Origin of the sequence: Pseudomonas nitroreducens, assembly GCF_014204515.1 — a bacterium.
GTDB classification, from domain to species: domain Bacteria; phylum Pseudomonadota; class Gammaproteobacteria; order Pseudomonadales; family Pseudomonadaceae; genus Pseudomonas; species Pseudomonas nitritireducens_A.
In genome coordinates this window covers 1-55996 of the sequence record NZ_JACHLI010000011.1, presented here as the reverse complement: position 1 = coordinate 55996, position 55996 = coordinate 1, and the positions used below count along the sequence as shown (strand labels likewise).

The window sequence follows — 55996 nt, the reverse complement described above, 5'->3', positions numbered from 1 at the left end:
AGGGCCAGTTGCAGCAGGCTGCCGGCCGGGGCTACGAGGGTGCAGTCGGCCGGCGCCTCATGGTGCGCGGCCAGGTGCAGGCCGTCGGCGTCGGGCAGGATGAACAGCCGCAGCGCAGGCGCCTGGCAGTCCACTTCCAGCACCTTGCCGGCGAGCCGGGCCAGACGCCGCAGGGCCACGCCGTCGAGCCGCAGTACGCGGTTGACGCTGGCTTCGGCGCTGGCCAGGGCGGCCTGCAGGAGCAGGCTCATCAGGGCTTGATGCCGCGGTGCAGGGCGACCACGCCGCCGGTCATGTTGTGGTAGGTGACGCGGTCGAAGCCGGCCTCCACCATCATCGACTTCAGCGTTTCCTGGTCGGGATGCATGCGGATCGATTCGGCGAGGTAGCGGTAGCTCTCGGCATCGTTGGTCACCAGCTTGCCCATCAGCGGCAGCAGGGTGAAGGAGTAGGCATCGTAGGCCTTGGACAGCAGGCTGCTGGTGGGCTTGGAGAATTCCAGCACGAGCAGGCGGCCGCCGGGCTTGAGCACCCGCAGCATGGAGCGGATGGCTTCGTCCTTGTGGGTGACGTTGCGCAGGCCGAAGGCGATGGTCACTGCGTCGAAGTAGTTGTCGGGGAACGGCAGCTTCTCGGCGTCGGCTTGGACGAAGTTGACGTTGCCGGCCACGCCGCTGTCGAGCAGCTTGTCGCGGCCGACCTTGAGCATCGAGGCGTTGATGTCGGCCAGCACCACTTCGCCGGTCGGGCCGACCAGGCGGGAGAACTGGCGGGTCAGGTCGCCGGTGCCGCCGGCGATGTCCAGCACCCGGTTGCCGGCGCGCACGCCGGACAGCTCGATGGTAAAGCGCTTCCACAGACGGTGGACGCCACCGGACATCAGGTCGTTCATCAGGTCGTACTTGGCGGCGACCGAGTGGAACACCTCGGCGACCTTTTCGGCCTTCTCGCTCTCGCGCACGGTCTTGTAGCCGAAGTGCGTGGTGGGATCGGCGCTGTCCTGGCCGGCTTGGGGCTTGCGCGGTTCGCTCATGGCGTTGGTACCCTGGAAGTCAGTGGCGGGCATTCTAACAGGATGCGCAGGAAACGCCGCCCCGCTCGCCGCCGTGTGAGGGGCCGCGGGGTGCGGCGATACGGCGCGGCGCGTATCATCGGCACAGTCAGTCACTCGCGGAGTTCCAGCATGTCCCGTATCCACGTCGAACGTTCCCACTCCCTGGGCCTCGAAGCCGCCCGCGCCAAGGCGGAAAAGCTCGCCGACAAGCTCACCCGCGAGCACGGCGTGAGCAGCGAGTGGCAGGGCGATACCCTGCTGTTCAAGCGCAGCGGCGTGGACGGTCGCATCGAAGTGGGCGCCGACAAGGTCGCGGTGGACGTGAAGCTGGGCCTGATGCTCTCGGCCATGGGCGGCCTGCTCAAGGGCGAGATCGAACGCGCGCTGGACAAGGCCCTGGCTTGAGCCAAGGCCTTGTCCAGCGCGCGAGCTTCAAGCCGCAAGCTTCAAGCTGAAAGGGGTCTTTAACTTGCAGCTTAGGGCTTGAAGCTCGCCGCTTCCGTTGTTCCTACAACGGCTGGTATGTGTTTTCTAATTTTCCCCGATACCTTGGCTCACAGTCCCGCCTTTCGCGGGCAGCTATTCGACATCATCGAATCCGAATCTGTGAGGTGCCACCATGGCCAAGGCTGTCAGCAAGAAGAAAGTCGTAGAACTCGAATCCTCCCTCTATACCGATGCCAAGCACTACGCGCGGCAGATCTGGCTCGCGGGCCTGGGCACCTACGCCAAGGTCGGCCAGGAAGGCAGCGAATACTTCAAGGAACTGGTCAAGTCCGGCGAGTCCGTGGAGAAGAAAGGCCGTGAGCTGGTGACCACCCAGATCGACGCCGCCAACGACACCGTCAAGGGCCGCCTGCACAGCGTCAAGGCCAAGCTCAACTTCGACAAGATCGAAGCGGCGTTCGACGCCCGTGTCGGCTCCGCCCTCAACCGTATCGGAATTCCCTCCAGGCGTGATGTGGAGGCGCTCTCTGCTAAGCTGGATGAGCTGAGCGCAGTGCTCGAGCGAGTCGCGAGAAACCAATAAGGAGAGCAGGATGGCTGGCAGAAAAACTACCGATAAAAAAGAGTCCGGCTGGATCGGCGAGATCGAGAAATACTCGCGGCAGATCTGGCTGGCCGGCTTGGGGGCCTACTCGAAGGTCAGCAAGGACGGCAGCAAGGTATTCGAGTCCCTCGTGAAGGATGGCGAGAAGGCGGAGAAACAGGCCAAGACCGAAGTCGAGGGTGCGGTGAAAACCTCCACCCGTTCCGCGAAGGCGCGCGTGGATGCCGTCAAAGGCGCCGCGATCGGCAAGTGGGGCGAGCTCGAAGAGGCCTTCGACAAGCGCCTGAACAGCGCGATCTCGCGCCTGGGCGTACCGAGCAGCCGTGAAGTGAAAGACCTGCACAGCAAGGTCGACAGCCTCACCAAGCAGATCGAGAAACTCACCGGCGTCAGCGTCAAGAGCGCCAAACCGGCCGCCAAGGTCGCCGCCAAGCCTGCAGCGAAAGCCGCCGCCAAACCGGCCGCGAAACCCGCTGTGAAGACCGCGGCATCCAAGGCCGCTGCGAAACCTGCAGCGAAACCGGCCGCAAAAGCCGCTGCCAAACCGGCTGCCAAGGCTGCCGCGAAACCCGCTGCCAAGCCTGCTGCGAAGCCGGCTGCCAAGGCTGCGGCCAAGCCCGCCGCGAAACCGGCCGCCAAGCCCGCTGCTGCGAAAGCCGCCGCGAAGCCTGCTGCCAAACCCGCGACAAAGCCCGCTGCAAAACCGGCCGCAAAACCGGCTGCTGCCGCCAAGCCTGCCGCTGCGAAACCTGCAGCCAAGCCGGCCGTGGCGAAGAAGCCTGCCGTGAAGAAGCCCGCCGCGCCCAAGGCCGCCGCCAAGCCGGCAGCTCCGAAGCCGGCAGCTGCTCCGGCCGCCACTGCGACACCGTCGGCTCCCGCCGCTGCTACGCCGGCCGTGACGCCGTCCGCTGCACCGACGACTACGCCGTCGTCCCAGGCCTGATCGGTCTGCTGCAACACCCACGCCCGGCCTTGTGCCGGGCGTTTTCATTTCAGCGCGGGATGAACTCGCTCGCTCAGGGCGCGAGGTAGCGCTGGGCGATGCGCTCGGCGACCCGCTGCGAGTCCGGCCGCAGGTGCGGCGCCACCAGCATCATCACCTGGAACACTACGTGGCGGACGTCGCCGGCGTGGCCGAGGATGCGCTGGTAGTCGAGGGAGAACAGCAGGGTCAGGGTGATCTGCTCCACCAATTGGCCGAGGGCCTCGGTGTCGCTGACCAGTTCGTCCTGCGCCTTGAGCTGCGCCAGCAGGGTGGCCAGGGTGCGCTTGAGCTGGTTGAGCCAGGCGCGCATGCCGCGGGCCAGCTTGGGCAGCTTGCCGGACAGGTTGGAGAGGTCCTGGAAGAGGAAGCGGTAGTGCGCCAGTCGCTCGACGATCAGGTGCAGGAACAGCCAGTAGTCCTCGGCGCCCAGTTGCACGTCTTCCGGCGGGTCGAGCAGCGGCGCCAGCTCGTCCTGGAAGCGCTCGAACAGCGCCAGCACCAGCGGCTCCTTGCCGTGGAAGTGGTAGTAGAGATTGCCCGGGCTGATGCCCAGTTCGGTGGCGATCTCCAGGGTTGAAACGTTGGGCTCGCCCTGCTCGTTGAACAGCTGCAGGGCGCATTCGAGAATCCGGTCGCGCGTTTTCATCCGTGTTCTGGTTCCAGCCGCAGTGGGGCCGACGATAGCTCTGGCGAGCGCGGGCCTGCAATTGCCCACTCGCAAACTTTCGGGGTGTTGGCCGAGTTGTAGGAGCGAGCCTGCTCGCGAACCGCCTGATGCCGGGTGATTTCGACGAGGTTCGCGAGCAAGCTCGCTCCTACGAAAAGCAGAGCAGTTGCGTAGGATGGGTGGAGCGCAGCGATACCCATGCTGTCGGCGCACCGGATCGATGGGTATCGCTGCGCTCCACGCCATCCTGCAAGAGCCCTATACGGTGCCAGCTGAGGGCGGGCAGGGAACAACCCGCAACGGGTAGCCCGCTCAGCGCACGTGCACGTAGGTCCCCGGGGCAGCCTCTTTGGGCGGGTGCTCGGCATTGCCCAGCTCGAAGCTCACCGCGCGGCGTTCGCCCGAGCGTTCCTGGATCCACTCCAGCCACAGTGGCCACCAGCTGCCTTCCTGGCGTTTGGTGTCGTAGTACCAGGCGCGCGGGTCGGAGCTGATCTTGCCGTTCTCGAAGTAGCAGGCCTTGGGATTGCCCGGTGGGTTGAGGATGCTCTGGATGTGCCCGCTGTTGGACAGCACGAAGCGGCTGTCGCCGCCCAGCAGCTGCGCGGAGCGGTACACCGCGTCCCACGGGGTGATGTGGTCGGTGATGCCGGCGACGTGGAAGTTGTCCACCGCCACCTTCTTCAGGTCGATCGGCGTGCCGTTGACTTCCATGGCGCCGGGGCGGGCCAGCGGGTTGTGCTTGAAGAAGTCGAGGAAGTCGCCGTGCAGCGCGGCCGGCAGGCGGGTGTTGTCGTTGTTCCAGTAGAGGATGTCGAAGGCCGGCGGCTGCTTGCCCAGCAGGTAGTTGTTGACCCAGTAGTTCCAGATCAGGTCGTTGGGGCGCATCCAGGCGAACACCTTGGCCATGTCGCGGCCGTCCAGCACGCCGTGCTGGTAGGAACGGCGCTTGCTTGTCTCCAGGGTCTGCTCGTCGGCGAACAGCGCGGCGGGGGTTTCCACCTGGCTGTCGAGCAGGCTCACCAGGTAGGTGGCGCTGGCGATCTTGCGCAGTTGCCGGCGCGCCTGCAGATGGCCCTGCAGCGCGGCGATAGTCAGGCCGCCGGAGCAGGCGCCCATCAGGTTGACGCTGCGGCTGCCGCTGATCGAGCGGCACACCTCGATGGCCTCGTCCAGCGCATCGGTGTAGGTCGACAGGCCCCACTCGCGATGGCGCGCGTCGGGGTTGCGCCAGCTCACCATGAAGACCTGCAGATTGTTCTTCAGGGCGTACTGGACGAAGCTCTTCTCCGCCGTCAGGTCGAAGATGTAGAACTTGTTGATCTGCGGCGGCACGATCAGCAGCGGCTTGGCATGCAGGTGCTCGCCCATCGGTTTGTACTGGATCAGCTCCAGCACCTCGTTGCGGAACACCACCGCGCCGTGGGTAGTGGCCAGGTTCTGGCCGACCTCGAAGGCACTGCGGTTGACCTGGCTGGGCATGCCGCCGTTGTGCATCAGGTCGTCGAGCAGGTGCTGCACGCCCTTGAGCACGCTCTGCCCGCCGGTGTTGAACAGCTCCTTGACCGCCAGCGGGTTGAGCAGGGTGTTCGACGGCGAAGCGGCGTCGGCGAGGATCGACAGCAGGAAGCGCGCGCGGGCGCGGTCGTCGCCGCTTAGGTCGCTCTCGTCGACCCAGGCCAGCAGCTGCTTCTGCCACGCCAGGTAAGCCTGCACGGTGCGCCGGTAGAAGGGGTTCAGGCGCCAGGAGGGGTCCTGGAAACGCGCGTCCTGCGGGTTGGGCTGCAGCGGCGAATCGCCGATCAGCACCTTGCCCATCTGCTTGCCGAAGGCGGCCAGGTGCTTCGCCGAATGGACCGGCCGGCGCACGCCCTGCAGTGCCAGCAGGCGCAGGGTGGACAGCATGTCCTTGCCGCGCAGGCCGAGCATCGCACTCTGCGCATTCATGTACTGGGTGGGGACGGGGACGCTACCAGGCTCAGCTTTCTCTCGCATGAACAGCACTCCGTAAAGGGTCCGACCTGCCAATGGCGAAGCAAGGGCTGTACCGGAGTCGCGAAGACCGCGATCCAGACGCCTGCCGCCGGTTCGAGGGGTGTGCACGGGTATCGACGCGAGAGGAAAGCTGCCCGAAAACAGGGCAGCGGATCAGCAGCCGGGTTGCCCTGCGGTCACCTTCGAGAGTGGCCGCGGGGTGGGCCCGAATCAGGCGCTACGTGTCGATACCCGTGAACACGCCTGTTTGTTGTTAGTAACTGCGTAGCGATCGGTCAAGGCAGGATGCCCACCGAGTGTGACGAAGCGGTGATGCTTCAGCCGGCTTTCGGGGCGAAAGGCCGGGGATGGATGATCGCCCGCTGCCGTTCTTCCTGGAGGAATTTCATGATGATCGGCGCCACGGTTTCCGCGCGGGTCACCAGGAACAGGTGGCCGTCGTCGATCACGTGCAGCTCGGAGTTGGGGATGCGCCAGGCCAGCATGCGCATGTTGATCAGCGGAATGATCGGGTCGTCGTCGCCGGCCAGGATCAGCGTCGGCTGGCGGATCTTGTGCAGCCAGTGGATGCTGGTCCAGCCAAGCCCGGCGAACAGCTGCCAGTAGTAGCCCATCTTGCCGGACGAACGGACCTTGCTGGCGAACGCCATGGCCAGCTTCGGGTCGCGGCGGAAGGCGCCGCCGTAGATGTCGGGGGCGATGTGCACGCCGTAGGACGGCTGGATGTAGCGCCGCGGACTGGCCATGCGCCAGAGCACCGCCGGCTTGCCCGGCACCATCACCGCACCGGCGGCGGTGGCGGCGAGGATCAGCTTCTTGCAGCGCTCGGGGTAGTCGTGGGCGAACTGCTGCGCCAGGGCGCCGCCCCAGGACACGCCAATGGCCGTCACCTGGCCGTAGTCCAGGTAGTCGAGCATCCGTGCGGCCAGCTTGGCCAGGCCGGGGAAACGGTATGGCGTGCTGGGGGTGGACGAGCCGCCGACGCCGGGGACGTCGAAGGCGATCACCTCCAGGTCCGGGTCCAGCGCGGCGACGAAGGGGAACACCAGTTCCAGGTTGGCGCCGATGCCGTTGAAGATCAGCAGCGGCGTCATGTGTTTCTTGCCCGGACGCACGGCGGTGCGGATGGTCTGCCCGTCGAGTTCGATGGTGCGGAACTCGAAGGGCTGCGCCGCCGGCGCCTTGCTCGGCAGGATCTCCTCCGCGCTGCGTTTGCTGCGCGCGCGCCGGCTCGTCGGCGCGGCGACTTCCGGTGCCGGCGACGATGGTGCTGTTTCGGCGTCGTCCACGGCGCCGGCTTGCGGGAGGAGTTCTGTTTTCATCGTTCGTGTACGTAGGTTCCGGGGGAGGCTTCGCCGGCCGGGTGGGCCTTGTTGCCCAGGGTGGTGGGGGCCTTCTTCAGCTTGCCGGCACGTTCGGCCAGCCATTGCTGCCAGTGCAGCCACCAGGAGTCGGCGTGCTTGCTGGAGTTTTCCTGCCAGGTCTTGGAGTCGACAGAAAGGTCAGGGCCGGTCATGAAACGCGCCTTGGGGTTGCCGGGCGGGTTGAGGATGCTCTGGATGTGCCCGCTGTTGGAGAGGATGAATTCACACTTGCCGCCCAGCAGACGAGCGGAGCGGTAGCAGGCTTCCCAGGGCGTGATGTGGTCGGACAGGCCGGCCACGCAGTAGAAATCGCAGGTGACCTGCTTGAGGTCGATCGGCGTGCCGGATACTTCCAGGGCACCCGCGCGGGTCAGCGGGTTGGTCTTGAACATCTCCACCAGCTCGCCGTGCAGTGCAGCGGGCAGGCGCGTGGTGTCGTTGTTCCAGAACAGGATGTCGAAGGCTGGCGGCTCGTTGCCCAGCAGGTAGTTGTTGACCCAGTAGTTCCAGATCAGGTCATTGGGGCGCATCCAGGCGAACACCTTGGCCATGTCCTTGCCTTCGAGCACACCGGACTGGTACGAGCGGCGCTTGGCGGCTTCCAGAGTCTTCTCGTCGGCGAACAGGGCGACCTGGGTGTCCAGTTCGAAGTCCAGCACGCTGACCATCTGGGTAAAGGCATGTACCTTGTTCTCGCCCAGGGCGGCGTAGTGGCCCAGCAGGGTGACGGTGGTGATGCCGCCCGAGCAGGCCCCGAGCATGTTCAGGTCCTTGCTGCCGGTGATCTTCAGCACCACGTCGATGGCTTCTTTCAGCGCCTCGATGTAGGTGGTCAGACCCCACTCGCGCTGGGCCTTGGTCGGGTTGCGCCAGCTGACGATGAAGGTCTGCACCTGGTTGCGCAGGCAGAAGCGCGCCAGGCTCTTCTCCGGCGACAGGTCGAAGACATAGAACTTGTTGATCTGCGGCGGCACTACCAGCAGCGGGCGTTCGTGCACGCTCTCGGTGATCGGCTTGTACTGGATCAGTTCCAGCACATCATTGCGGAACACCACTGCGCCTTCGGTCACGGCCAGGTTCTTGCCGACCTCGAAGGCGTCCATGTTCACCTGGCTGGGCATGCCGCCGTTGTTGACCATATCCTTGGCCAGGTGGGTGAGGCCGTCGAGCAGGCTCTTGCCGCCGGTCTCGAAGAAGCGTTTGACCGCCGCCGGGTTGGACAGCGTGTTGGTCGGCGCCATGGCCTCGGTCATCAGGTTGATGACGAACTGGCCGCGGCTGATGTCCTGGGGCGACAGGTCGCTCTCGCCCATCCAGGTGTGCAGCTCCTTGCGCCAGGCCAGGTAGGTCTGCAGGTAGCGGCGGTACAGCGGGTTCTGGCTCCAGGCCGGATCGTTGAAGCGACGATCGTCGTCGGCCGGTTTCAATTCGGATTTGCCGAGCAGCACGTTCTTCAGTTCGAGGCCGAAGTGGGTGACGTGCTTGGCGCTGTGGAAGGGCTGCTTGACTGCCTGCAGCAGCACCATCCGGGCAGAAGTCAGCAGGTCCTTGCCGCGAATCCCGATCACCGGGTTGAGGGCAAGGGTGTTTTCCGCGGCTTGCTGGGGTAGATCGCTGTTGTTCTTCTGGGTCATCGGCGACGCTCCATTCCCTGAGACATAGGGGTCCTGAGACGGATACTGGCGGGGCTCACCTGGGTGACGTAAGGCCAAGTACTTCTCGGGGTTGCGGAACGTGGAGGGTGCTCCACGCGATTCATCTACTTGGCGGCATCACTGGAAATTCAGGGAGACCACGCTTCATGCACTGAATCATCCGTGCACTGCCTTGGTTACCCGAGTTTCCTTCGCCGCGCAAGCTGGTGCAGCGTGGGCCATCGGCCAGGAGTATGTCGGGAAAAGTTAGAAAACGCGCCCTAGAGCGGGGGCATCTCGCCAATTCCCTGACAGCGGCCACGCGAGCAGCAGTCTGCCGGAGGAATGTTGCAAATGGCGTGCCCTGGGCGAATGCCCGACGAAGGTTTGAAGCGGGGAGGGGATTGCAGCGACGAGCAGGCGTGGGCAATGCCCGCGATCGTGCCGATGGCGAAAATGCCGTGTTGAGCGAGCTACGGGGCTTTACGTAGGAGCGGATTCATCCGCGATGTGGTTGGCGTGGAGCTGGACCGATCGCGGACGGAGTCCGCTCCTACGCAGTTGGGAAAGACGACGCTCTGGGGCGTTTTTCCTAAAGCATCAACCTGACCACGGACTCCGACGGATCGCGCGACTTGCCGGCCTTCTCCAGCTGCGCCAGGTAGTCGGCCCACATTTCGTCCTGGCGTTGGCACAGCTCGTAGAGGTAATCCCAGGTGAACAGCCCGCTGTCGTGGCCGTCGTCGAAGGTCAATTTGAGCGCGTACTGCCCGGCCGGCTCGATGTTGCTCAGGCCGACGTTCAGCTTGCCCACCTGCAGCACCGGATTGCCGTGGCCCTGGACTTCCGCCGACGGCGAATGCACGCGCAGGAATTCTGCGGGCAGCTCGTACGACTGCTCCCCGTAGGTCAGCGACAGCTTCTTCGAGGCCTTGTGCAGCTTGATGGCGGAGGGGATGTGCATCTGAAAGCTCCGAGCTGAAAGCCGCAAGCTGCAAGCGGTGTTTTGCTTACCGCTTGCAGCTTGTCGCTTGCTACTGCTGTTAGAGGATATAGCGCGACAGGTCTTCGTCCTGGGCCAGTTCACCCAGGTGGCCGTTGACGTAGGCCGCGTCGATCACGATGGCCTTGTCGCTGTGCTCGCTGGCCAGGTCGGCGGCGTCGAAGGACACCTCCTCCAGCAGGCGTTCGAGCAGGGTATGCAGGCGACGGGCACCGATGTTCTCGGTCTTCTCGTTGACCTGGAAGGCGATCTCCGCCAGGCGCTTGATACCGTCGGCGGCGAACTCGATGTCCAGGCCTTCGGTCTTCAGCAGCGCGGTGTACTGCTCGGTCAGCGAGGCGTGCGGCTCGCTGAGGATGCGCTCGAAGTCGCTCGGGCTCAGGGCTTTCAGCTCGACGCGGATCGGCAGGCGGCCCTGCAGTTCCGGCACCAGGTCGCTGGGCTTGGACAGGTGGAACGCGCCGGAGGCGATGAACAGGATGTGGTCGGTCTTCACCATGCCCAGCTTGGTGTTCACCGTGCAGCCTTCGATCAGCGGCAACAGGTCACGCTGCACGCCCTCGCGGGAGACGTCGGCGCCGCCGACGTTGCCGCGCTTGGCGATCTTGTCGATCTCGTCGATGAAGACGATGCCGTGCTGCTCCACCGCTTCCAGGGCGCGGGCCTTGAGGTCTTCCTCGTTGACCAGGCGCTGGGCTTCCTCGTCACGGACCATCTTCATGGCCTCGGCAACCTTCAGCTTGCGGCTCTTGCGCTTGCCCTTGCCCATGTTGGAGAACAGGTTCTGCAGCTGGTTGGTCATCTCCTCCATGCCGGGCGGGGCCATGATTTCCACGCCCGAGGGGATGTCGGCGACCTCGATGTCGATTTCCTTGTCGTCCAGCTGGCCTTCGCGCAGGCGCTTGCGGAACAGCTGGCGGGTGTTGGAATCCTCGCTACGCGGCGGCTCGTCACCGAAGCCGGTGGTGCGCGCCGGCGGCAGCAGGGCGTCGAGGATGCGCTCTTCGGCGGCGTCTTCGGCGCGGTATTTGACCTTCTGCACTTCCTGCTCGCGGAGCATCTTGATCGCGGCATCGGCGAGGTCGCGGATGATCGACTCGACGTCACGGCCGACATAGCCGACCTCGGTGAACTTGGTCGCCTCGACCTTGAGGAACGGGGCGTTGGCCAGCTTGGCCAGGCGCCGGGCGATCTCGGTCTTGCCGACGCCGGTCGGGCCGATCATCAGGATGTTCTTCGGCGTCACTTCGGCGCGCAGCTCGGCCGGCAGTTGCATGCGCCGCCAGCGGTTGCGCAGGGCGATGGCGACGGCGCGCTTGGCGTCGTCCTGGCCGATGATGTGGCGGTTGAGTTCGTGGACGATCTCGCGGGGAGTCATGGACATTGACTGGCTACTCCGGAACGACAGCGCTCAGACGGCGCTGTCGAGCTCCTCAAGGGTCAGGTTCTGGTTGGTGAACACGCAGATGGAGCCGGCGATGTTCAGTGCGGTCTCGGCGATCTCGCGGGCGCTCATCTCGTCGCTGCCTTTCTGCAGCAGGGCCAGCGCCGCGGCCTGAGCGAAGCCGCCGCCCGAACCCATGGCGATCAGGCCATGCTCGGGTTCGACCACGTCGCCGTTGCCGGTGATGATCAGCGATGCGTCCTTGTTGGCTACCGCCAGCATGGCTTCCAGGCGGCTGAGGGAACGATCGGTACGCCAGTCCTTGGCCAGCTCGACAGCGGCGCGCACCAGGTGGCCCTGGTGTTTTTCCAGCTGCTGCTCGAAGCGTTCGAAGAGGGTGAAGGCATCGGCGGTGGCGCCGGCGAAGCCGGCCAGTACTTCACCGTGGTACAGGCGACGGACTTTCTTCGCGTTGCCTTTCATCACGGTGTTGCCCAGGGAAACCTGGCCGTCGCCGCCCATGACGACTTTGCCATTGCGGCGGACAGATACGATGGTGGTCAAGGGTCTTACTCCACACTAGCGGGGCTTTGTGCCCGAATGCAGAGTCAGATGGGGACGAGGCTGGCGCGATTCAAGGGAAGAACTGCGGCGGCAGGCTTCAGGCGACAGGCTGCAGGCTAAAACGGCGGCAGGCTTCAGGCGGCAGGCTACAGGCTAAGCGGCACGGCTACAGGCTACAGGCTGCTTTGACCTGCCGCCTGGAGCCTGCCGCCTGCAGCCGCTCTATCTCGTCTGGCGCTGCTGTAACAGCAGGTTGCTGAAGCCGTTGCCGGCCAGTTGTTTCTGCGCGGCGGAAGCCTTGGTGCGGTCGCCATAGGGGCCGACCATCACCCGGTACCAGGTTTCGTCGCGCACGGTGCCGGACTCCACGCGGGCGTTCTGGCCCATCATGATGATCTGCGCACGCAGGTGGTCGGCGTCGGTCTGTTTGCGGAACGAGCCGGCCTGCAGGTAGTACTGGGTCGCAGCGACGGCTGGCGGTGGCGTCGGCTTGGCCGCTGCAGCATCACTGGCCGGCGTCTGCTTCTGCGCGCTGGCGACCTGGGTCGCGGGCGTCGTGGTGGCCGTCGCCGGCTTGACCACCGCCGGTGGCGGCGGGTTCTGCCCGCTCAGCGCAGCCAGGGCGCGCTGGGTGTCGATCTTCTCGGCTTCTTCCTTGGTCGCCACCACGGTGGGCGGCGTCTGCGGTTTCTGCGCCTGCGCCGGCGGCGGCACGGCATCCGGCGGCACCGCGACTTCCGAGCCCGGCAGCAGGGTGTAGAAGTCGTACTTGGGCTTCACCCCGGTGGGCGCGGCGGGTTGCTGCGGTTGCACGGTGCCGGAGGGCTTGTTGGAGCCGACCACGGTCTTGGCCGTCTCCGGCTTCTCGCGCTTGACGTCGTTGCGACCCGGCTCCAGCTTCATCAGGAACATGATGAAGCCGCCGATGGCCAGGCCGGCGACCAGCCAGACCCAGCCGGGGACCGATGTCTTCTTGGCCGGGGCCTGGTAGCGGCTGGCGCCGCGCTTGGGAGCGGGTTTCTTCTTCGCCATGGGTGCTTACATGCGCTCCAGGGTTTCCAGGCCCAGCAGCTCCAGGCCCTGCTTGAGGGTGCGGCCGGTCAGCGCGGCAAGGCGCAGGCGGCTCTCCTGTTGCGCCGGGTCTTCGGCGGTGAGGATCGGGCAGTGCTCGTAGAAGCTGGAGAACAGGCCGGCCAGCTCGTACAGGTAGGCGCAGAGGATGTGCGGGACACCCTTCACGGCCACGTTGTTGAGCAGGTCGGCGAACTGCGCCAGCTGCGCGGCCAGGGCGATTTCCTGCGGTTGCTGCAGGACGATCCTGCCACCGACTTCGTCATAGCCCTTGCCCAGCTTGCGGAAGATGCTCGCCACGCGGGTGTACGCATAGAGCAGGTACGGCGCGGTGTTGCCTTCGAAGCTCAGCATCAGGTCGAAGTTGAAGCTGTAGTCGCTGGTGCGGTGCTTGGACAGGTCGGCGTACTTCACCGCGCCGATGCCGACGGCATGGGCGATCTGGCGCAGGTCCTGTTCGCTGAAGTCGGGGTTCTTGGCCTTCACCAGGGTGTAGGCGCGCTCCTCGGCTTCGATCAGCAGGTCGATCAGCTTCACGGTGCCGCCATCGCGGGTCTTGAACGGCTTGCCGTCGGCGCCGTTCATGGTACCGAAGCCCATGTGCTCCAGCTCCATGCTGGCCGGGACGAAGCCGGCGCGGCGGGCGACTTCGAACACCTGCTGGAAGTGCAGGGCCTGGCGCTGGTCGACGAAGTACAGCACGCGGTCGGCGTGCAGCACCTTGTGGCGGTAGCGCATGGCGGCCAGGTCGGTAGTGGCGTAGAGGTAGCCGCCGCCGGCCTTCTGCACGATCACCGGCAGCGGCTCGCCTTCGGCGTTCTTGAATTCGTCGAGGAACACGCACAGGGCGCCGTCGCTCTCGACCAGCAGGCCCTTGGCGGTGAGGTCGGCCACTACCTGGGCGAGGTCGTCGTTGTAGGCGCTCTCGCCCTTCACGTCGGCCATGGTCAGTTTCACGCCCAGCAGGTCGTAGACCTTCTGGCAGTGCGACAGGGAGATGTCGTTGAAGCGGGTCCACAGGGCCATGCACTTGGGATCGTTGGCCTGCAGCTTCACCACCAGCTCACGGGCGCGGTCGGCGAACTCGGGGGACTCGTCGAAGCGCTTCTTGGCGGCGCGGTAGAAGACTTCCAGGTCGTGCAGTTCGGCCTGGGCGTCCACCGGCTGTTCTTCCAGGTAGGCCAGCAGCATGCCGAACTGGGTGCCCCAGTCACCCACGTGGTTCTGGCGGATCACGGTATCGCCGAGGAACTCCAGCACGCGGCTGACGGCGTCGCCGATGATGGTCGAGCGCAGGTGGCCGACGTGCATCTCTTTGGCCAGGTTCGGCGAGGACAGGTCCACCACCACGCGCTGCTCAGGGCCGGCCTTGCGTACGCCGATGTGGCCGTCGGCCAGGGCCTTGTCGAGGCTGGCGGCGAGCCAGGCCTGGTCCTGGAAGAAGTTCAGGAAGCCGGGGCCGGCGATCTCGACCTTGGCCACTTCCGGGCTCTGCGGCAGCGCTTCGACCAGCTTGGTGGCCAGGTCGCGCGGTTTCATGCCGGCCGGCTTGGCCAGCATCATGGCGATGTTGCTGGCGAAGTCGCCGTGGGTTCGGTCCTTGGTGTTCTCCACCTGGATGTCGGGCGTCAGGCCGGCCGGCAGGGTGCCGTCTTCGGTGAGGCTGACAAGGGCTTGCTGGATCAGGTGGCGAATCGTGTCTTTCATGGTTTTCTCCGTGCTCGCGTGCATCCGGCGCGCGCGACCGGTTATCGGGCTCAGAACCGCGCATTATCGGCCCCCGAAGGGGGAGCGGCAAGCTGCAGGCTGCAGGCTACAGGCAAAAGCTCTGTCAGACCTTGATTTCTGCCATGGCTCGCGCTTTTACCTGCAGCCTGTCGCTTGCCGCCTGCAGCCGCTTTTCTAGAACAGGTCGATCGGGTCCACGTCCAGCGACCAGCGCACCTGCCGGCCGCTGGGCATGCCTTCGAGCGTCTGCAGCCAGGGTGTGAGCAGGCGGTGCAATGGCGCGCGGGCCGGGCTCATCAGCAGCAGCTGGGCGCGGTAGCGGCCGGCGCGGCGTTCCATGGGCGCCGGCACCGGGCCGAGGAGCTCCACGTCCTGGCCCAGCGTGGCCTGCAGGCGTTCGGCTTCGGCGCAGGCTTCGTCGAGGAAGCCCTCTGCCTGCCCCGGTTTGTGCGCCTCGGCGCGCAGTAGCGCGAGGTGCGAGAACGGTGGCAGTCCGGCGGAGCGGCGTTCGGTGAGGGCCTGGTCGGCGAAGGCGAAGTAGCCCTGCTCGGTGAGCTGCACCAGCAGCGGATGGTCGGCCAGGTGCGTCTGGATCAGCACGCGGCCCGGTTCCTCGGCGCGCCCGGCGCGGCCGGCGACCTGGACGATCTGCTGGGCCATGCGCTCGCTGGCGCGGAAGTCGGCGGAGAACAGCCCGCCGTCGGCATCGAGGATCGCCACCAGGGTGACGCGCGGGAAGTGGTGACCCTTGGCGAGCATCTGCGTGCCGACCAGGATGCACGGCTCGCCTTTATTGATGGTGGCGAACAGGTCGCGCATGGCGTGCTTGCGCGAGGTGCTGTCGCGGTCGATGCGCAGCACCGGGTAATCCGGGAAGAGGATGCGCAGGCGCTCCTCGGCGCGCTCGGTACCGGCGCCCACCGGGCGCAGGTCCACCGTGCCGCACTTGGGGCAGTTGCGCGGCGGTCGCTCGCGGTGGTCGCAGTGGTGGCAGCGCAGCTCGCCGCTGCCCTGGTGCACGGTCATCCGCGCATCGCAGCGCGGGCACTGGCTGATCCAGCCGCAGTCGTGGCACAGCAGGGTCGGGGCGAAGCCGCGGCGGTTCAGGTAGACCAGCACCTGCTGGCCGGCGGCCAGGGTTTCCTTGATCGAGCGCTGCAGCGGCATGGAGATGCCCGAATCCAGCGGCAGGCTCTTCACGTCCAGGCGCTGGAATTTCGGCTGGTGCGCGCCGCCGGCGCGCTGGGTCAGGCGCAGCAGGCCGTAGCGGCCGCTCTGGGCGTTGTGCAGGCTTTCCAGCGCCGGCGTGGCGGAGCCGAGCAGGATCGGCACGTTCTCCAGCCGCGCGCGCACCATGGCCAGGTCGCGGGCGTGGTAGCGCAGGCCTTCCTGCTGTTTATAGGAAGCGTCGTGTTCCTCGTCGATGATGATCAGCCCGGGATTCTTCATCGGGGTGAACAGCGCCGAGCGGGTGCCGATGATGATGTCCGCCTCGCCATCGCGGGCGGCGAGCCAGGCGTCGAGGCGTTCGCGGTCGGTCAGCGCGGAGTGCAGCAGGGCGATGCGCGCGTTGAAACGGCGCTCGAAGCGGCTCAGGGTCTGCGGCCCGAGGTTGATCTCGGGGATCAGCACCAGCGCCTGCTTGCCGGCCTCCAGGGTCTCGCGGATCAACTGCAGGTAGACCTCGGTCTTGCCGCTGCCGGTGACGCCGGCCAGCAGGAAGCCGTGGAAGCTGCCGAAGCCGGCGCGCACCGACTCGAAGGCGGCGCGCTGCTCGGCGTTGAGCGGCAGTTCCGCCTGCGCCAGCCACGGGCCGTGGTGCGGCGCCACGCTGTGTACGCGCACCTCCAGGGAGACCAGGCCTTTTTCCTGCAGCAGGTCGAGGCTGTCCTTGTTGATCTGCAACTGGCTGAGCAGGTCGTGGGCGACGCCGTGGGGGTGCTGCTTGAGGATTTTCAGCGTCTCGCGCTGGCGCGGTGCGCGGGCCAGGCGCGAATCGTCCTCGCGGGCGCCGGGTTCGGCGTGCCAGAAACGCTGCTGGCGCGCCTCGGCCGGTTCACCCTGGCGCAGCAGGTTGGGCAGTGCCCAGGAAAAGGTGTCGCCCAGGCTGTGCTGGTAGTACTGCGCCGTCCAGCGGCACAGCTCCAGCAGGTGCGTGGGCATCGGCGGCTCGCGGTCGAGCACGGCCAGGGCCGGGCGCAGCTTGTCCGCCGGGACGTCGGAGGTCTCCACCTTGTCCACCAGCACGCCGACCATCTCGCGGCGGCCGAACGGTACGCGCAGGCGCACGCCAGGCTGCAGGCGTGCCACATCGACCCCGCGCGGGGGCAGGTAATCGAACAGGCGGCGCAGCGGCGAGGGCAGGGCGAGACGCAGGATGGCGGGTGCGGGCACGCGACGGATTCCGGGGCGGCGGGAAGCGTTGGATGGTAGCATGGGCGATGCGACGGTCGGTCATGCCTGATCTTGCGTTGAAAACGATCTCTGGTATGATCCACGCCCTTAATTTCCGTGCGGTGCCCGGTAAAAGATCCCGCCTGCAGTCCTTGATGGCTGTGGCTCGGCTTCTGCCAGAGACTGGGTGGCGGCACACCACTGAGAGGAAGAGACCATGAAACCGGAAATCCATCCCGCGTACGAAGACATCGAAGCCACCTGCAGCTGCGGCAACGTGATCAAGACCCGTTCGACCCTGTGCAAAGGCATCCACCTGGACGTCTGCTCCGAATGCCACCCGTTCTACACCGGCAAGCAGAAAGTCCTGGACACCGGCGGCCGTATCGATCGCTTCAACCAGCGCTTCGCCATGTTCGGCACCAAGAAGTAAGATCGATTTCCGGAAAGGACCTGTATGGTTTTTTACGGCATCTCGAAAAAGGCGTCCCTTGTGGGCGCCTTTTTTATGGCTGGCCTTTTTTCCCTGGTCTGCCTGGACGCCAGCGCCGCTGCCTGTCCGCGGCCTGAGGCGGTGCAGACCGTGCGCGTGGCGCGGGTGGTGGACGGCGATACGCTCAAGCTGGCCGATGGCCGCAGCGTCCGCCTGATCGGCATGAACGCCACCGAGCTGGCCCACCATGGCCGCCCGGAAGAGCCCTTCGCCGTGGCCGCGCAGCGTCGCCTGCAGGCGCTGGTGGCGGCCAATGACGGCGAGGTCGGCCTGGTACCCGGCCAACAGGGCCGCGACAGGTACGGTCGCACCCTGGCCCATGTCTACGATGCCCGCGGCAACAACCTCGAATCCCGGCTGCTCGCCGAAGGCCTGGGCTACCTTGTAGCTATCGCGCCCAACACCGACCTCACCGCCTGTCAGCAGGCCGCCGAGCGTGAAGCCCGTAACGCCCAGTTGGGGTTATGGAAGAAGTCGCCGGTACAGACGGCGGAACAGCTTCACGAAAGCGGTTTCGCACTGGTGCGCGGACGGGTCGAGCGGATACAACGCAATCGCGGCGGCCTGTGGATCGATCTCGACGGCCCGCTGGTGCTGCGGATCGAGGCGAAACTCGTGCAGCAGTTCGATGATGCAACCCTGCGCGACCTCAAGGGTCGACAGGTAGAGGCGCGCGGCTGGGTCATCGACCGCTCCGCGCGCGGTGGTGTGAAACCCGGACAGGCGCGCTGGATGTTGCCCTTGACCGACCCGGCGATGATGGAGGTATTGCCATGAGCTTGCGCTCGTTCGGAATCCTGGCCCTGCTGGCAGCGCTGAGCGTGCTCGGCGGCTGCGCCACCAACCCGGCCACCGGCAAGTCCGACTTCGTGATGATGAGCGAGGAGGGCGAGCTGGAGATGGGCCAGAAGTACAGCCAGGAAATCGCCCAGCAATACCCGCGCTACGAAGACGGCAAGCTGCAGGCCTACGTGCAGCAGGTCGGCGAGCGGGTCGCCCGCGCCGGCGACCGGCCCAACCTGCAATACCACTTCACCGTCATCGACACCCCCGACATCAACGCCTTCGCCCTGCCCGGCGGCTACATCTATATCCACCGCGGGCTGATGGCCTACCTGGGCTCGGAGGCGGAACTGGCTGCCGTGCTCGGCCACGAGGTCGGCCACGTCACCGCCCGCCACAGCGTGCGCCAGCAGAGCCAGTCCAGCGCCTGGGGCATTCTCGGCCAGGCCGTGGCCATCGGCACCGGCGTCGGCGCCGCCGCCGACCTGACCAACGTGCTCGGCACCGCCTTCGTCCGCGGCTACGGCCGCGACATGGAGCTGGAGGCCGACGGCCTGGGCGCCAAGTACCTGGCCCGTGCCGGCTACGACCCCACCGCCATGATCCAGGTGGTGCGGGTGCTGAAGAACCAGGAAGACTTCGCCCGCGACGAGGCTGCGCGCAAGGGCCAGGCGGCCCAGCCGGTCGGCTACCACGGCCTGTTCGATACCCACCCGGACAACGACCAGCGCCTCAAGCAGGTGATCGGCCCGGCCCAGGCGCTGGCTGGCAGCGGCCAGCGCGAAGTCGGCGTCGAGCGCTACCTGAAGGCCATCGACGGCATGCCCTTCGGCGATTCCGCCGCCAGCGGCGTGCGCCGTGGGCAGAGCTTCTACCACTCGGAACTGGACTTCACCCTGACCTACCCGGCCGGCTGGGGCATCCTCAACCAGCCCTCCGCGCTGGTGGGCTACACCGCCGACCAGCAGGCCTACATCGGCATGAAGCTGGTGCCGCGCGAGGGCCAGCTGACCCCGGCGGAATACCTGCGCAAGGGCGCCGGTGGGCGGTTATCGAACGAAGAAAGCTTCCAGCAGAACGGTCTCGACGTCGCCACCGGCGTGGTGCCGGGCAACCCGGCGCGGCGCGCCGCGGTGATCTACCAGAAGGACCACGCCTACCTGTTCATCGGTGTGGTCAAAGGGCGCGCCTCGCTGGAAAGCGAGGATGACCACTTCATGCAGGTCATCCGCAGCTTCCGGCCGATGCGTGCCGATGAGCAGAAACTCGCGCAACCGCGGCGGATCGCCGTCGTTCAGGTCAAATCCGGGCAGACTGTCGAGGAGTTCGCGAGGGCCGAATCCGGCCCGCAAACTGACTCGATAAATCGTATACGTTTATTGAATGACTTGTATCCAACCGGCCAGCCAAAACCTGGCGGTTGGCTGAAAGTCGTACGCTAGAGGTCTTGACAGCTGGGGTCTGGGCTACCTTGGCAGGTGCGGGGTTTGTGCGTATGCTCGGGCCCCCGTCTGTCCAACAAGCAACAAAAGCGGAAGTGCCCAAATGTCTGATCTCAAGACCGCTGCCCTCGAATATCACGCCCAACCCCGCCCCGGTAAACTGAGCGTCGAGCTGACCAAGCCGACCGTCACTGCCCGCGACCTGTCGCTGGCGTACAGCCCGGGTGTCGCCGAGCCGGTGCGCGAAATCGCGCGTGATCCGGAACTGGCCTTCAAGTACACCGGCAAGGGCAACCTGGTCGCGGTCATTTCCGACGGCACCGCCATTCTCGGCCTGGGCAACCTCGGCCCGCTGGCCTCCAAGCCGGTCATGGAAGGCAAGGGCGTCCTGTTCAAGCGTTTCGCCGGGGTCGACGTGTTCGACATCGAAGTCGACGCCGAGAGCCCGCAGGCCTTCATCGATACCGTCAAGCGCATCTCCATCACCTTCGGCGGCATCAACCTGGAAGACATCAAGGCACCCGAGTGCTTTGAGATCGAGCGCGCCCTGATCGAACAGTGCGACATCCCGGTGTTCCACGATGACCAGCACGGCACCGCCATCGTGACCGCCGCCGGCATGCTCAACGCCCTGGAAATCGCCGGCAAGAAGCTGGAAACCGCGAAGATCGTCTGCCTGGGCGCCGGCGCCGCCGCCATCTCCTGCATGAAGCTGCTGGTGAGCATGGGCGCCAAGGTCGAGAACATCTACATGATCGACCGCCAGGGCGTGATCCACGCCGGCCGCAACGACCTGAACCAGTACAAGGCGGTGTTCGCCACCGAGACTGACAAGCGCACCCTGTCCGACGCCCTGGAAGGCGCCGACGTGTTCGTCGGCCTGTCCGGTGCCAACCTGCTGAGCCCCGAAGATCTCAAGCGCATGGCGGCCAACCCGATCGTCTTCGCCTGCTCCAACCCGGACCCGGAGATCAAGCCGGAGCTGGCCCACGCCACCCGCAACGACGTGATCATGGCCACCGGCCGTTCGGACTACCCGAACCAGGTCAACAACGTCCTGGGCTTCCCCTTCATCTTCCGCGGTGCCCTGGACGTACGCGCCACCCGCATCAACGAAGAAATGAAGATCGCCGCCGCCCTGGCCCTGCGTGACCTGGCCAAGCAGCCGGTACCCAAGGACGTTTGCGACGCCTACGGCGTGAGCGCGATCGAGTTCGGCCGCGAGTACATCATTCCGAAGCCGATGGACAAGCGCCTGATCACCATCGTTTCCGATGCCGTGGCCAAGGCCGCCATCGAGACCGGCGTGGCGACCCTGCCGTATCCGAAGCACTACCCGCTGCAGTCGGTGGAAGACGTCTTCAAGGGCTGATCCCGCCTGACCTGGAAAACCCCGCTTCGGCGGGGTTTTTCGTTTTCCACGTTCCGCCCGGGCGCAGCAGCGATGGCAAAGTGCCGAGGCGGGTTGGCGCGCTGACGAAGACAGCGACTAGGCTTGCCAGAGCCTTCCTGTGGACGACACCGTCGATGCCGCTACGCCTGCTGCTGATCCTCCTTTGCCTGTGCGCGGCGAGCCCCGCGCGCGCCGGGGAAGTGCTGCGCATCGCCGCCGACCGCTGGCCGCCCTATGCCGACCGCCAGTTGCCCGGCAACGGCGTGGCGGTGCACCTGGTGCAGGCCGCGCTGAAGCGGGCCGGCTACGCCAGCGAGTACGTCGAAGTGCCCTGGCCGCGGGTGCTGCACGGCGTGGAGAACGGCGAGTACGATCTGGTGGCGGACGCCTGGTATTCGGCGGAGCGCGACCGCTTCGGCGAATACTCCGAGCCTTACCTGGTCAATCGCGTGCGCCTGATCAAGCGCCACGGCTCGCCCATCACCTTCGGCAAACTCGCCGATCTCTACCCCTACCGGGTCGCTGTGGTGCGCGGCTACGCCTACTCCGCCGAGTTCAATGGCGACCCGAAGCTGCAGCGGGTGCCGGTGTTCAGCTTCGTCAACGCGGCGCTGATGCTGCAGGCCGGGCGCGTCGACCTGACCCTGGAGGACGAGATCACCGCGCGCATGCATCTCAATGGCGACCTCGCCGAGCTCAAGGGCCAGCTGGAATTCCTGCCGCTGCCGCTGACCGAGAACGGCCTGCACATCCTGGTCGGCCGCCACCTGCCCAACCACGCGGAGATAGTCGCGGCGTTCAACAAGGCGATCCGCGAGATGCGCGAGGACGGCAGCTACGACGCGCTGATGCGCGAGCATGGTCTTTAAAGGGCGGCAGGCGCCGACATTATCTGCAATGTCGTCCGGCGCAAGGCGAACTCATCGCGGACGAAGCCCGCTCCTACGCGGCTGGGCGTTTCGGCATCAGGCGGCTTCGGCCTGCTCCGCGCCGAGGTCCTTCTTCAGCAGGTGCGCGGCCAGGGTGCGCAGCGGCGTGAGCTGGCGGCAGATGAGCGCCAGCTGGGTCTGCACCAGACGGTGGGCGTCGTCCTGCTCCTCGGGCAGTTCTTCCAGACGCTTGGCGAGGTCGTCCTCGGCGTCGCTGTAGATTTCCACCGGACGCCGTTCGTTGAGCCGCGTGGCGATGTCGTCGAGGCTGCTGGTCAGGCGCTCGGCGGCCTCGGCAATCAGGTCATCGTTCACATCCGGCGGCAGTTGGTTACGGTGTGCGCCGAGGGCTGAGAGATAGCTGAGCAGGGTGTGCGAAAGCACCAGGAAGCGGAAGCCGATCTCCGCGTCCTTCCGGAAGTGGCCGGGCTCCAGCAGCATGTTCGACAGCGTGGTGGACAGCGTCGCGTCGGCGTTGTGCGCGTTGCGCCGGGCGGTGCGGTAGGCGAGGTCGTCGCGCTTGCCGTTGGCGTACTGCTGCATGATCTCGCGCAGGTAGCGGCTGTTGCACGCCAGGGTGCCGCCGACCAGCCGGTGCAGGCTGCGCCCATGCCAGTCGGGGAGCACCAGGAATACCGCGATGCCGGCAATCAGGGCACCGAGCAGGGTATCGAACAGGCGCGGCAGGATCAGTCCGTAGCCGTCGCCCACCTGGTTGAAGCAGCACAGCACCAGCAGGGTGATCGCCGCCGTCGCCAGGGTATAGCGCGTGCTTCGCGTGGCGAAGAAGGCGACCCCGGCGACCACTGCCAAGAGCGACTGGATCAGCGGGTTGGGGAACAGGTCGATCAGCGCCCAGCCGGCCACCAGGCCGACCAGCGTGCCGAGTATCCGCTGCACCAGGCGGATGCGCGTGGCGCCGTAGTTCGGCTGGCAGACGAATACCGTGGTGAGCATGATCCAGTAGCCCTGGGTCGGGTGGATCAGGTGCAGCACACCGTAGCCGGCGGCCAGTGCCAGCGACAGGCGCAGGGCGTGGCGGAACAGCAGGGAGGTCGGCGAGACCTGCAGGCGGATGCGCTCCAGGGCGTCCTTGAACGAGCGCGGCGAGCGGTCCAGCAGGGTGCTGTCCTGCTCGTCGTCGAGCATGTCGGGGTTGCTCGCACCGCTGAGCTTGCGGTCCAGCGTGGTGAGGTTGGCGGCCAGCGCGCCGAGGGAGCGCAGCAGCCCGCGCCAGGCCGGATTGCCCTGCTGGCGCAGGTAGTCCAGCGAGGCATTGAGATCGGCCAGGGCCAGCTCGCTGTCGTTGTAGTCGAACGGCTGGCGCAACTGGATCGCCTTCGCCAGCGCCTTGCAGGCCTTGCCCTGCTGGTTGAGCAGGCGCTGGCAGCGGAACAGCACGTCGCTATGGAAGAACGCCTCGGCCAGCTGGTTGTACGGATAGTGCGAGGAACTGGCGCGCTCGTGGACGTCCTGGGCGATGAAGTAGAGCTTCAGGTAGCGGCTGATCTTCGGCCCCGGTCGGCCGTGGGACAGGCGCGCGAGAATGGTTTCCTTGGCCTGGTTGAGTGCCACCACCACGCGGCCGTTCTGCCGTGCCAGGGCCAGGCGCTGGGCTTCCACGTCGAGGGTGCGTAGCGGCTCCAGCAGGCTCGACTTGATCTTCAGGTACTCGCCCAGTTCGAGGAAGAGTTTCGCCAGGCTCTGCTGCACCGGCTGGTTGGCGAACAGCGCGTTCCACAGCACCGAGAGCAGCCCGTACCAGAGCGCACCGGCTACCAGCAGCAGCGGCTCGCGCCAGAAATCGCTGGGCGTGCCGCCGCGCTGGTCGACGCCGATCATGGTGTAGATCGACAGGATCAGCGTGGCCGAGGCGATGGCTGCATAGCGCTCGCCGAGGGCGCCGAGCAGGGTCATGCCGAAGGTGGACAGCGCCAGCCCGGCGATGAACAGCAGTGGGTAGGGGAACAGCAGTTCCACCGCCAGCGCGGCGATGCTGAAGCAGGCCAGGGTCACCAGCAGCGCCTGCAGGCGGCCCAGCCAGTGGTCGTCGGTCTCCGCCAGGGCGCTGGCGATGACGCCGAGGAACAGCGGGATCACCAGCTCCGGCCGACCCTGCAGCCAGCAGGCGAGCATGACCCCGCTGAGGGCGACGAACACCCGCAGGCTGTAGGCGAACTTGTCCAGCGCCCAGAGGCGCCGCAGGGACTGGAGCAGAGGGGAGGAAAGCATCGAATCGGGGACTTCCGGCTGTCTGCCGTTCAGACTAGCGGAACGCTTGCCACGCGGCTATCGCGAGCGCGACACCGCCGGGTTATCACCCGTAGGAGCGGACTCCGTCCGCGATGTTGGCCGGCGAGATGCGGACCCATCGCGGACGGAGTCCGCTCCTACGCAGTCGGGGATATCGGCGCCCAAGTGGATGCCGCGATCAGAGAATGCGCGCCTTGAACGAGCGACCCTTGATCTTGCCTTCATTGAAGTGCTTCAGCGCCTGTTTGGCGACGTCGCGTTCGACGGCGACGAAGGCCTGGAAATCGAAGATTGCGATCTTGCCCACCTGGGTGCCCTTGAGGCCGGCGTCGCCGGTCAGAGCGCCGAGGATGTCGCCGGGGCGCACCTTGTCCTTGCGTCCGCCCGCGATGGCCAGGGTGGTCATCGGCGGCAGCAGCGGGGCGTCGTTGGCCTTGAGGAAGTCGATGCGTTCCCAGTTCAGCGGCGCGCCCTGCAGGTCCTCGATGGCCTGGGCGCGGTTGGCTTCGGCCGGGGTCACCAGCGACAGCGCCAGGCCTTTCTCACCGGCACGACCGCTGCGGCCGATGCGGTGCACGTGGACCTGGGCATCGCGCGACAGCTCGACGTTGATCACCGCTTCCAGCGCGGCGATGTCCAGCCCGCGGGCGGCCACGTCGGTGGCCACCAGCACGCTGCAGCTGCGGTTGGCGAACATGGTCAGCACCTGGTCGCGCTCGCGCTGTTCCAGATCGCCGTGCAGGGCCAGGGCGGAAATCTTGCGGGCGTTGAGCTGTTCCACCACTTCCATGCACTGCTGGCGGGTATGGCAGAAGGCGACGCAGGACTGCGGACGGAAATGCTGAAGCAGGCGTACCACAGCATCGAGACGCTGCTTGGCGTCGATCTCGTAGAAGTGCTGTTCGATCTGGCTGTCGTCGTGCAGCGCCTCCACTTCCACGCGCTCGGGGTTCTTCAGGAACTTCGCCGCCAGCTGGCCGATGCCCTCGGGGTAGGTGGCGGAGAACAGCAGGGTCTGCCGGCGTGCCGGCGCCTGGCCGATGATGTCGGCGATGCTGTCGTAGAAGCCCATGTCGAGCATGCGGTCGGCTTCGTCGAGGACCAGGGTGTTCAGGCCGTCGAGCTTCAGGGTGCCGCGGCGCAGGTGCTCCTGGATCCGTCCCGGCGTGCCGACCACCACGTGGGCGCCGTGCTCCAGCGAGCCGATCTGCGGGCCGAAGGGCGTGCCGCCGCAGAGGGTCAGTACCTTGATGTTGTCGGCGGCGCGGGCCAGGCGGCGGATCTCCTTGGCGACCTGGTCGGCCAGCTCGCGGGTCGGGCACAGCACCAGTGCCTGGCAGCCGAAGTAGCGCGGGTTCAGCGGGCTGAGCAGGCCGATGCCGAAGGCGGCGGTCTTGCCGCTGCCGGTCTTGGCCTGGGCGATCAGGTCACGTCCCTTGAGGATCGCCGGCAGGGCCGCGGCCTGGATCGGCGTCATCTCGCGATAGCCGAGGGAGTCGAGGTTGGCCAGCAGGTCGGCCGACAGCGCGAGGCTGGAAAATGCGGAGGTGGTCACGAAGGGAGCCCGGGTGAATCCATATGGCCGCGCAGTGTAGCAGGAGAGCACCCTCGGCAGGGCTGAGAAGCTGATATGGCAAGGGTTTGCGGCCGCTCGTCCGAATTTCCGAAAACGCCGGGAATGGGTTTTTCCAAGAGATTCGCTTTCCGCAGATTTTTGTCGTAGAGTTTCCGGACTGTGTTTGCATGGGTCGCCGTCGATCGTGACCTGATGCGGTCGGTTATTCCACCCCGTCCTGCTCGACTCCTTGTAACTCCTTGCAACTCAGTTCCTGGCCATTCGTGGCTAATTTTAAAAATACGTTCCAAGGAGAACACCATGTCGAATCGTCAGAACGGCACCGTCAAGTGGTTCAACGAGACCAAAGGCTACGGCTTCATTACCCCGGAAAGCGGTCCGGACGTGTTCGTACACTTCCGCGCCATCGAAGGTAACGGCTTCAAGACCCTGGCCGAAGGCCAGAAGGTCACCTTCGAAGTCGTGCAGGGCCAGAAAGGCATGCAGGCTGAGCGCGTACAGGTAGCCTAAGGCTCCTGGCACTCGCCACAAGAACCCCGGGTGGAAACATCCGGGGTTTTTTATTGCCTATGTTCTTATGGCCTATCAGTGCCGCCATCGTTTTTCCGGAGTTGCCATTCATGCCATCGCCCACCTTCCGCCTGCTGCTCGTCGGCCTGCTCTGCTGCGGCAGCGCTGTTGCCGCTGAGGCGCCCGCACAGCCGTCCACCTGGGGCTGGGTCGAGACGCTCACGCTGATGCCCGAACAGGCGCCGCTCAAGGCCAAGCTGGACACCGGCGCGCAGACCTCGGTGATGGATGCGCGCAACATCACCCGCATCCGCAAGAATGGCGAACGCTGGGTGCAGTACGACGTGATGATCACCGACCCGGCGTCCGGCAAGGAGCAGCGCCTGCCCTTCGAGCGTCGCGTCGAGCGTGTGCTGAAGTTCAAGAACGACACCGGCGTGGAGCGCAGCCCCGTGGTGCTGATGGACGTCTGCCTGGGCGGCAAGGTCTACCGCGAACAGTTCAGCCTGCGCGACCGCCAGACCCTGGACTACCCGGTGCTGCTGGGGCGTCGCACCCTGGAGCACCTGGGGCCGGTGGACGCTTCAAAAAGCCAGACCGTCGCGCCCACCTGCAAGCCCTGATCAGTGCTCGTCGACACCGTGCTCCGGATCGACCCGGCGCGGCGTGGTGCGGCCGTCGTCGGCGTTGAGCTGGAAGAAGATCGCCGCCGCCAGCATCGACAACAGCCCGACGCTGAAATAGGTCGCGTGGAAGGCTGACAGCACGTCGCCCTGAGCGCTCTCCACATCGGCATTGAAGCCCCCCAGCAGCGCCGCTGCGCAGGCGATGCCCATGCCGATGGACAACTGCATGACCACCGAGAGCAGGCTGTTGCCGGCGCTGGCGTTGTCGTCGCGCAGGTCGATCAGGCTCAGGGTGTTCATCGCGGTGAACTGCAGCGAGTTGATCCCGCCCAGCAGCGCCAGTTGCGTCAGCAGCAGGGCGTAGGGCGTGTCCTGGTCCACCAGGCCGAGGCTGGCGATCATCGCTCCCAGCAGCAGCGTGTTGCCCACCAGCAGCTTGCGGTAGCCGAACAGCTCCAGCAGCGGTTTGGCCAGCGACTTGATCACCATCGCCGCCAGCGCCATCGGAATCATCGTCATGCCCGCCTTGGCCGGCGAGAAGCCCAGGCCGATCTGCAACAGCAGCGGCGTGAGGAAGGGCAGCGAGCCGCTGCCCAGGCGGGCGAACAGGTTGCCCAGCACGCCCACGGCGAAGGTCCGCGTCTGGAACAGCGACGGCGGGAACAGCGGCGCCTCGATCTTCAGCGCGCGCAGCCAGTAGGCCGCCAGCAGCACCAGCCCGCCGACCAGCAGCAACACCACGCGCACGTGGGGCATGTGCAGTTCGCCCAGGCCTTCCAGGGCGATGGTGATCAGCACCATGGCGCCGCCGAACAGCAGGAAGCCGATGGTATCGAAGCGCGTCGCGCGTACGCCGCGCAGGTCGGGCATCAGCCGCAGGGCGACGAGGAAGCCGACCAGCCCCACCGGCAGGTTGATCAGGAAGATCCAGTGCCAGCTGGCGTACTCCACCAGCCAGCCGCCCATGGTCGGGCCGGCCAGCGGGCCGAGCAGGCCGGGGATGGTGACGAAGCTGAGGATGCGCACCAGCTCCGTCCGTGGGTAGACACGCAGGATCACCAGGCGCCCCACCGGCATCATAAGCGCGCCGCCGATGCCCTGGACCACGCGGGCCCCGACCAGGATGCCGAGGGAGGGTGACAGCGCGCAGAGCAGCGAGCCGAAGCTGAACAGGAAGATCGCGAAGAGGAATACCCGGCGCGTGCCGAAGCGATCGGAAATCCAGCCGGAGGAGGGGATCAGCAGCGCCACGGTGAGCAGGTAGGCGATCACCACGCCCTGCATGCGCAACGGGTCCTCGTCCAGCGAGCGGGCCATGCTCGGCAATGCGGTGTTGAGGATGGTGCCGTCCAGCGCCTGCATGAAGAAGGCGATGGCCACCAGCCAGGGCAACAGGCGGGCCACGCGGGGCGTGAGGATGAAGGGTTCGCTCATGGTCGGTCCGTCGGGCGGGAATGGCTCTAGCTTAGGGAATGTTTGGCGATCGCGGGGAAACACGGTGATCGAGCGACGGCGATTTTCCCTGCGCGCGCTTCGGGTTGATTGTACGAATGACCTTTTGCGGCGGCCTCCGCGGTGCGCTGGAGTTCCTGCCTGTCACTGCCCGATCCTGCATGTTGGCGATGCTGTGATCGAAACGAGGGTTTGCGAGGTGGGGCTGCCCGTGGCGGAACGATGCCCCCGGCACCCGGTCGATATGGCGTCCGGTATTCCCAGGAGACAGCGATGTCCGTCAAACCCCGCGTCACCCTCGCCCTGGCCGCCCTGCTGGCGGCTTCCTCCGCATTCGCCTTCAACCTCGGCGACGCCGCCAAGGCGGTGTCCGGCGCCACCGGCTCCGACACTTCACGGGTCGCTTCCACGCCGCAGACCAGCGGCCTGCTCGACGCCCTCACCGGCCAGTTGGGCGTGAGCGACGAACAGGCCCTCGGCGGCACCGGCGCGTTGCTCGGGCTGGCCAAGAACAAACTGAGCACCGGCGACTATTCGCAGCTGGCCAAGACCGTCCCCGGCCTCGACAAGCTCACCGGCAGCAACGCCCTGGGCGGCCTCGGCGGCCAGCTCGGCAACCTCGGTGGCGGCGCTTCCAGCGGCCTGCTGGGTAACGTCAGCAGCATGGGCGACGTGAGCAAGGCATTCGGCGCCCTGGGCATGGACCAGGAGATGACCGGCAAATTCTCCAGCGTGCTGCTGGATTACCTCGGCAAGCAGGGCCTGAACAGCAACCTGCTCGGCACCCTGGGCAGCCTCTGGGGCACTGGCGCCTGATATCTGCCGGCTGCTGCGGAACCGCCGCAGCATGCCCCGGTCCTATCGACGATCCGGCCCCGCCCTGGGGCCGGACAGCCGTTCTCCGGAGCCGTCGATGCCCTCCCGTTCCGTCGTCTTCCTGGCCGCCGCCTGGCTGGCCGCATCCCCCGTGTTCGCCGCCACCTTCACCGAGACCGGCGAGCCCGCTGCGCAGACGCAGGGCGTGCCGCCGGCGGCTACCGCGCTGTTGGGCAAGCTCACCCATCAGTTGGGCGTCAGCGAGGAACAGGCCATCGGTGGCACCGGCGCGCTGCTGGGGCTGGCGATGAACAGCCTGAAGGAAACCGACACCGCGCAACTGCAGAAATCCCTGCCCAATCTCGACCAGCTCGCCGGCAACAGCTCGCTGGGCGACCTGGGCGGCGCGCTGGGTGGTTTCGGCGGACTGGGCAACGCCGCAGCGCTGCTGGGCGGGATCAACAACCTGGAGGATGTCGACCAGATCTTCGGCGTGCTGGGCATGGACCAGTCGATGATCGGCCGCTTCGCTGGGGTGATCCTCGACTACTGCAACCAGCAGGGCCTGAACAGCCAGCTGCTGGGGACGCTCGGCGGCCTCTGGGGCACGCCAGCCACCCCGGCCACCCCGGTGACCGGTCGGGGCGCATAAAGGGCGTCAGAATTCCTGGCGCAGCTGTTCGATGCGCGCATCCTTCTGTTCCCACAGCTGTGACACCCAGTCCTGCACGTACTGGCGAAACTGCGGATCGTTCTCGTAATCGCCCTGCCAGAGTGCGGGGTCGATCTCGCGCGCCTGGATATCGACGATCACCCGCGGCACGCGGCCGCAGAGCAGGTCCCAGAAGCCGGGCCGCGGGCCCTCGGGGTAGACCAGCGTCACGTCCAGCAGGGTATCGAGTTGCTCGCCCAGTGCCGCGAGGACGAAGGCCACGCCGCCGGCCTTGGGCTTGAGCAGGTTGCGGTAGGGCGATTGCTGCTGGGCCTGCTTGCCCGGGGTGAAGCGCGTGCCTTCGAGGTAGTTCACCACGGTCACCGGCATGCGCTTGAACTTCTCGCAGGCCGCCCTGGTGATCTCCAGGTCCTTGCCCTTGAGCTGCGGGTGCTTCTCCAGGAAGGCCTTGCTGTAGCGTTTCATGAAGGGGTAGTCGAGCGCCCAGAAGGCCAGGCCGAGGAAGGGCACCCAGATCAGTTCCTTCTTCAGGAAGAACTTGAAGTAGGGCGTCTTGCGGTTGAACGCCTGCACCAGCGCGGGAATGTCGACCCAGGACTGGTGGTTGCTGATCACCAGGTAGGAGGTGTCGCCGCGCAGCTGGGCGCTGCCGCGGATGTCCCAGACGGTCGGGGTCATCAGGGCGAAGATGGCCTTGTCGATTTCCGCCCAGGTCTCGGCGATCCACATCACCCCGCGTGAGCAGGCGTCCTTGGCGCCCTGGCCGGGCACTATCAGTTTCAACAGCGCGATCAGCAGCATCGGGCCGATCAGGATCAGGGTGTTGAGCAGCAGCAGAAGGCTGGCGATGACGCCGGTCAGTGCCTGCATGAAATCCTTTCCTTGTGCTTGATGGGCGCGCCCATCATACGCAGCAGAACCCCGGGTGCCCAAGCGGCACTCCCGCCAACCAGGCGGGCGGACTATGCTGCGCAAATCACCTGCCGGGAGTTGCCATGTCCGACTCGCCGTACCTGCGCATACCAGTGCAAGCCGTCACCCTCGGGATGTACGTGCAGGAGCTTTGCGGCTCCTGGGTCGACCATCCGTTCTGGCGCGCGCGCTTTCTCCTCGAAGACCCGCAGGACCTGCGTCGCCTGCAGCGCAGCGCCGTGCGCGAAGTACTGATCGACCCGCGCCGCGGCCGTGTGCCCGAGGTGCCCGTGGTGGAGGAAAGCCCGCCCGCGGCAGCGGCCGTCGCCAGCGCAATTGACGGCGAGCAGACGGCTGTGCCGGCGCCGGTGCAGCGACGCAGCCTGGAGGACGAACTGCAGGTCGCCCGGCAGTTGTGCATCCGCTCCAAGGAACGGGTCATCGCCATGTTCCAGGACGCCCGGCTGGGCCGCGCGGTGGAGTCCGAAAGCGCCCAGGAGCTGGTGGGCGAGATCGCCGCCTCGATGCAGCGCCACCCTAACGCGGTGATCAGCCTGGCGCGCCTGAAGACCGCCGACGAATACACCTACCTGCACTCGGTGGCGGTCTGCGCGCTGATGATCGCCCTGGCCCGCCAGCTCGGCCTGGACGAGCTGCTGGTGCGCGAAGCGGGTCTCGCCGGCCTGCTGCACGACATCGGCAAGATGTGCGTGCCGATGACCGTGCTGAACAAACCCGGCCGCCTCGACGAAAGCGAATTCGCCAGCGTGCGCGAGCATCCCTGGCGTGGTGGAGAAATTCTCCGCGAAGGCCGCCAGGTCAGCGCGCTGGTGCTCGACGTGTGCCTGCACCACCACGAGAAGCTCGACGGCAGCGGCTACCCGCATCGCCTGGCGGGCGAGCAGATCAGTCTGTTCGCGCGCATGGGCGCGGTCTGCGACATCTATGACGCGATCACCTCGGACCGCCCCTACAAGGCCGGCTGGGACCCTGCCGAGTCGTTGCAGCGCATGGCCCAGTGGTGCGGCAGTCACCTCGACGAGCAGGTCTTCCGCGCCTTCATCCGCTGCCTGGGCATCTACCCCATCGGCGCGCTGGTGCGCCTGCAGAGCGAGCGCCTGGCCGTGGTGGTGGAACAGAGTGCGGAACTGCTGCTGCCGGTGGTGAAGGTGTTCTATTCCACCCGCACCCGCGCGGCGATTCCCTTCGAGGTACTCGACCTCACCCGGCTCAAGGGCCGCGAGCGCATCGTCGGCCGCGAGTCGCCGGACAAGTGGGGCTTCCGCAACCTGGAGGCGCTGTGGAGCGGCATGGATCGCCGGCGCGGCTCGCTGTTCCAGCGCTGAGCCCGCTGGCGAACCTCTGGCGGCCGTGGTAGTCCTATGCGCATACCCGCACAACCCCCGGAGATTCCGCGTGAAACGCGCCCTCGCCCTGCTGTCCCTGCTCGCCCTTCCCGGCCTGACCCTGGCCGCCGAACCCAAGCTCTACGGCCGTTACGAATGGGTCAGCCTGCCCGAACTGAACCAGACCCTGCAGGCCAAGATGGATACCGGTGCCTACACCTCGTCGCTGTCGGCCAAGGACATCCAGATCTTCCAGCGCGACGGCGACGACTGGGTGCGCTTCAAGCTGGCCACCAAGGACGGCGGCGACTCGGTGTACGAGCACAAGCTGTCGCGCATCTCGAAGATCAAGAATCGCTCGGATGGCGCCGCCGACGACGAGGACGAGGCATCCAGCCCCGGCCTCAGCCAGCGCCCGGTGATCGAGCTGCCGGTGTGCCTGGGCGGCGACCAGCGCACCATCGAGGTCAACCTCACCGACCGCAGCCACTTCAACTACCCCTTCCTGATGGGGACCAAGGGCCTGCGCAAGTTCCACGTCGCCGTCGACCCGGGCGAGCGCTTCACCGCCGGCAAGCCCAACTGCTCCTGATCCTCGATTGACGCGGCGCGGGGCTTGGGGGACCCTTCTGCGGACTTGTCCGGGAAGCGGAAGCCCATGCCCCATATCCTCATCGTCGAAGATGAAGCGGCCATCGCCGACACCCTGCTCTACGCCCTGCAGGCCGAGGGCTTCGAGACCACCTGGATGAACCTCGCCGGCCCGGCCCTCGAACGCCTGCAGCGCGATCCCTTCGACCTGGTCATCCTCGACGTCGGCCTGCCCGACATCAGCGGCTTCGAAGCCTGCAAGCGGCTGCGGCGCTTCTCCGAAGTGCCGGTGATCTTCCTCACGGCGCGCAACGCCGAAATCGACCGCGTGGTGGGCCTGGAGATCGGCGCCGACGACTACGTGGTCAAACCCTTCAGCCCGCGCGAAGTCGCCGCACGGGTCAAGGCCATCCTCAAGCGTACCGCGCCCCGTGAAGCGCCTGCCCTGGCTCCCGCTGGCAATGGCCCGTTCGAGGTGGACGAGGAGCGCTTCCAGATCCGTTACCACGGCCAGACGCTGAGTCTGACCCGCCACGAATTCCGTTTGTTGCAGACCCTGCTGGCGCGCCCCGAACGGGTGTTCAGCCGCGAGCAGCTGCTCGATGCCCTGGGCATCGCTGCCGATGCCGGCTACGAGCGCAACGTCGACAGCCACATCAAGAGCCTGCGCGCCAAGCTGCGCCAGGTGGTCCCGGCCGCCGAACCGATCCAGACCCATCGCGGCCTGGGCTACAGCTACGCGCCGGACAAGAGCTGATGCGCCTGTCGCTGCGGATCTTCCTGGTCTACTTCTTCTTCGTCGGGCTGACCGGCTGGTTCGTCCTGCGCACGGTAATGGACGAGATCCGCCCCGGTGTGCGCCAGTCCAGCGAAGAGACCCTGGTGGATACCGCCAACCTGCTGGCTGAAATCCTCCAGGCCGACGTCAAGAACGGCACCCTCGACCAGAGCCACCTGCCGGCCATCCTCCGCGCCTACGGTGCGCGCAGTCCGCAGGCGGATATCTGGGGCGTGAACAAGACCGCGGTGAACCACCGCATCTACGTCACCGATGCGCGCGGCATCGTCCTGCTGGATTCCCTCGGCCAGGCCGTGGGCCAGGATTACTCGCGCTGGAACGACGTGCTTCGCACCCTCAACGGCCAGTACGGCGCGCGCTCCAGCCGTGAATCGGCGGACGATCCGGAGTCCTCGGTGATGTACGTCGCCGCGCCGATCCGCGATGGCGCGAAGATCATCGGCGTGGTCTCGGTGTCCAAGCCCAACCGCACGCTGCAGCCTTACATCGATCGCTCGCAGCGGCGTCTGGCCTGGCTCGGCGCCGGGTTGATCGTGCTCGGCCTGCTGGTGGGCGCGGGCTTGTCCTGGTGGCTGAGCCGCTCGCTGGATCGCCTGACCCGCTATGCCCAGGCGGTGAGCGAAGGGCGCCGTGCCGAGTTGCCGCGCTACCGCGGTGGCGAGATGGCGCAGCTGGCCGACGCGGTCGAGCGCATGCGCGTGCAGCTCGAAGGCAAGGACTACGTCGAGCGCTACGTGCATACCCTGACCCACGAATTGAAGAGCCCGCTGGCGGCGATCCGTGGCGCGGCGGAATTGCTCGAAGGCGAGATGTCGGCCGAGCAGCGCGCGCGCTTCGTCGGCAACATCGCCGGGGAAAGCGAGCGCCTGCAGCAACTGATCGAGCGCCTGCTCAACCTGGCCCAGGTGGAACAGCGCCAGGGCCTGGAGGAGCGCGTGCCGGTGGCCTTGCAGGAGCTGGTGAGCCAACTGGTCGACGAGCGTCTGGCCCGTGTGCAGGGTGTGCAGCTGGAGAATGCGATTCCCCCGCAGGCGACCGTGCTGGGCGAGCGCTTCCTGCTGCGCCAGGCGCTGGGCAACCTGCTGGACAACGCGCTGGATTTCACCCCGGCCGGTGGGGTGATCCGCTTTGCGGCGCAGCCTGAAGGTGAGGGCTGGCGCGTGGAGCTGTTCAACCAGGGCGAGGCGATCCCCGAGTTCGCCCTGCCGCGCCTGACCGAGCGTTTCTATTCCCTGCCGCGCCCGATCAGTGGGCGCAAGAGTACCGGATTGGGGCTGAATTTCGTCGCCGAAGTGGCGGCGCTGCATGGCGGCGAGTTGCGCGTGGAGAACGTCGACGGCGGCGTGCGCGCGGGTCTGCAGCTTCCTGGATAGAAACAGCTGTCTCTTCCTGCAAGTTCGTGCCTGCGTCTCCCCCTCACCCCAGCCCTCTCCCAGAGGGAGAGGGGGCAGGCCGTGCCGGCTGACACCATGATTTCATCCTGCACCGAATGGTCCCCTCTCCCGGCGGGAGAGGGTTAGGGTGAGGGCTGATTGGAGCGTCGAACTATCCGCTGGCGGATGCTGGTCGCGATAGGTCATCGACGGCCTGGCGGCCGGATCGCGGATGAATCCGCTCCTACGAAAAGCTGACGCCACACAAAATTCCCACACAGTCTCCACACTTCGCCCCGAACACCCCCACGCACCGGCCCCAGGCTTGCTCCGTCGTCCACTTACGGAGAAGCCTTCGATGAATCGCCACCTCGGCATCAAGCTCGGCGCCATTGCGCTGTTGATCGTCCTCCTGCTGATACCCCTGCTGATGATCGACGGCCTGGTCGACGAGCGTCAGAGTTACCGTGACGATGTCCTGCAGGACATTGCCCGCAGCGCCAGCTACAGCCAGCAGCTCAGCGGTCCGCTGGTGGTCGTGCCCTATACCCGCACCCTGCGTAGCTGGCGCCTGGACAAGGCCAGCCAGCAGCGCGTGATGCAGGAGCGCGAGGTGCGCGGGCGCCTGTACTTCCTGCCGGAGGTCTTCAGCCTCGACGGGCAGATGCGCACCGAACTGCGCCACCGCGGCATCTACGAGGCGCGCCTGTACCACGCCGACAGCCAGGTCAGCGGCAGCTTCGTGCTGCCGGCCAATTACGGCATCAGCAGCGACCTTTCCAGCTATCGCTTCGACGAGCCGCTGCTGGCCGTGGGCATCAGCGACGTACGTGGCATCGAGAACGCGCCGAAGCTGAAGGTCGGTGACGAGCTGCGTGACTTCCAGCCCGGCACCCAGAGCCAGTTCCTCGGCAATGGCGTCCATGCGGTGCTGCCGCTGAAGGCCAGCGACCGCGAGCAGCGTTTTGACTATGCCTTCGAGCTGTCGCTGCTGGGCAGCAGCCGGCTGGATATCCTTCCGGTGGGCCGCGACAGCCAGGTCAACCTGGTCTCGGACTGGCCGCACCCCAGCTTCGGCGGCGAGTTCCTGCCCACCGAGCGCAGCATCAGCGACCAGGGTTTCAGCGCGCGCTGGCGTACCAGCTTCTTCGCCACCAACCTCGAAGACCAACTGCGTGCCTGCGTCGCGCCGGCCCAGGCCGATGTCGCTCGCGCGGTCGGGGCGGACGAGCCGGAGGCCCCGCGGGCACCGACCGCCGAGTGCAGCGAATTCGGCCAGCACCGCTTCGGCGTGGCGCTGGTGGACCCGGTGGACCAGTACCTGAAGACCGACCGCGCGGTGAAGTACGCGCTGCTGTTCATCGTCCTCACCTTCGCCGGCTTCTTCCTCTTCGAAGTGCTCAAGCGCCTGTCGGTGCACCCGGTCCAGTACGCCCTGGTGGGCATGGCGCTGGCGCTGTTCTACCTGCTGTTGCTGTCGCTCTCCGAGCACGTCGGTTTCGAACTGGCCTACCTGCTCTCCGCGGGCGCCTGCGTCGGGCTGATCGGCTTCTACCTCTGCCACGTGCTGCACAGCCTGTGGCGTGGCGCTGGCTTCAGCCTGGGGCTGGCCGGGCTCTACGGGATGCTCTACGCGCTGCTCAGCGCCGAGGACTACGCGTTGCTGATGGGCTCGTTGCTGCTGTTCGGCGTGCTCGGTGGGGTGATGGTGCTGACCCGGCGCCTGGACTGGTACGGCATCGGCAAGCCGCGTGGCGATGACCTGGAATTTTCCCTGGAAGACGTGCGCGTGCAGCGCTGAGGAGACTGAGAATGCCCAACCTGATGCGTTTTTCCCTGTGCCTGTTCGCCGGCCTGCTGGTCAGTGGCCTGTGCCTGCCGGTGCTGATGCTGCTCGGCCGCTTCGACTGGATCGCTCTGCTGGTCGCCACCGGCAAGCCGCTGGCGCATCTGGCGCTGCTGCTGCCGAGCGAGCTGTGGACTCAACTCACCGGCGTCGAGGACGCGGCGAACAATCCCCATGTGCGCTCCTTCCTGGAAATGTGCATGGGCGTGGCGCAACTCGGCCTGCTGCTGGCGCTGCCGATCTACCGGCTGGGGCGAAAGTCATGAGTGGATTGCGCGAGGAGCGCGAAGCAGGCCGCAGGTTGGCGCAGCGGATTGCCGGGTTGTTCGAGCAGGCGCTGGGCCGGCAGCCGGTGCGGGATGAGCGCTTTCAGCGGCGGGTAGTGCGGCGGGCGGGAGCTACCCGAGGATTCTGGAGCCGGGCCTTTCCCCTCACCCCAACCCTCTCCCAGAGGGAGAGGGGGCTGGGCGGTGCGGGGTGGCGGGTCTGGAGCATGCCGGAGCGCGCTCTGAACGGTGTACCCTGACCCTCGTAGGATGGGTGGAGCGCAGCGATACCCATCAACCCGTCAGGCTGGCACGGTCGCCTGCATCGACGGCCGCTGGCTGACCTCGGCGAACCACTTCGCCAGCTGCGGGTAGTCGGCGCGCCAGTCCCAGTGCGGCTGGCGGAAGTCCAGGTAGCCCAGGGCGCAGGCCACGCCGATGGCGGCGATATCGAAGCGTTCGGCCAGCTCGGCGTGGGCCGGGCCGTCGAAGTAGGCGAGGGTGCGGACGATCTTCAGCTGCTGGTTGCCCAGCCATTGGTCCCAGTGCTTTTCCGGCGGGCGCATGGCGGTTTCGTAGCGGATCAGCACGGCGGCATCGAGCATCGCATCGGCCAGCGAAGCGAGGGTCAGGCGGCGCCAGCGGGCCGCGCCGTCGCGGGGGATCAGCGGCTCGCCAGCGTGTTGCTGGTCGAGGTATTCGAGGATCACCCGGCTGTCATGCAGGGTCTGGCCGTCGGTCAGGCGCAGGGCGGGAATCTTGCCGGCGGGGTTGTCCTGCAGCACACCGGCGTCCGGCGCGATGGGGGTGTGGACGGCGGCGTAGAGCTCCACGGCGTCGACCTGGCCGGTCTCGTGCAGCAGGACCATGACCTTGCGCACGAAGGGCGAAGCGGCGGCGTGGAACAGGACGGGACGGGTACTCATCGACAGCAACTCCTGGGGTTCGGTCAGCGGTTCAATCGTGTATCTGCACAAGGCGGTCGGTGCCGGATTCGGCTCCCCACACTTCGCCGGGCCGGCCCTGCAACTGGCGCACGTTGGCGTGCTCGCGGTCGCTGGGGAAGGCGGTGAACTTCTCGCTCTGCGGGTCGAAGCGCAGCAGCGCGTTGGCGGAAAAGTCGCTCAGCCAGACCTGGTCCATGGCATCGACATAGACCGCATAGGGCTGCGGATGATCGCCCGGCAGCTTCCAGGTTTTCCACTGGTTGTCGCTGGGGTCGAAGCGCGCCAGGCTTCCGGCATTCCACTGGCTGATCCACAGCCGCCCCACCGAATCGGCCCAGAGGCGGCGCGGGCCACCGTTCTTGTCCGGCGTATCGAAGGTGGCGGCGCCGTCGGCAATGCCGTCGATCTGGCCGAGGTAATTGCCCGCCAGCGAGGCGTACCAGATGCCGCCATCCGGGGTGACGGCGATGCCGTACGGACCCTTGCCGCGCGCTGCGGGCCAGACCTTTATCTCGCGGCTGCTCGGGTCGAGGCGGCCATAGAAACCGTTCTGCCCGGTGAACCACAGCACACCGTCGTCATCGAATACCGCAGTATTGAGGTTCGCGTTGGCTGCTTCCCTGGGCAGCGGAATGACTTCCACTCCCAGGCGCTGGGCGTCCACATGGACGATGGCGTTCTGGCCGCTGTCGGTGATCCAGGCGTCGCCGTTTTCATCGGCGATCACGCCGTGGGGGCTGGAGCCCTTGCCGAGGCTGATCTGTTCGCTCTGCCCGGTCTGCGGATCGAGGCGGCCGAGTACGCCGAGCTTCTGCGCGGTGTACCAGACCTTGCCGTCCTCGGTGGGCGCCACGTCGTGCGGAGCGGAACCCTTGGGCAGGTCGAAGTACTTCACTTGCGCGGCGTGGGCGCCGGTGGCCAGCAGCAGGCCGACGAGTAGAAGCGGCAGTGCGCGAAGCATGGGGGCTCTCCTTGGCAGAGTCCGGAATCAGGTGAGACTGTACGCCGGTCAGTGTGGCCGACGAAACGCAGGAGAACGGGTTGTGACGACGATTTCCATCCACGGGGCGGCCTGCCGCCAGGGTTCACCGGTGAACGACGATGCCATCGGCCATACCGCCACGGCGGCCTGGGTACTCGATGGTGCGACCAGCCTCGGCCAGGGGCTGGTGGGCGGCGACAGCGATGCACGCTGGCTGGCGCAGAGCGCCAATGCGCACCTGCAGCGCCTGCTGGAGGAGCAGCCGTACCGGCCGACCGCAGACCTGCTGGCGCACTTGCAGGCGGGCATCGCCGAGGATTTCCAGCGCGATTCCGGCGTGGCCGTGAGCCTGGAGCTGAACCTGCCCACTGCCTGCCTGAGCCTGCTGCGCGTGCTGGAAGATGGCTCGCTGGAGCTGCTCAATCTCTGCGACACCTGCATCCACCTGGCCTGGGAGGATGGCCGCGTGGAGAGCTTCGGCGACACGCCGCTGGAAGCGATCGACCGGCAGTCCGTGGCGCGTCTGGTCGCGCTACGCGAGGCGAATCCGCACTGGAGCCACGCGCAACTCTGGCGGGCCAGCCGCGAGTGGGTACGGCGCAACCGGCTGTTGGCCAACACAGCGCAAGGTTACTGGTGCCTCGATCCGAGCGAACGCTGGATACCCCACGTGCAACGGCGGGTGCTCGATCCGTCTGGCCTGAAGGCGTTCATGCTGGTGAGCGATGGCTTCGACCGCCTGCTGGATTTCCGCCGCTACGATCTGGCTTCGCTGTTCGCGGCGTTGCCCGAACGTGGGGTGGAGGCACTGATCGACGAGCTGCGCGCGCTGGAAGTCGCCGATGGCCAGGCGCTGACTTATCCGCGTCTGAAGATTCATGACGATGCGAGCGTGGTGTGGGGAGAGGTGATGCGTTGAATCCGGCGCTGGAATGAACCGTAGGAGCGGACTCCGTCCGCGATGAGCCCGCAACGCGCCGGACGACATCGCGGACGGAGTCCGCTCCTACGAAATAGATGCCCGCTTGGTGGAAGAGGGCCGAGGTTGTAGCGGCGGATAACGCTGGTGCGTTATGCGCCCTACGCGTTGAATCTTGCGCCGGAATGAATACAAGGCTTGAAACATCGAAACGGCCCGCGTTGCGCGGGCCGCTCTCCGAGTGCCGGTGGCTTCTCGCTGGCGTCAGAACTTGTAGTTGACGCTGGCGACCACGTTGCGACGGTCGCCGTAGTAGCAGTAGAAGCCGTCGCAGGTGGAGATGTATTCCTTGTCGAATACGTTGTTGGCGTTCAGCGCGACGTTCAGACCGTTGAGGCTGTTGTCCAGGCGGCCCAGGTCGTAGTGCACCGCGGCGTCATACAGGGTGTAGGAGCCGGTGTCGCCGTCCGACTTGTCGCGTACGTAGCCCATGCTGCCGATGGCGATGTTGTGGGTCTCGCCGACGTAGCGGGTGCCGAAGCCCAGGCCGAAGCCATCGAGCAGGCCGTCATGCCAGGTGTAGTCGGCCCACAGCGAGGCCTGGTTTTCCGGGGTGAGCGGCAGCGGACGGTTCTTGTCCAGCGGGTTGGCGACCTTGGTCATCTTGCTGTTGGCGTAGGTATAGGCAGCGGTCACCTTGAGGTTCTCGTTGACGTTGCCTACGGCCTCCAGCTCGAAGCCACGGACCTGCGCCTCGCCCACCGGGCGGCTGATGAAGTCGCTGCCGGTGAGGACGATGTTTTTGCGGGTCAGGTCGTAGACGGCGGCGCTGAGCATCAGGTCGGTGCCCACCGGCTGGTACTTCACGCCCAGTTCGTACTGCTTGCCGGTGCTCGGCTCGAAGGCCGCGCCGTTGGTGCCGCCGGCTTCGGTCTGGAACGACTCGGCGTAGGAGACGTAGGGCGCCACGCCATTCTCGAACACGTAGCTCAGTGCTGCGTTGCCGCTGAACTGGCTGTCACGACGGGTATCGGTGGCGCCATTGGCGTTATAGAACTTCGAGCCGGTGTGGGCCCAGTCCTGGCGACCGCCGAGGGTCAGGCGCCAGTTGTCCAGGGCGATCTGGTCCTGGGCGTACAGGCCGGTGTCGCGCATCTTCTGGTTGTAGTCGTTGTACGCGGTGTAGGCGACGTTGCTGAAGTCCTGGCCATAGATCGGCTTGGTGATGTTGCTGGTCGGCGCGCTACCGTACAGCCACTTGTAGTTGGTGTTGGCGCGCTGGTGATCCAGGCCCAGCAGCAGGGTGTGCTTGAGCGGGCCGGTGGAGAAGTCGGCCTGGAAGTTGTTGTCGATGGCGAACTGGCTGATGTCTTCGTCCACCACGTTGGCGCCACGGGCCAGGGTGCCGTCGTCGCTCACCGAGGTGGCGCTGCCGCCGGCGGTGATGCCCTGGAAGGACAGGTCGCTCTTGGTGTAGCGCAGGTTCTGGCGGAACTGCCAGACGTCATTGATGCGGTGCTCGAAGGCGTAACCCAGGGCGTAGTAGGTCTTGTCGTAGAACTCCCAGTCCGGGTCACCCAGGTTCTCGTGGTACTTCACCTCGCCCGCCGGGGTCGACAGCTTGGTGCCCTGCAGCGGCAGGAACTGGCTGGTGATGCCGGTATCGTCGCGGTTGAACTGCGAGAGGAAGGTCAGCTTGGTGTCTTCGTCGAAGTTCCAGGTCAGGCTCGGCGCGATGTTGTAGCGCTTGTTGTCGACGTGATCGACCTGGGTGTTGCTGTCGCGCACCACACCGCTGACGCGGTAGAGCAGGTTGCCGGCGTCGTCGACCTGGCCGGTGCTGTCGAAGGAAATCTGCTTGTGCTCGTAGCTGCCGACCTGCAGCTGCACTTCATGGCTGCTTTCGGCCTGCGGACGGCGGCTGGTCATGTCCAGCAGGCCGCCGGGCGGGGTCTGGCCGTACAGCGAGGAAGCCGGGCCGCGCAGCAGGGCGACGCGCTCCAGGTCCCAGGTTTCCAGCTTGGGCATCACGTAGGAGCCCTTGGGCAGCGGCAGGCCGTCGAGGAACTGGGTCGGCTCGAAGCCACGCACCTTCAGCCACTCGGCGCGGGTGTCGTTGCCGTAGCTGCTGGCGATCACACCGGGCATGTAGCGCACGGCATCGTCCAGGCTCTGCACGTTGCGGTCCTGCATCTGCTCGCGGGTGGCGACGGAGATCGAACGCGGGGCTTCCAGCAGCGGGGTGTCGGTCTTGGTGCCGGCGCGGGTGCGGGTGGCGAGGTAGCCCACGGCCGGGCCGTCCGGGTCTTCCTGCACGCCGCTGATGGTGGTGGCCGACATCGACAGGGTGTCGCTGGGCTCCGGGCGCAGGCTGTAGCTGCCCGATTCGCTTTCCACCAGCTCTAGGCCGGTACCCTTGAGCGCCTGGCGCAGTGCGCCGGCGGTGTCGTACTTGCCCTGCACGGCATGGGCGCTGCGGCCCTGGGCCAGCGCCGGGTCGAGGCTCAGGGACAGGCCGCCCTCGGCAGCGATACGGTTGAGGGTGCTGGCCAGCGGGCCGGCGGGGACCTGGTAGTCACGCACGGCGTCGGCGGCGATGGCCGAAGAGGTAGCCAGCAGGATAGCGGTGGCCAGCAGGCAAGGGCGGAGCGACAGTTCGAACGGGCGGCGCATTGACAACGACTCCTGAATGAAAACGGTTCTCGATGCCTCCTTGCCGGACGAGAATTGAAAAGTGATAGGGCGTTGTGAAAATTTTTTCTCAGCCTTCGCCAAGGCTCATGGTTCCAGGACTTGCGTAGGAGCGGACTCCGTCCGCGATAGGTCCGCAACGCGCCGGAGACCCTCGCGGACAGAGTCCGCTCCTACGGGACGTGCTTTACCCGCGCGGCACCACGCGGGACCACCACTGGCCGTGTTTCTCGATACGCACTGGCAGCGTCGGCTCCAGCGAGCTGAGCGCCAGGTCGATGTTCTGCAGCGGGAAGCTGCCGGTGATGCGCAGGTCCGCCAGGCTCGGATCGATGCTCAGGTAACCGGGGCTGTAGCGCGCCAACTGGTCGAGCAGTTCGCCCAGGCGCACGTTGTCCACCACCAGCATGCCGTGGGTCCAGGCATCGGCCGTGGCGCTGTTGGCTTCGACCGTGCCGAACCCGCCAGCGCGCAGGCGCACCTGCTGACCCTGGTTGATCACCCGCTCGTCGGGCAGGCGCTCGGGACGGGCGGCCACGGCGGACTGCAAGACGCTCAGCAGCGTGCTGTCGTCCTCGTCGCGTTCCACCAGGAAGCGCGTGCCGAGGGCGCGCAGGCGGCCCTCATCGGTCTCGACGATGAATGGCCGGCTGTCGCCGTGAGCGGTTTCCACCAGGATTTCGCCGCTGAGCAGGACGATGCGCCGCTGCTCGGCGTCGAAGCGCACGTCGACGGCGGTGCGGCTGTTGAGTTTCAGCAGGGTGTTGTCCGGCAGGCGCAATTCGCGCTGCTCGCCGGTGGCGGTGACCAGGTCGGAGAAGGCATAGCGCACCGGCGCATAGCGGTTGCCGACGCCCAGCGCCAGGGCGCCGACCAGCAGGATCGACAGCCCGGTGCCGGCCAGCCGGCGCACCTTGCGCCGCGACTCGCCCGGTGAGCGCAGCAGGGCGCTGCGCGCAGCCTTGGGCGCGGCGCCGGCGAGGCTGCGGTCGAGCATCCCCAGCTGGCTCCAGGCGCGGGCGTGTTCGCTGTGGGCGGAATGCCAGCGGGCGAAGGCGGCTTCGTCGTCGGGGCGCGCTTCGCCGGAGCCCAGGCGCAACTGCCAGCTGATCGCTTCGTCGAGCACCTGCAGGGAAACCGGTCCCTTCACGTCGGCTCGCCGTACAGCGCGATGTAGCACTGGCGCAGGCCCTGGGCGATGTACTGGCGCACCCGCGGTACGGAGACGCCCAGTTGCTCGGCGATCTCGGCATGGCCCAGGCCATCCAGGCGGTTGAGCAGGAAGGCACTGCGCGCACGGGTCGACAGCTTGCCCAGCAGGCGGTCGATCTCGCGCAGGTCGGCGAGGATCAGGCAGTGTTCCTCGGCGGAGGGTTGCACCGCCTCGGGCAGGCACTGCAGTTCTTCCAGGTAGGCCTGTTCCAGCGCGAGGCGGCGCCAGTGGTCCACCAGCAGGCCCTTGGCGACGGTCACCAGGAAGGCGCGGGGTTCGCGAAGGGAAGGCAGCTCGCGACGGCCGAGCACGCGGACGAAGGTGTCCTGGCTCAGGTCTTCGGCGCGCTGCGGACAGCCCAGGCTGCGGTTCAGCCAGGCAGTCAGCCAGTCGCGATGATCGCGATACAAGGTGCCAACGAGTTCGCCGCTACCCATCTGGATGGCCGACAAGCTACTTCCCCCGAGATCCCGAATGGGATCAAGCTCAAAAACGATAACTATTCGCAAATGATCGCAAAGTGCAGTCACCCGCGCAATTGGCGCCTGTCGGCTTTTGTCGGCCGTTCGTGGGGCGATCTACAATCGGGCGTCCTTTCCTATAAGAAGAACCGCCATGTCCGATCCCGTGCTGATCATCGGCTCCTACCTGTCCCCCTACGTGCGCAAGGCCCTGGTCGTGCTGGAACTGAAGGGCGTGGACTACTGCATCGATTCCGTCGTGCCGTTCTTCGGCAACCAGGAGTTCGAGCGCCTGAGCCCGCTGCGCCAGGTGCCGGTGCTGGTGGACGGCGAGCTGGTGCTCAACGATTCCTCGGTGATCTGCCAGTACCTGGAGGAGCGTTATCCCCAGCCCGTGCTGTACCCGGCGGATATCGCCGAACGCGCCCGCGCGCGCTGGATCGAGGAGTTCGCCGACAGCCGCATGGGCCAGGTGCTGATCTGGCAGCTGTTCGACCAGTTGGTGATCGGTCGCGGTGTGTGGGGCCGCGAGCCGGACGCGGCGTTGCTGGAGAAGACCTACCAGCACGACCTGCCGGCCGTATTCGATTACCTGGAGGCGCAGTTGCCGGAAAGCGGCTGGTTGTTCGGCGAGCTGTCCATCGCCGATATCAGCGTCGCCTGCTTCATGCGCAATGCGCAGTTCGCCCGCTACGAGCTGGACGCCCAGCGCTGGCCGAAATTGGCGGCGATGCTCGCGGCAGCCTTCGCACTACCGGCGTTCCAGAAGCTCAACCAGTTCGAGCGCGCCATCGCCCGCACGCCCATCGCCCAGCAGCGTGAAGCACTGCTCGCCGCTGGCGCACCGGTCAGCGAAGTCAGCCACATGCGCGAGCAACCGGTACGCGGGCCGATGAGCCGCAGCTGAGATTCGCGCAACGCAAAAGGCCGCTCAAGGGCGGCTTTTTGCTTGCCGGGTGTTTCAGTGATGCGCGGCATCCACCGCGATGGACTCGCCGCAGATATCCATATGGAGGCAGCGGCGATCGGCCAGTGCGTAGTGGATCAGCGCGCCGAGGCCGGCGCCGAAGAACCAGGAGAACTGCGACAGCGCCTCGAACGCCGGCACCAGCGCCAGCACGATGGCGATCAGCGCCGCCGGGACGAACGCCGCCACCGCACGCAGGTTGACGCCGCCGCTGTAGTGGTAAGCCGCCTCGCGGCTCTCGCTATACAGCTCGGGCAGGTTCACCCGGCTGCGGCGCACCAGGTAGTAGTCGGTGACGATGATCCCGTACAGCGGGCCGAGCAGCGCGCCCAGGCCGCCGAGGAAATACACGATCACCGCCGGGCTGTTGTACAGGTGCCAGGGCAGGATCAGCACGGCGATGGTGGCGCTGAGCAGGCCGGCGCGGCGGAAGTTCAGCAGGTTCGGCGCAAGGTTCGTGAGCACGTAGGCCGGGGCGACGAAGTTGGCCATGATGTTCACCGCCACGGTGACGATCAGGAAGGCCAGGCAGGCCAGTACCAGGCCGAAGGTGTTGGGGATGGCAGCGACGATTTCCGTGGGGTTCTGCACCAGGTGGCCGTCGATGCGGAATTGCGCGCCGGCCAGCACCACCGCGATCAGCGCAAAGCCCAGCATGTTCACCGGCAGGCCCCAGAAATTGCCGACGCTGATGGTGCGCCGATCCGGACAGTTACGGGTGAAGTCGCAGAAGTTCAGGATCATGGTGCCGTACAGCGAAACCCACAGCGCGGCGGCACCCAGCACTTTCAGCCACATCGCCGAGCCCGTCGGCGGGTTGCCGCTGGACCAGGAGATGGTCAGGCCGGCGCGCCAGTACATCCAGCCGGCGAGGCTGGCGAAGGCGACGAGGATGATCGGCCCGGCGAAGGACTCGTAGCGGCGCACCATTTCCATGCCGTAGGCGAAGATCACCAGCTGCACGCACCAGATGCCGAGGAAGGTGATCCAGCCCAGGGTCGACAGGCCGAGGATTGAGTCCTGATCGTAGGCTGCAAGGCTTGGCGCGATGGCGCTGAGCAGCACGCGCAGGACCACCGAGGCGAGGTAGGTCTGGATGCCGAACCAGGCGATGGCGATCACCGCGCGGATCAGCGCCGGCACCTGGGCGCCGTGGATGCCGAAGCTGATGCGGCACATCACCGGGTAGGGCAGGCCGGTCTTCTGGCCCATGTAGCCGGACAGGTTCATCAGGCCGTAGATCACCAGTGCGCCGAGGGCGAATGCCGCGAGGATCTGCGCGCCGCTCATGCCCAGGGCGAAGAGGCCGATGGCGAAGGAGTAGTTGGCGATGTTGTGCACATCGTTGGTCCACAGCGCGAACAGGCTGTAGCGCCCCCAGCTGCGGCCCTGGGCCTTGGTCGGCGCGAGGTCGGCACTGTACAGGCGCGGGCTCAGGGTCGGCGCTGTACTGCTCGCGGAGGCCTCGCCAGCGGCAGGTGGAACAGAGGTAACGCCGGACAGGTGCGTGGGACTGCTGGTCATGGGCTACTCGGCTTTTGTATGCACGGCTTTTTGTGGTTTGTGTGCAAAGACAATTCCATGCCAGTGCAGTTTCCTGTCGGCCTTGGAGGTCTTTCTATCTTGCCTGTGGAATGCGCTGAAGCCCTCATTTGGTGCGGTCTTGAGGCCTGTCCAGGTGGGTAGGAAATAAATTTACCAGGCCAATCATTGACTTGAGAGTCAGCTCGGCTGTGGGTGAGTAGTGTGCGAAATGGGGACTTTGTACACAATAATTGTGCACAGGCGTTACAGGGGCGATTCGGTGCGGGCGGACGACAATCGCGGACAGAGTCCGCTCCTACGCAAACACATCGCATCTCACCACGCCAAAGTGCTTGCCCTTGCCCTTGCCCTTGCCCTTGCCCTTGCCCTTGCCCTTGCCCTTGCCCTTGCCCTTGCCCTTGCCGTTAAGGTCTTCCAGCGAAATATCCGCACGCACCGGAGTGCCCCTTTCAGGAGGCCGAAGGTGATCGGAGTTTCAGGGGTTGAGCGACATGGATGTCGCGAGAGCGTTGTCGGGCCAGGGATGGCCCGTCAACGCGGGCCCCTGGAACTCCGAGGAACCGAGGGTACTTTTCGCGAAGCGAAAAGCCGGATGGCAGGGGCGAAGACCTTTGCCTACTTTGGGTCTTTTCCAAAGTAGGTCGCCCGAGGGGGCGAAACAAAATCTCCCAGCACACGCCGAAGCGACGCTGAAACACCCAACTACAAGCAAAAGCATCGCGGACAGAGTCCGCGATCGGGTGGGGAATGCACCGCCCCAACGTCAAACCACAATCCTCGCCCATAAAAAAACCGCCCCGGAGGGCGGTTTCTTCATCGCGCCGCGAAGCGCTTACAGGCCGTTTTTAACCTTGAACTCGCGGCGACGGCGGTGCAGGACCGGCTCGGTGTAGCCGTTGGGCTGTTTGGTGCCTTCGAGGACCAGTTCCAGCGCGGCCTGGAAGGCCACGTTGTCGTCGAAGTTCGGCGCCATGGCGCGGTACTGGGCGTCACCGGCGTTCTGGCGATCCACCACCGAAGCCATGCGCTTGAGGCTTTCCAGCACCTGCTCCTGGGTGACCACGCCGTGGCGCAGCCAGTTGGCCAGCAGCTGGCTGGAGATCCGCAGGGTGGCGCGGTCTTCCATCAGGCCGACGTCGTTGATGTCCGGCACCTTGGAGCAGCCGACGCCCTGGTCGATCCAGCGGACCACGTAGCCGAGGATGCCCTGGGCGTTGTTGTCCAGCTCGTTCTTGATTTCTTCCGCGCTCCAGTTGGTGTTGGCAGCCAGCGGAATGGTCAGGATGTCGTCCACCGAAGCCGGCGCGCGCTTGGCCAGTTCGGCCTGACGGGCGAACACGTCGACCTTGTGGTAGTGCAGCGCGTGCAGGGTGGCGGCGGTCGGCGACGGCACCCAGGCGGTGTTGGCGCCAGCCAGCGGGTGAGCGATCTTCTGCTCGAGCATGGCAGCCATCAGGTCGGGCATGGCCCACATGCCCTTGCCGATCTGCGCCTTGCCCTGCAGGCCGGTGGCCAGGCCGACGTCGACGTTGTTGTTCTCGTAGGAACCGATCCACTTCTCGGTCTTCATGGCGCCCTTGCGCACCATGGCGCCGGCTTCCATGGAGGTGTGGATCTCGTCACCGGTGCGGTCGAGGAAGCCGGTGTTGATGAACACCACGCGCTCGGCAGCGGCCTGGATGCAGGCCTTGAGGTTGACGGTGGTGCGGCGCTCTTCGTCCATGATGCCGACTTTCAGTGTGTTGCGCGGCAGGCCGAGCAGGTCCTCGACGCGGCTGAAGATTTCGGCGGCGAAGGCGACTTCTTCCGGGCCGTGCATCTTCGGCTTGACGATGTACACGCTGCCGGTACGGCTGTTCTTGCGGGTGGCGCTGCCGTTCAGGTTGTGAATGGCGATCAGGCTGGTGAACAGGCCGTCCTGGATGCCTTCGGGGACTTCGTTGCCCTGGGCGTCGAGGATCGCCGGGTTGGTCATCAGGTGGCCAACGTTGCGGATGAACAGCAGGGAGCGGCCATGTAGGCTCAGCTCGGAACCATCGGCCTTGGAGTAGACGCGGTCCGGGTTCATGGTGCGGGTGAAGGTGCTGCCGCCCTTGGAAACCTGCTCGGCGAGGTCGCCCTTCATCAGGCCCAGCCAGTTGCGGTAGACCACGACCTTGTCGTCGGCATCGACGGCGGCCACGGAGTCTTCGCAGTCCATGATGGTGGTCAGCGCGGACTCCATCAGGACGTCTTTCACGCCAGCGGCGTCGGTCTGGCCGATCGGGCTGGTGGGGTCGATCTGGATCTCGAAGTGCAGGCCGTTGTGCTTGAGCAGCACGGCCTTGGGCTTGCCGGCTTCACCCTGGAAGGCGAGGAACTGGGCGGCGTTCTTCAGGCCGGTTTCGCTGCCATTCTTCAGGGTCACGGCCAGTGCGCCGTTCTTCACCACGTAGGCGGTGGCGTCGACGTGGGAGCCGGATTCCAGCGCAGCGGCTTCGTCGAGGAAGGCGCGGGCGAAGGCGATGACCTTGTCACCGCGGACCTTGTTGTAGCCCTTGCCCTTCTCGGCGCCGTTCTCTTCGCTGATCGCGTCGGTGCCGTACAGCGCATCGTACAGCGAGCCCCAGCGGGCGTTGGCGGCGTTCAGGGCGAAGCGCGCGTTCATCACCGGTACTACCAGCTGCGGGCCGGCCATGCGGGCGATTTCTTCGTCGACGTTCTGGGTGCTGGCCTGGAAGTCGGCAGGCTCGGGCAGCAGGTAGCCGATTTCCTGCAGGAAGGCTTTATAGGCAGCTGCATCGTGCGGCTTGCCGGCGCGGGCCTGGTGCCAGCCGTCGACTTTCGCCTGGATGTCATCGCGCTTGGCGAGCAGGGCCTTGTTCTTGGGGGCCAGGTCGTTGATTACGGTTTCTACGCCTGCCCAGAACTTGCCGGCGTCGATGCCGGTGCCGGGAATGGCTTCGTTGTTCACGAAGTCGAAAAGGACTTTGGCGACCTGCAGGCCACCGACTTGAACGCGTTCAGTCATTGCTTGCCTCACTCTGCTCAGGACCAGCTCTGGACACAGGCAAAAGGCCTTGTAGTCCGAGCCGCGGAATACTACATGATGCCGTGGGAAAAATCAGTGGGCTAGCGTCGCGGTTAGACCAAAGTACGCATATCAGTCACGTAGCAGGTCTTATGTTCGCAAATATCATCTGGATTGTTCCAGATAAATCTTAAAACTGTACACCCATTACCCTAATGGGTATCTGTGGCAGCCCGTCGCAGCCCGCTAACCTTGCCGAGCCTATACTGCTTCTTCCCTTTCGGAGAATCCCGCATGTCCGTGACGCTTGCCACCCCCACCGATCTGGACGACCTGGTTCCGCTGTTTTCCGGCTACCTGGATTTCTACGAGGTACCTGCACCCCACGCGAAGATCCGTGCATTCCTCGAAGCGCGTATCGGCAGCGGGCAGTCCACGGTCTTCATCGCGCGCAGCCTCGATGGCGTGGCGCTGGGCTTCGTGCAGCTCTATCCACTCTTCGCCTCGCTGGCGTTGCAGCCGTCCTGGCTGGTCAGCGATCTCTACGTGCTACCCGCTGCGCGCCGCGACGGTTATGGTGAAGCGCTGATGAACGCCGCCCGCGCCCACGGCGAGGCCACCGGCGCCTGCGGCCTGATGCTGGAAACGGCCAAGACCAACCATGCCGGCCAGTCGCTCTACGAGCGCCTGGGCTACAAGCGGGACGACCAGTTCTACACCTATTGGCTGGACCTCACGGCCTAGCCCTTCGCGGAGACTGCCCATGGACCACCTCGTATTGACCGTCATCGCCCAGGACCAGCCCGGCCTGGTGGAACGCGTGGCCAAATGCATCGCCGCCCACGGCGGCAACTGGCTGGAAAGCCGCATGTCGCGCATGGCCGGGCAGTTCGCCGGGATCCTGCGCGTGGCGGTGCCCGCCGAGGGTTATGACGAGCTGGTGGAAGGCCTGCAGGGTCTGGGCGAGCACGGCATCCGCGTGCTGCTGGCGGAGAGCGGCATCGAGCCGGCCTGCAACTGGAAGCCGATCCACCTGGACCTGGTGGGCAATGATCGTCCCGGTATCGTTCGCGACATCACCCAGCTGCTGGCCGAGCACGGCGTGAACCTGGAGCGCCTGACCACCGAGGTCATGCCGGCGCCCATGAGCAGTGAGCCGCTGTTCCACGCCGAAGCGCTGTTGGCCGTGCCGCTGACCCTGCAGCTGGATACCCTTCAGGAAAAGCTCGAAGCGCTGGCGGACGACCTGATGGTGGAGCTGAATTTCCACAGCGGGGACTGAGTACTCTCTCTGGATTGCAACCCTTGTGGAAAAACCTGTGGGCTCTCTGTTGATGGAATGACAGAGGGCCCATTTTCTTTGGGCTGCACGCCGGCCGATTTATCCACGACCCCTGCGAGCTCTGTGCACAGATTACGGGGATCGCACCGTGGGCATTCTGTTGATAAGTAGCCGCAGCTAGCTATGGGCGTGCCTTTCAAGGATGTGCTCGTTTTTTGTACAGCCTGCTCCTCGAGAGTTCAGCGTCGTGAGCCTTCCAGCCGCTGTGCACAAATCCATGGGAAGACTCTGTGGAGAAGCCGTTCATGAAACGCTGCAGCCATTGTAAACAGGGGCTTGCAGAAGGTTGTCCACTTTCTGATCGGGCAGTGCGGCGCCATCCACATGAAGTGGGGATCAGCCTGTGGAAAAGCCGGGGGAATGTCGTTACAGGCCAGAGCTGGCAGGGTCTGCGCGGGGTTGCTCAGAATTTGCTCATTCTGCGGCAGGTTGCCGGATCAGGAGACCGCGGCCGGAGAGAGCGAGGCGGCTTGTGGAGGAAACTGCCGTTATCCCCCATTTGGCGGGATGGGGCTGTGGACAAGCTGGTGGTGCTTGCCCACAGGCCACGAACGGCGTGGCCTGTGGACGGTGGATCAATTAATGATCAGTCGCCGCGGGACAGGCGATACCAGATGTCCACGCTGTAGACGACCAGGCCCGCCCAGATGCAGCAGAGGGAGATCAGGCGCGTGGTGTCCAGGTGCTCGCCAAACAGCAGGATCGCCTGCAGCAGCACCAGGGTTGGCGCCAGGTATTGCAGGAAGCCCAGGGTGGCGTAGGGCAGGTGGCGCGCGGCGGCGTTGAAGCACACCAGCGGCACCAGGGTGATCGGGCCGGCAGCGGCCAGCCAGATGGCGTCCCGGGTGGTCCAGAAGTCCGCGTGCACGCTCGGGCCGTCGGCGAACAGCACCAGGTAACCGATGGCCAGCGGCAGGAGGATCCAGGTTTCCACCACCAGGCCGGGCAGCGCGGCCACAGGTGCCTGCTTGCGGATCAGCCCGTAGAAACCGAAGGTCAGCGCCAGCGTCAGCGACACCCAGGGCAGGCTGCCCAGCTGCCAGAGCTGCTGCGCCACGCCCAGCGCAGCAAGGCCGACCGCGACCCACTGCAGCGGGCGCAGGCGCTCGCGCAGGATCACCAGGCCCAGCAGCACGTTGATCAGCGGGTTGATGTAGTAGCCCAGGCTGGCCTCGATCATGTGACCGTTGTTCACCGCCCAGACGTAGACCAGCCAGTTGCTGGCAATCAGCAGGCCGCTGGCGGTGAGCACGGCAATGCGCTTGGGGTTCTCGCGCAGCTCGCGCCACCAGCCGGGATGTTTCCATACCAGTAACAGCAGGGCGCCGAACACCGCCGACCAGATGGCCCGGTGGGTGATGATTTCCAGGGCGGGAATGCGTTCGAGCAGCTTGAAGTAGATCGGGAAGAGCCCCCAGATGACATAGGCAGTCAAGCCCAGGGCGTAGCCCCGGCGGGGATTGGCGGTGGCCATGGAACATCCTTGGTTAGGCAGCTAATGAGTGGCTGCACAATTCTAGGGCGCTGGCGTCGGCTTGTCTGTGCCGCTGCGGTGGATGTCCCGGTGGCGTGCGCGAATAGCTGTAACGTTGGTCATACGGGAGGACACGGTAGGTGCGGATAGCAATCGCGGACGGAGTCCGCTCCTACGTGACGTGATGCCTTCGTAGGAGCGGACTCCGTCCGCGATCCGGCCGCCAGGCCGGCATCCATGCGAGGGAATCAGAACAGCCGCAACGGCTCCTCATCCAGCGCCGCCATCTGCTCGCGCAGCACCAGCACCTGTTCGCCCCAGTAACGCTCGGTGCCGAACCAGGGGAAGCTCGGTGGGAACGCCGGGTCGTCCCAGCGGCGCGCCAGCCAGGCGCTGTAGTGCATCAGGCGCAGGGCGCGCAGGCCTTCGATCAGCGGCAGTTCGCGGGGGTCGAAGTCGTGGAATTCCTGGTAGCCGTCCACCAGCTCGGACAACTGGCCGAGGCGCTCCTGGCGCTCGCCGGCGAGCATCATCCACAGGTCCTGCACCGCCGGGCCCATGCGGCAGTCGTCGAGGTCGACGACGTGGAAGGTCTCGTCGCGGCACAGTAGGTTGCCCGGGTGGCAATCACCGTGCATGCGGATGGGGCTGTATTTCACCCGGGCATAGAGGTCGTCGATCTTCTTCAGCAGGTCGCGGGCCACCGACTCGTAGGCGGGCAGCAGGCTTTGGGGAATGAAGTTGCCTTCCAGCAGGGTGGCCAGGGATTGGTGGCCGAAGTTCTGCGGCGTCAGCGCCTCGCGGTGCTCGAACGGGCGGTTGGCGCCCACGGCGTGCAGGCGGCCGAGCAGTTGGCCGAGGCGATAGAGCTGGTCGAGGTTGCCCGGCTCCGGCGCGCGGCCGCCGCGGCGGGGAAAGAGGGTGAAGCGGAAGCCGGCGTGCTCGAACAGGGTCCTGCCCTCGTGCACCAGCGGCGCCACCACCGGGACTTCGCATTCGGCCAGTTCGGCGGAGAAGGCGTGCTCCTCGAGGATCGCCTCGGTGGTCCAGCGTCCCGGGCGATAGAACTTGGCGATCAGCGGCTCGCTGTCCTCGATGCCCACCTGGTAGACGCGGTTCTCGTAGCTGTTGAGCGCCAGTACGCGGGCGTCGCTGAGAAAACCGATGCTTTCCACCGCATCCAGCACCAGGTCGGGAGTGAGGTCGGAGAAGGGATGGGACATGGCGACGTTCCGGCAAGGGTAAAGCTGCCTAGTTTACCCAGTCCGCCCCTTTTGCGTGGGCAGTCGCCTCAGCGGTCGGCGCAGTGCTTTCTCAGGAAGCCGATGAAGTCCGTTGCCAGTGCCCGGCGTTCGCCCTTCACCAGGGTCAGCTTCTGCATCGTGCGTGACCGGCACGTCAGGCTCCGCTCCTGTTCGTCGGAGCTGTGCAAGGGCGTCAGCAGCAGGTCGTAGGGCGTGCCCTGGCGCACCTGCTCGGCGAGCTCATCCGTGCCGCCGCCAATCATCAGGACCTTGCCGCCGGTTTCCATCTGGTACTGGTCCACCAGTGGCTTGAGCGTCGGCACCAGTTCGTGGCTGGCGCCGACGCGCAGCACGTCGGGGCCGGCCTGGCTGGCGAAGGGCAGGAGGAACAGCGCAAGAAGCAGCAGTGGGCGGCGCATGCTGGGAGCTCCGATTGGCCGAAGCCCGCCCGGAACGGGCGGGACACTGGCGTTCATTGGAGCGCGGCGCTGCGTCGCGGGGCTTGATATGAGGCAGGGAAACCTGAGTGGCCGGAAGGCTACAGCGGTGTGCCAATGATCACCTGGGCCGGAGAAAACTGCGCGCGGACCTGGGTGCCGGGCTTGAGGCGCAGGATTTCGATGCGCTCCGGGTCGATCAGGGCGCAGAGCATCTGTCCGCTGGGCAACTGGATGCGCACCTCGCTGGGGCCGTCGTCGGCTTCGCGGATGTCGTCGATATGCCCTTCCAGCGCATTCAGGCCGTCCGGACAGGGGATGTGCGGCAGGTCGACGTAGAGCCAGCCGGCCTTCATCAGTGCCACCACCGGCACACCGTCGGCCAGTTCCAGCTTCTCGGTGCTTTCGCGGGTGACCCGCGCCTGGATGCGCGAGCCGCCGGGCAGCTCGATGCCGATCAGGTCATTGAGGCCGGAGTGCTCCACCGCGCAGACGCGGCCGTGCAGCTGGTTGCGCGCGCTGGTGCGCATCATCAGGCGGCCGATCAGCTCCAGATCGGCCTGGTGCTCGACGTGCTCGACGATGTGTTCGCGCAGGGCTTCCAGGCGCTGGTAGAGCGCCAGCAGACGTTCGCCCTCGACGGTCAGGCGCGCACCGCCGCCGCCCTTGCCGCCGACGCTGCGTTCCACCAGCGGGCGGTCGGACAGGTTGTTCAGTTCATCGATGGCGTCCCAGGCGGTCTTGTAGCTCATCCCGGCGGCCTTGGCGGCGTGGGTGATCGAGCCGAGCTGGGCGATCTGCACCAGCAGGGCGATGCGCTGCGGGCGGCGGGTAACGTGTTGGGTCAACAGGCTGAGGGTGGTCATGGGTTCGCGGGTGCTTATTGGTATGCAGCGAGGCTCCGTTGCTGGCGGGCAAAACGCAAGGGGCAGATGTCAGTAATGTGGCCGAACGGTCGTCTATTCCGGGGCTGGCGTGCGCGCCAGGCAGTAGACATCGACCCGCCGCGCCCCGGCTCGGCGCAACAGGCGGGCGATGCGTTCGGCGGTGGCGCCGGTGGTCAGCACGTCGTCCACCAGTGCCAGGTGCAGCCCCTCGACACTGGCGCCGGCAGCCAGGGTGAAGGCGTTGCGCAGGTTCTTCTTGCGGGTGGCGGCGTCCAGGCCTTGCTGCGCCGGGGTGTCCTGCGTGCGCTGGACAATGTGGTTATCCACAGGCAGCCCGAGTGGCGCCGCCAGCCAGTTTGTCAGCAATTGCGCCTGGTTGAAGCCGCGCTGCCGTTCACGCCGGCGCGACAGCGGCACCGGGATCAGCCGGTCCGGGCGTGGCAGTCCTTCTTCATAGGCATGCAGCAGGTGGCGTTCGAGCAGTTGGCCGAGCAGCCGTCCGAGCGGCGCATTGGCCTGATGCTTGAAGCGGGTGACCAGCGCATCGACGGGAAAGCCATAGCGCAGCGGTGTCTCGACTCGATGAAAAGCCGGCGCGCGGCGCAGGCATTGGCCGCAGGTCAGTCCGGAAGCTGGGAGGGGAAGGGCACAGATCGAGCAATGCCCGGCCAGCCAGGGCAGGTCATCGTCGCAGCCGGCGCAGAGCGGCAGGGCGGTCTGTTCAGCCGCCGCGCCACACAGCAGACAATGCACGCGAGGGCGCCACCAGATAGGACGCCATTGAAGCAAGCGCATTCAGCCCCTCCATGGTGAACTGACCCCCGAAAGTTGGACAGTTGGACTGGGCCGCTAAGCTGCCAATGACTGAGCCCTGTATTGAACGGGGCTCAGTCCCTTCAACTTG

Annotated in this window: 51 protein-coding genes (1 of these 51 cut by a window edge); 22 read left to right on the top strand and 29 right to left on the bottom strand. The window is 66.1% G+C overall.

Translation table 11 applies throughout. The annotated features are described in order from the left end of the window. Together HNP46_RS15405 and ubiE are read right to left on the bottom strand one after the other, a co-directional pair. Positions 1-254: the 5' end (the start) of a ubiquinone biosynthesis accessory factor UbiJ gene (locus HNP46_RS15405; RefSeq protein WP_184590642.1), read on the bottom strand. Its footprint begins 373 nt before the window's first position; the window shows 254 of its 627 coding nt (coding positions 1-254); the start codon lies at positions 252-254; the stop codon falls past the left edge of the window. Beyond that, positions 251-1033, bottom strand: coding sequence for a bifunctional demethylmenaquinone methyltransferase/2-methoxy-6-polyprenyl-1,4-benzoquinol methylase UbiE (ubiE, locus tag HNP46_RS15400; RefSeq protein ID WP_054907853.1), 783 nt, complete (start codon positions 1031-1033; stop codon positions 251-253). Before ubiE ends, HNP46_RS15405 begins: the two co-directional genes overlap by 4 nt. A 150-nt stretch (positions 1034-1183) precedes the next feature. Here ubiE and HNP46_RS15395 point away from each other — a divergent pair, with 150 nt between their 5' ends. The 3 genes from HNP46_RS15395 to HNP46_RS15385 all read left to right on the top strand — a co-directional run bounded on the left by HNP46_RS15395 (position 1184) and on the right by HNP46_RS15385 (position 3048). Further along, positions 1184-1459, top strand: coding sequence for a polyhydroxyalkanoic acid system family protein (locus HNP46_RS15395; RefSeq protein ID WP_138213081.1), 276 nt, complete (start codon positions 1184-1186; stop codon positions 1457-1459). Positions 1460-1673: 214 nt separating this feature from the next. Beyond that, entirely contained in the window at positions 1674-2084 is a 411-nt protein-coding gene (locus HNP46_RS15390) for a phasin family protein (RefSeq protein ID WP_184590383.1), read from the top strand. Between the two features lie 10 nt (positions 2085-2094). Further along, positions 2095-3048, top strand: a complete 954-nt coding sequence (locus HNP46_RS15385) for a phasin family protein (RefSeq protein ID WP_184590381.1) — start codon at positions 2095-2097, stop codon at positions 3046-3048. A gap of 73 nt (positions 3049-3121) precedes the next feature. On the opposite strand, the gene HNP46_RS15380 is transcribed toward HNP46_RS15385, so the two are convergent. The 10 genes from HNP46_RS15380 to HNP46_RS15335 form a co-directional block, all read right to left on the bottom strand. Continuing rightward, positions 3122-3736, bottom strand: a complete 615-nt coding sequence (locus HNP46_RS15380) for a TetR/AcrR family transcriptional regulator (protein ID WP_184590378.1) — start codon at positions 3734-3736, stop codon at positions 3122-3124. A gap of 333 nt (positions 3737-4069) precedes the next feature. After that, positions 4070-5752 (bottom strand): class II poly(R)-hydroxyalkanoic acid synthase, encoded by a 1683-nt coding sequence (gene phaC, locus HNP46_RS15375; RefSeq protein ID WP_184590376.1) that lies wholly within the window; start codon positions 5750-5752, stop codon positions 4070-4072. A 317-nt stretch (positions 5753-6069) separates the two neighbouring features. After that, on the bottom strand, positions 6070-7074 hold the full coding sequence (phaZ, locus tag HNP46_RS15370) for a poly(3-hydroxyalkanoate) depolymerase (RefSeq protein WP_260403183.1): 1005 nt from the start codon (positions 7072-7074) through the stop codon (positions 6070-6072). Next, positions 7071-8750 (bottom strand): class II poly(R)-hydroxyalkanoic acid synthase, encoded by a 1680-nt coding sequence (phaC, locus tag HNP46_RS15365; RefSeq protein ID WP_184590374.1) that lies wholly within the window; start codon positions 8748-8750, stop codon positions 7071-7073. The genes phaZ and phaC (HNP46_RS15365) overlap by 4 nt, the downstream gene beginning before the upstream one ends. Before the next feature lie 592 nt (positions 8751-9342). Further along, a complete protein-coding gene (locus HNP46_RS15360; protein ID WP_184590372.1) occupies positions 9343-9714 on the bottom strand; it encodes a gamma-butyrobetaine hydroxylase-like domain-containing protein in 372 nt (123 codons plus the stop codon). 79 nt (positions 9715-9793) lie between these two features. Then, positions 9794-11137, bottom strand: coding sequence for an ATP-dependent protease ATPase subunit HslU (gene hslU / locus HNP46_RS15355; RefSeq protein ID WP_184590370.1), 1344 nt, complete (start codon positions 11135-11137; stop codon positions 9794-9796). Between the two features lie 27 nt (positions 11138-11164). Further along, a complete protein-coding gene (gene hslV / locus HNP46_RS15350; protein ID WP_184590368.1) occupies positions 11165-11701 on the bottom strand; it encodes an ATP-dependent protease subunit HslV in 537 nt (178 codons plus the stop codon). Between the two features lie 222 nt (positions 11702-11923). Continuing rightward, positions 11924-12733 carry an SPOR domain-containing protein gene (locus tag HNP46_RS15345; RefSeq protein ID WP_184590366.1) on the bottom strand — a complete coding sequence of 270 codons (810 nt, stop codon included), beginning with the start codon at positions 12731-12733 and terminating at the stop codon, positions 11924-11926. 6 nt (positions 12734-12739) lie between these two features. Next, the gene (argS, locus tag HNP46_RS15340; RefSeq protein ID WP_184590364.1) at positions 12740-14479 is read right to left on the bottom strand and encodes an arginine--tRNA ligase; all 1740 of its coding nucleotides are present in this window, start codon (positions 14477-14479) and stop codon (positions 12740-12742) included. Positions 14480-14674: 195 nt separating this feature from the next. Then, positions 14675-16936: a primosomal protein N' gene (locus HNP46_RS15335; protein WP_184590362.1), complete on the bottom strand. Its 2262-nt coding sequence runs from the start codon at positions 16934-16936 to the stop codon at positions 14675-14677. A 175-nt stretch (positions 16937-17111) separates the two neighbouring features. On the opposite strand from HNP46_RS15335, the gene rpmE reads away from it, so the two are divergent. The 5 genes from rpmE to HNP46_RS15310 all read left to right on the top strand — a co-directional run bounded on the left by rpmE (position 17112) and on the right by HNP46_RS15310 (position 21874). Further along, entirely contained in the window at positions 17112-17327 is a 216-nt protein-coding gene (gene rpmE, locus HNP46_RS15330; RefSeq protein WP_184590360.1) for a 50S ribosomal protein L31, read from the top strand. A 24-nt stretch (positions 17328-17351) separates the two neighbouring features. After that, positions 17352-18164 (top strand): thermonuclease family protein, encoded by an 813-nt coding sequence (locus HNP46_RS15325; protein WP_184590358.1) that lies wholly within the window; start codon positions 17352-17354, stop codon positions 18162-18164. Further along, complete coding sequence (locus HNP46_RS15320; RefSeq protein WP_409372439.1) at positions 18161-19612, top strand: M48 family metalloprotease; 1452 nt, start codon at positions 18161-18163, stop codon at positions 19610-19612. Before HNP46_RS15325 ends, HNP46_RS15320 begins: the two co-directional genes overlap by 4 nt. A gap of 103 nt (positions 19613-19715) precedes the next feature. Beyond that, complete coding sequence (locus HNP46_RS15315) at positions 19716-20984, top strand: malic enzyme-like NAD(P)-binding protein (protein ID WP_184590356.1); 1269 nt, start codon at positions 19716-19718, stop codon at positions 20982-20984. A 155-nt stretch (positions 20985-21139) separates the two neighbouring features. Continuing rightward, the gene (locus HNP46_RS15310; protein ID WP_184590354.1) at positions 21140-21874 is read left to right on the top strand and encodes a substrate-binding periplasmic protein; all 735 of its coding nucleotides are present in this window, start codon (positions 21140-21142) and stop codon (positions 21872-21874) included. Between the two features lie 96 nt (positions 21875-21970). Here the strand turns inward: HNP46_RS15310 and yccS are convergent, their stop codons facing one another. Further along, positions 21971-24166 (bottom strand): YccS family putative transporter, encoded by a 2196-nt coding sequence (gene yccS, locus HNP46_RS15305; RefSeq protein ID WP_184590352.1) that lies wholly within the window; start codon positions 24164-24166, stop codon positions 21971-21973. Positions 24167-24365: 199 nt separating this feature from the next. Continuing rightward, a complete protein-coding gene (gene dbpA / locus HNP46_RS15300; RefSeq protein WP_184590350.1) occupies positions 24366-25742 on the bottom strand; it encodes an ATP-dependent RNA helicase DbpA in 1377 nt (458 codons plus the stop codon). Between the two features lie 321 nt (positions 25743-26063). On the opposite strand from dbpA, the gene HNP46_RS15295 reads away from it, so the two are divergent. Further along, on the top strand, positions 26064-26273 hold the full coding sequence (locus tag HNP46_RS15295) for a cold-shock protein (RefSeq protein WP_081519642.1): 210 nt from the start codon (positions 26064-26066) through the stop codon (positions 26271-26273). A 110-nt stretch (positions 26274-26383) separates the two neighbouring features. Then, positions 26384-26896, top strand: a complete 513-nt coding sequence (locus HNP46_RS15290; RefSeq protein WP_184590348.1) for an ATP-dependent zinc protease family protein — start codon at positions 26384-26386, stop codon at positions 26894-26896. Here the strand turns inward: HNP46_RS15290 and mdtD are convergent, their stop codons facing one another. Beyond that, entirely contained in the window at positions 26897-28333 is a 1437-nt protein-coding gene (gene mdtD, locus HNP46_RS15285) for a multidrug transporter subunit MdtD (RefSeq protein ID WP_184590346.1), read from the bottom strand. A gap of 291 nt (positions 28334-28624) precedes the next feature. Between mdtD and HNP46_RS15280 the strand changes: the two genes are divergently transcribed. Next, the gene (locus HNP46_RS15280; protein ID WP_184590345.1) at positions 28625-29167 is read left to right on the top strand and encodes a DUF2780 domain-containing protein; all 543 of its coding nucleotides are present in this window, start codon (positions 28625-28627) and stop codon (positions 29165-29167) included. Positions 29168-29264: 97 nt separating this feature from the next. Further along, a complete protein-coding gene (locus HNP46_RS15275; RefSeq protein ID WP_184590343.1) occupies positions 29265-29819 on the top strand; it encodes a DUF2780 domain-containing protein in 555 nt (184 codons plus the stop codon). A 6-nt stretch (positions 29820-29825) separates the two neighbouring features. Here HNP46_RS15275 and HNP46_RS15270 read toward each other — a convergent pair whose 3' ends face one another. After that, positions 29826-30710, bottom strand: a complete 885-nt coding sequence (locus tag HNP46_RS15270) for an acyltransferase (RefSeq protein WP_184590340.1) — start codon at positions 30708-30710, stop codon at positions 29826-29828. Between the two features lie 125 nt (positions 30711-30835). On the opposite strand from HNP46_RS15270, the gene HNP46_RS15265 reads away from it, so the two are divergent. From HNP46_RS15265 to HNP46_RS15240, 6 genes are all read left to right on the top strand, one after another. Next, positions 30836-32098 carry an HD-GYP domain-containing protein gene (locus tag HNP46_RS15265; protein WP_184590338.1) on the top strand — a complete coding sequence of 421 codons (1263 nt, stop codon included), beginning with the start codon at positions 30836-30838 and terminating at the stop codon, positions 32096-32098. A 70-nt stretch (positions 32099-32168) separates the two neighbouring features. Further along, positions 32169-32690, top strand: coding sequence for an ATP-dependent zinc protease family protein (locus HNP46_RS15260; protein ID WP_184590336.1), 522 nt, complete (start codon positions 32169-32171; stop codon positions 32688-32690). A gap of 66 nt (positions 32691-32756) precedes the next feature. Next, positions 32757-33446, top strand: coding sequence for a two-component system response regulator CreB (creB, locus tag HNP46_RS15255; RefSeq protein ID WP_184590334.1), 690 nt, complete (start codon positions 32757-32759; stop codon positions 33444-33446). After that, complete coding sequence (gene creC / locus HNP46_RS15250) at positions 33446-34861, top strand: two-component system sensor histidine kinase CreC (protein ID WP_184590332.1); 1416 nt, start codon at positions 33446-33448, stop codon at positions 34859-34861. The genes creB and creC overlap by 1 nt, the downstream gene beginning before the upstream one ends. Before the next feature lie 358 nt (positions 34862-35219). Continuing rightward, complete coding sequence (gene creD / locus HNP46_RS15245; protein ID WP_184590330.1) at positions 35220-36662, top strand: cell envelope integrity protein CreD; 1443 nt, start codon at positions 35220-35222, stop codon at positions 36660-36662. 11 nt (positions 36663-36673) lie between these two features. Next, positions 36674-36973: a hypothetical protein gene (locus tag HNP46_RS15240; RefSeq protein ID WP_184590328.1), complete on the top strand. Its 300-nt coding sequence runs from the start codon at positions 36674-36676 to the stop codon at positions 36971-36973. A 302-nt stretch (positions 36974-37275) separates the two neighbouring features. Here HNP46_RS15240 and HNP46_RS15235 read toward each other — a convergent pair whose 3' ends face one another. Continuing rightward, positions 37276-37899 (bottom strand): glutathione S-transferase, encoded by a 624-nt coding sequence (locus HNP46_RS15235; RefSeq protein ID WP_184590326.1) that lies wholly within the window; start codon positions 37897-37899, stop codon positions 37276-37278. Positions 37900-37930: 31 nt separating this feature from the next. Then, a complete protein-coding gene (locus tag HNP46_RS15230; RefSeq protein WP_260403182.1) occupies positions 37931-38881 on the bottom strand; it encodes a virginiamycin B lyase family protein in 951 nt (316 codons plus the stop codon). 82 nt (positions 38882-38963) lie between these two features. Here HNP46_RS15230 and HNP46_RS15225 point away from each other — a divergent pair, with 82 nt between their 5' ends. After that, on the top strand, positions 38964-39821 hold the full coding sequence (locus HNP46_RS15225) for a protein phosphatase 2C domain-containing protein (RefSeq protein WP_184590324.1): 858 nt from the start codon (positions 38964-38966) through the stop codon (positions 39819-39821). Positions 39822-40085: 264 nt separating this feature from the next. Here HNP46_RS15225 and HNP46_RS15220 read toward each other — a convergent pair whose 3' ends face one another. The 3 genes from HNP46_RS15220 to HNP46_RS15210 form a co-directional block, all read right to left on the bottom strand. Beyond that, on the bottom strand, positions 40086-42494 hold the full coding sequence (locus HNP46_RS15220; protein WP_184590322.1) for a TonB-dependent siderophore receptor: 2409 nt from the start codon (positions 42492-42494) through the stop codon (positions 40086-40088). Between the two features lie 205 nt (positions 42495-42699). Further along, positions 42700-43662 (bottom strand): FecR domain-containing protein, encoded by a 963-nt coding sequence (locus HNP46_RS15215; RefSeq protein ID WP_184590320.1) that lies wholly within the window; start codon positions 43660-43662, stop codon positions 42700-42702. Next, positions 43659-44162 (bottom strand): RNA polymerase sigma factor, encoded by a 504-nt coding sequence (locus HNP46_RS15210; RefSeq protein ID WP_409372440.1) that lies wholly within the window; start codon positions 44160-44162, stop codon positions 43659-43661. The genes HNP46_RS15215 and HNP46_RS15210 overlap by 4 nt, the downstream gene beginning before the upstream one ends. Positions 44163-44340: 178 nt before the next feature. On the opposite strand from HNP46_RS15210, the gene HNP46_RS15205 reads away from it, so the two are divergent. After that, a complete protein-coding gene (locus HNP46_RS15205; RefSeq protein WP_184590316.1) occupies positions 44341-45093 on the top strand; it encodes a glutathione S-transferase family protein in 753 nt (250 codons plus the stop codon). 54 nt (positions 45094-45147) lie between these two features. On the opposite strand, the gene HNP46_RS15200 is transcribed toward HNP46_RS15205, so the two are convergent. The 3 genes from HNP46_RS15200 to HNP46_RS15190 form a co-directional block, all read right to left on the bottom strand. After that, positions 45148-46677 (bottom strand): NCS1 family nucleobase:cation symporter-1, encoded by a 1530-nt coding sequence (locus tag HNP46_RS15200; protein ID WP_184590314.1) that lies wholly within the window; start codon positions 46675-46677, stop codon positions 45148-45150. Between the two features lie 316 nt (positions 46678-46993). Beyond that, positions 46994-47134, bottom strand: a complete 141-nt coding sequence (locus HNP46_RS15195) for a hypothetical protein (RefSeq protein ID WP_184590312.1) — start codon at positions 47132-47134, stop codon at positions 46994-46996. A gap of 396 nt (positions 47135-47530) precedes the next feature. Next, a complete protein-coding gene (locus HNP46_RS15190) occupies positions 47531-49708 on the bottom strand; it encodes a malate synthase G (protein ID WP_184590310.1) in 2178 nt (725 codons plus the stop codon). 294 nt (positions 49709-50002) lie between these two features. Between HNP46_RS15190 and HNP46_RS15185 the strand changes: the two genes are divergently transcribed. Both HNP46_RS15185 and HNP46_RS15180 read left to right on the top strand, forming a co-directional pair. Next, positions 50003-50452, top strand: coding sequence for a GNAT family N-acetyltransferase (locus tag HNP46_RS15185; RefSeq protein ID WP_184590307.1), 450 nt, complete (start codon positions 50003-50005; stop codon positions 50450-50452). A 19-nt stretch (positions 50453-50471) separates the two neighbouring features. After that, positions 50472-50990: a glycine cleavage system protein R gene (locus HNP46_RS15180; RefSeq protein WP_184590305.1), complete on the top strand. Its 519-nt coding sequence runs from the start codon at positions 50472-50474 to the stop codon at positions 50988-50990. A gap of 646 nt (positions 50991-51636) precedes the next feature. Here the strand turns inward: HNP46_RS15180 and rarD are convergent. The 5 genes from rarD to HNP46_RS15155 form a co-directional block, all read right to left on the bottom strand. After that, complete coding sequence (gene rarD, locus HNP46_RS15175) at positions 51637-52524, bottom strand: EamA family transporter RarD (RefSeq protein WP_184590303.1); 888 nt, start codon at positions 52522-52524, stop codon at positions 51637-51639. 248 nt (positions 52525-52772) lie between these two features. After that, positions 52773-53747, bottom strand: coding sequence for a serine/threonine protein kinase (locus HNP46_RS15170; RefSeq protein WP_184590302.1), 975 nt, complete (start codon positions 53745-53747; stop codon positions 52773-52775). Positions 53748-53815: 68 nt separating this feature from the next. Then, the gene (locus tag HNP46_RS15165) at positions 53816-54187 is read right to left on the bottom strand and encodes a substrate-binding domain-containing protein (protein ID WP_184590301.1); all 372 of its coding nucleotides are present in this window, start codon (positions 54185-54187) and stop codon (positions 53816-53818) included. Between the two features lie 119 nt (positions 54188-54306). Next, positions 54307-55071 (bottom strand): TOBE domain-containing protein, encoded by a 765-nt coding sequence (locus tag HNP46_RS15160; RefSeq protein ID WP_184590300.1) that lies wholly within the window; start codon positions 55069-55071, stop codon positions 54307-54309. 93 nt (positions 55072-55164) lie between these two features. Further along, the gene (locus HNP46_RS15155) at positions 55165-55887 is read right to left on the bottom strand and encodes a ComF family protein (RefSeq protein ID WP_184590299.1); all 723 of its coding nucleotides are present in this window, start codon (positions 55885-55887) and stop codon (positions 55165-55167) included. Positions 55888-55996 lie beyond the last annotated feature (109 nt).

Coding starts and splice junctions, on each gene's coding strand:
- HNP46_RS15295 (WP_081519642.1), top strand. CDS start 26,064: ATGTCGAATCGTCAGAACGGCACCGTCAAGTGGTTCAACGAGACCAAA.
- rpmE (WP_184590360.1), top strand. CDS start 17,112: ATGAAACCGGAAATCCATCCCGCGTACGAAGACATCGAAGCCACCTGC.
- ubiE (WP_054907853.1), bottom strand. CDS start 1,033: ATGAGCGAACCGCGCAAGCCCCAAGCCGGCCAGGACAGCGCCGATCCC.
- HNP46_RS15160 (WP_184590300.1), bottom strand. CDS start 55,071: ATGACCACCCTCAGCCTGTTGACCCAACACGTTACCCGCCGCCCGCAG.
- hslU (WP_184590370.1), bottom strand. CDS start 11,137: ATGTCCATGACTCCCCGCGAGATCGTCCACGAACTCAACCGCCACATC.
- phaC (WP_184590374.1), bottom strand. CDS start 8,750: ATGACCCAGAAGAACAACAGCGATCTACCCCAGCAAGCCGCGGAAAAC.
- HNP46_RS15325 (WP_184590358.1), top strand. CDS start 17,352: ATGGTTTTTTACGGCATCTCGAAAAAGGCGTCCCTTGTGGGCGCCTTT.
- HNP46_RS15360 (WP_184590372.1), bottom strand. CDS start 9,714: ATGCACATCCCCTCCGCCATCAAGCTGCACAAGGCCTCGAAGAAGCTG.
- HNP46_RS15190 (WP_184590310.1), bottom strand. CDS start 49,708: ATGACTGAACGCGTTCAAGTCGGTGGCCTGCAGGTCGCCAAAGTCCTT.
- HNP46_RS15165 (WP_184590301.1), bottom strand. CDS start 54,187: ATGCGCCGCCCACTGCTGCTTCTTGCGCTGTTCCTCCTGCCCTTCGCC.
- yccS (WP_184590352.1), bottom strand. CDS start 24,166: ATGCTTTCCTCCCCTCTGCTCCAGTCCCTGCGGCGCCTCTGGGCGCTG.
- HNP46_RS15265 (WP_184590338.1), top strand. CDS start 30,836: ATGTCCGACTCGCCGTACCTGCGCATACCAGTGCAAGCCGTCACCCTC.
- HNP46_RS15345 (WP_184590366.1), bottom strand. CDS start 12,733: ATGGCGAAGAAGAAACCCGCTCCCAAGCGCGGCGCCAGCCGCTACCAG.
- HNP46_RS15205 (WP_184590316.1), top strand. CDS start 44,341: ATGTCCGATCCCGTGCTGATCATCGGCTCCTACCTGTCCCCCTACGTG.
- creD (WP_184590330.1), top strand. CDS start 35,220: ATGAATCGCCACCTCGGCATCAAGCTCGGCGCCATTGCGCTGTTGATC.
- HNP46_RS15390 (WP_184590383.1), top strand. CDS start 1,674: ATGGCCAAGGCTGTCAGCAAGAAGAAAGTCGTAGAACTCGAATCCTCC.
- HNP46_RS15235 (WP_184590326.1), bottom strand. CDS start 37,899: ATGAGTACCCGTCCCGTCCTGTTCCACGCCGCCGCTTCGCCCTTCGTG.
- HNP46_RS15240 (WP_184590328.1), top strand. CDS start 36,674: ATGCCCAACCTGATGCGTTTTTCCCTGTGCCTGTTCGCCGGCCTGCTG.
- HNP46_RS15170 (WP_184590302.1), bottom strand. CDS start 53,747: ATGTCCCATCCCTTCTCCGACCTCACTCCCGACCTGGTGCTGGATGCG.
- HNP46_RS15210 (WP_409372440.1), bottom strand. CDS start 44,162: ATGGGTAGCGGCGAACTCGTTGGCACCTTGTATCGCGATCATCGCGAC.
- phaC (WP_184590376.1), bottom strand. CDS start 5,752: ATGCGAGAGAAAGCTGAGCCTGGTAGCGTCCCCGTCCCCACCCAGTAC.
- HNP46_RS15335 (WP_184590362.1), bottom strand. CDS start 16,936: ATGCTACCATCCAACGCTTCCCGCCGCCCCGGAATCCGTCGCGTGCCC.
- HNP46_RS15395 (WP_138213081.1), top strand. CDS start 1,184: ATGTCCCGTATCCACGTCGAACGTTCCCACTCCCTGGGCCTCGAAGCC.
- HNP46_RS15290 (WP_184590348.1), top strand. CDS start 26,384: ATGCCATCGCCCACCTTCCGCCTGCTGCTCGTCGGCCTGCTCTGCTGC.
- creC (WP_184590332.1), top strand. CDS start 33,446: ATGCGCCTGTCGCTGCGGATCTTCCTGGTCTACTTCTTCTTCGTCGGG.
- rarD (WP_184590303.1), bottom strand. CDS start 52,524: ATGGCCACCGCCAATCCCCGCCGGGGCTACGCCCTGGGCTTGACTGCC.
- HNP46_RS15275 (WP_184590343.1), top strand. CDS start 29,265: ATGCCCTCCCGTTCCGTCGTCTTCCTGGCCGCCGCCTGGCTGGCCGCA.
- HNP46_RS15310 (WP_184590354.1), top strand. CDS start 21,140: ATGCCGCTACGCCTGCTGCTGATCCTCCTTTGCCTGTGCGCGGCGAGC.
- HNP46_RS15280 (WP_184590345.1), top strand. CDS start 28,625: ATGTCCGTCAAACCCCGCGTCACCCTCGCCCTGGCCGCCCTGCTGGCG.
- HNP46_RS15185 (WP_184590307.1), top strand. CDS start 50,003: ATGTCCGTGACGCTTGCCACCCCCACCGATCTGGACGACCTGGTTCCG.
- HNP46_RS15315 (WP_184590356.1), top strand. CDS start 19,716: ATGTCTGATCTCAAGACCGCTGCCCTCGAATATCACGCCCAACCCCGC.
- phaZ (WP_260403183.1), bottom strand. CDS start 7,074: ATGAAAACAGAACTCCTCCCGCAAGCCGGCGCCGTGGACGACGCCGAA.
- argS (WP_184590364.1), bottom strand. CDS start 14,479: ATGAAAGACACGATTCGCCACCTGATCCAGCAAGCCCTTGTCAGCCTC.
- HNP46_RS15380 (WP_184590378.1), bottom strand. CDS start 3,736: ATGAAAACGCGCGACCGGATTCTCGAATGCGCCCTGCAGCTGTTCAAC.
- HNP46_RS15155 (WP_184590299.1), bottom strand. CDS start 55,887: ATGCGCTTGCTTCAATGGCGTCCTATCTGGTGGCGCCCTCGCGTGCAT.
- mdtD (WP_184590346.1), bottom strand. CDS start 28,333: ATGAGCGAACCCTTCATCCTCACGCCCCGCGTGGCCCGCCTGTTGCCC.
- HNP46_RS15270 (WP_184590340.1), bottom strand. CDS start 30,710: ATGCAGGCACTGACCGGCGTCATCGCCAGCCTTCTGCTGCTGCTCAAC.
- HNP46_RS15320 (WP_409372439.1), top strand. CDS start 18,161: ATGAGCTTGCGCTCGTTCGGAATCCTGGCCCTGCTGGCAGCGCTGAGC.
- HNP46_RS15200 (WP_184590314.1), bottom strand. CDS start 46,677: ATGACCAGCAGTCCCACGCACCTGTCCGGCGTTACCTCTGTTCCACCT.
- HNP46_RS15180 (WP_184590305.1), top strand. CDS start 50,472: ATGGACCACCTCGTATTGACCGTCATCGCCCAGGACCAGCCCGGCCTG.
- HNP46_RS15220 (WP_184590322.1), bottom strand. CDS start 42,494: ATGCGCCGCCCGTTCGAACTGTCGCTCCGCCCTTGCCTGCTGGCCACC.
- creB (WP_184590334.1), top strand. CDS start 32,757: ATGCCCCATATCCTCATCGTCGAAGATGAAGCGGCCATCGCCGACACC.
- HNP46_RS15385 (WP_184590381.1), top strand. CDS start 2,095: ATGGCTGGCAGAAAAACTACCGATAAAAAAGAGTCCGGCTGGATCGGC.
- HNP46_RS15230 (WP_260403182.1), bottom strand. CDS start 38,881: ATGCTTCGCGCACTGCCGCTTCTACTCGTCGGCCTGCTGCTGGCCACC.